This is a genomic window from Phyllobacterium sp. GQ127 (assembly GCF_059758635.1).
Genome location: NZ_JCAXDZ010000003.1, coordinates 1 through 56,762, shown reverse-complemented (window position 1 = coordinate 56,762; position 56,762 = coordinate 1). Strand labels below are relative to the sequence as shown.

Annotated in this window: 53 protein-coding genes and 1 tRNA gene (1 of these 54 running past the window's edge); 24 read left to right on the top strand and 30 right to left on the bottom strand. The window is 53.7% G+C overall.

The genetic code is table 11. From position 1 onward, the window contains the following. Both AC6CHM_RS12210 and ftsE read right to left on the bottom strand, forming a co-directional pair. Nucleotides 1-499, bottom strand: partial view of a cell division protein FtsX gene (locus AC6CHM_RS12210; RefSeq protein WP_498173342.1) — the beginning only. The gene continues 500 nt to the left of window position 1, outside the view; the window shows 499 of its 999 coding nt (coding positions 1-499); its start codon is at nt 497-499; its stop codon lies off the left edge, out of view. Further along, entirely contained in the window at nt 492-1,151 is a 660-nt protein-coding gene (gene ftsE, locus AC6CHM_RS12205; RefSeq protein WP_460897291.1) for a cell division ATP-binding protein FtsE, read from the bottom strand. The genes AC6CHM_RS12210 and ftsE overlap by 8 nt, the downstream gene beginning before the upstream one ends. A 200-nt stretch (nt 1,152-1,351) precedes the next feature. Between ftsE and hpt the strand changes: the two genes are divergently transcribed. Further along, nucleotides 1,352-1,888, top strand: a complete 537-nt coding sequence (hpt, locus tag AC6CHM_RS12200) for a hypoxanthine phosphoribosyltransferase (RefSeq protein ID WP_115055499.1) — start codon at nt 1,352-1,354, stop codon at nt 1,886-1,888. Nucleotides 1,889-1,906: 18 nt separating this feature from the next. Here hpt and AC6CHM_RS12195 read toward each other — a convergent pair whose 3' ends face one another. The 4 genes from AC6CHM_RS12195 to argH all read right to left on the bottom strand — a co-directional run bounded on the left by AC6CHM_RS12195 (nt 1,907) and on the right by argH (nt 7,795). Continuing rightward, nucleotides 1,907-4,453: a TIGR02302 family protein gene (locus AC6CHM_RS12195; protein ID WP_498173339.1), complete on the bottom strand. Its 2,547-nt coding sequence runs from the start codon at nt 4,451-4,453 to the stop codon at nt 1,907-1,909. Between the two features lie 118 nt (nt 4,454-4,571). Then, entirely contained in the window at nt 4,572-5,837 is a 1,266-nt protein-coding gene (gene lysA / locus AC6CHM_RS12190; RefSeq protein ID WP_498173337.1) for a diaminopimelate decarboxylase, read from the bottom strand. Between the two features lie 17 nt (nt 5,838-5,854). Then, entirely contained in the window at nt 5,855-6,040 is a 186-nt protein-coding gene (gene lptM / locus AC6CHM_RS12185) for an LPS translocon maturation chaperone LptM (protein ID WP_115055579.1), read from the bottom strand. 354 nt (nt 6,041-6,394) lie between these two features. Beyond that, a complete protein-coding gene (gene argH, locus AC6CHM_RS12180; RefSeq protein ID WP_498173335.1) occupies nt 6,395-7,795 on the bottom strand; it encodes an argininosuccinate lyase in 1,401 nt (466 codons plus the stop codon). 36 nt (nt 7,796-7,831) lie between these two features. Between argH and tlpA the strand changes: the two genes are divergently transcribed. Next, nucleotides 7,832-8,503 carry a thiol:disulfide interchange protein TlpA gene (tlpA, locus tag AC6CHM_RS12175; RefSeq protein WP_498173333.1) on the top strand — a complete coding sequence of 224 codons (672 nt, stop codon included), beginning with the start codon at nt 7,832-7,834 and terminating at the stop codon, nt 8,501-8,503. A 242-nt stretch (nt 8,504-8,745) separates the two neighbouring features. Here the strand turns inward: tlpA and AC6CHM_RS12170 are convergent, their stop codons facing one another. From AC6CHM_RS12170 to AC6CHM_RS12120, 11 genes are all read right to left on the bottom strand, one after another. Beyond that, a complete protein-coding gene (locus AC6CHM_RS12170) occupies nt 8,746-10,650 on the bottom strand; it encodes a DEAD/DEAH box helicase (RefSeq protein ID WP_307280343.1) in 1,905 nt (634 codons plus the stop codon). A 150-nt stretch (nt 10,651-10,800) separates the two neighbouring features. Beyond that, nucleotides 10,801-11,277, bottom strand: coding sequence for a YaiI/YqxD family protein (locus AC6CHM_RS12165; protein ID WP_440810906.1), 477 nt, complete (start codon nt 11,275-11,277; stop codon nt 10,801-10,803). Between the two features lie 2 nt (nt 11,278-11,279). Further along, on the bottom strand, nt 11,280-11,903 hold the full coding sequence (locus AC6CHM_RS12160; protein ID WP_115055483.1) for an exopolysaccharide biosynthesis protein: 624 nt from the start codon (nt 11,901-11,903) through the stop codon (nt 11,280-11,282). 23 nt (nt 11,904-11,926) lie between these two features. After that, complete coding sequence (locus tag AC6CHM_RS12155; RefSeq protein ID WP_115055577.1) at nt 11,927-12,808, bottom strand: 3-hydroxybutyryl-CoA dehydrogenase; 882 nt, start codon at nt 12,806-12,808, stop codon at nt 11,927-11,929. 115 nt (nt 12,809-12,923) lie between these two features. Further along, on the bottom strand, nt 12,924-13,853 hold the full coding sequence (locus AC6CHM_RS12150) for an FAD-binding protein (protein WP_115055481.1): 930 nt from the start codon (nt 13,851-13,853) through the stop codon (nt 12,924-12,926). A 22-nt stretch (nt 13,854-13,875) separates the two neighbouring features. After that, nucleotides 13,876-14,625, bottom strand: a complete 750-nt coding sequence (locus AC6CHM_RS12145) for an electron transfer flavoprotein subunit beta/FixA family protein (RefSeq protein WP_307280332.1) — start codon at nt 14,623-14,625, stop codon at nt 13,876-13,878. Nucleotides 14,626-14,819: 194 nt separating this feature from the next. Continuing rightward, entirely contained in the window at nt 14,820-15,581 is a 762-nt protein-coding gene (locus tag AC6CHM_RS12140) for a rhomboid family intramembrane serine protease (protein WP_115055476.1), read from the bottom strand. Nucleotides 15,582-15,743: 162 nt separating this feature from the next. Further along, nucleotides 15,744-16,475, bottom strand: coding sequence for a rhomboid family intramembrane serine protease (locus AC6CHM_RS12135; protein WP_498173329.1), 732 nt, complete (start codon nt 16,473-16,475; stop codon nt 15,744-15,746). Between the two features lie 27 nt (nt 16,476-16,502). Beyond that, a complete protein-coding gene (locus tag AC6CHM_RS12130) occupies nt 16,503-17,084 on the bottom strand; it encodes a cob(I)yrinic acid a,c-diamide adenosyltransferase (RefSeq protein WP_307280325.1) in 582 nt (193 codons plus the stop codon). A 10-nt stretch (nt 17,085-17,094) separates the two neighbouring features. Then, on the bottom strand, nt 17,095-17,292 hold the full coding sequence (locus AC6CHM_RS12125; protein ID WP_307280322.1) for a twin transmembrane helix small protein: 198 nt from the start codon (nt 17,290-17,292) through the stop codon (nt 17,095-17,097). 40 nt (nt 17,293-17,332) lie between these two features. Next, nucleotides 17,333-18,163: an SDR family oxidoreductase gene (locus tag AC6CHM_RS12120; protein ID WP_336442350.1), complete on the bottom strand. Its 831-nt coding sequence runs from the start codon at nt 18,161-18,163 to the stop codon at nt 17,333-17,335. Nucleotides 18,164-18,258: 95 nt separating this feature from the next. Here AC6CHM_RS12120 and AC6CHM_RS12115 point away from each other — a divergent pair, with 95 nt between their 5' ends. Next, on the top strand, nt 18,259-19,113 hold the full coding sequence (locus AC6CHM_RS12115; protein WP_115055466.1) for a YihY/virulence factor BrkB family protein: 855 nt from the start codon (nt 18,259-18,261) through the stop codon (nt 19,111-19,113). On the opposite strand, the gene AC6CHM_RS12110 is transcribed toward AC6CHM_RS12115, so the two are convergent. Together AC6CHM_RS12110 and gluQRS are read right to left on the bottom strand one after the other, a co-directional pair. After that, complete coding sequence (locus tag AC6CHM_RS12110; RefSeq protein WP_498173669.1) at nt 19,080-19,967, bottom strand: DMT family transporter; 888 nt, start codon at nt 19,965-19,967, stop codon at nt 19,080-19,082. The genes AC6CHM_RS12115 and AC6CHM_RS12110 overlap by 34 nt on opposite strands. Nucleotides 19,968-20,032: 65 nt before the next feature. Next, the gene (gluQRS, locus tag AC6CHM_RS12105) at nt 20,033-20,890 is read right to left on the bottom strand and encodes a tRNA glutamyl-Q(34) synthetase GluQRS (protein WP_498173327.1); all 858 of its coding nucleotides are present in this window, start codon (nt 20,888-20,890) and stop codon (nt 20,033-20,035) included. A 74-nt stretch (nt 20,891-20,964) separates the two neighbouring features. On the opposite strand from gluQRS, the gene AC6CHM_RS12100 reads away from it, so the two are divergent. Both AC6CHM_RS12100 and AC6CHM_RS12095 read left to right on the top strand, forming a co-directional pair. Next, nucleotides 20,965-21,609 carry a DNA-3-methyladenine glycosylase family protein gene (locus AC6CHM_RS12100; protein ID WP_498173325.1) on the top strand — a complete coding sequence of 215 codons (645 nt, stop codon included), beginning with the start codon at nt 20,965-20,967 and terminating at the stop codon, nt 21,607-21,609. 108 nt (nt 21,610-21,717) lie between these two features. Continuing rightward, nucleotides 21,718-22,275: an HNH endonuclease gene (locus AC6CHM_RS12095; RefSeq protein WP_008127884.1), complete on the top strand. Its 558-nt coding sequence runs from the start codon at nt 21,718-21,720 to the stop codon at nt 22,273-22,275. Between the two features lie 158 nt (nt 22,276-22,433). Here the strand turns inward: AC6CHM_RS12095 and AC6CHM_RS12090 are convergent, their stop codons facing one another. Together AC6CHM_RS12090 and AC6CHM_RS12085 are read right to left on the bottom strand one after the other, a co-directional pair. Further along, nucleotides 22,434-22,931 carry a disulfide bond formation protein B gene (locus AC6CHM_RS12090; protein WP_115055461.1) on the bottom strand — a complete coding sequence of 166 codons (498 nt, stop codon included), beginning with the start codon at nt 22,929-22,931 and terminating at the stop codon, nt 22,434-22,436. A gap of 30 nt (nt 22,932-22,961) precedes the next feature. Then, nucleotides 22,962-23,552, bottom strand: a complete 591-nt coding sequence (locus AC6CHM_RS12085) for a YqaA family protein (RefSeq protein ID WP_115055459.1) — start codon at nt 23,550-23,552, stop codon at nt 22,962-22,964. Between the two features lie 254 nt (nt 23,553-23,806). Here AC6CHM_RS12085 and AC6CHM_RS12080 point away from each other — a divergent pair. Then, a tRNA-Leu gene (locus tag AC6CHM_RS12080) sits at nt 23,807-23,891 on the top strand. Between the two features lie 107 nt (nt 23,892-23,998). On the opposite strand, the gene AC6CHM_RS12075 is transcribed toward AC6CHM_RS12080, so the two are convergent. The 3 genes from AC6CHM_RS12075 to pepT form a co-directional block, all read right to left on the bottom strand. Then, entirely contained in the window at nt 23,999-25,072 is a 1,074-nt protein-coding gene (locus tag AC6CHM_RS12075) for a serine/threonine protein kinase (RefSeq protein WP_498173323.1), read from the bottom strand. Further along, the gene (locus tag AC6CHM_RS12070; protein ID WP_115055455.1) at nt 25,072-25,494 is read right to left on the bottom strand and encodes a DUF3010 family protein; all 423 of its coding nucleotides are present in this window, start codon (nt 25,492-25,494) and stop codon (nt 25,072-25,074) included. Before AC6CHM_RS12070 ends, AC6CHM_RS12075 begins: the two co-directional genes overlap by 1 nt. Before the next feature lie 116 nt (nt 25,495-25,610). Beyond that, the gene (gene pepT, locus AC6CHM_RS12065) at nt 25,611-26,843 is read right to left on the bottom strand and encodes a peptidase T (protein WP_498173322.1); all 1,233 of its coding nucleotides are present in this window, start codon (nt 26,841-26,843) and stop codon (nt 25,611-25,613) included. Nucleotides 26,844-27,085: 242 nt separating this feature from the next. On the opposite strand from pepT, the gene AC6CHM_RS12060 reads away from it, so the two are divergent. Beyond that, nucleotides 27,086-27,874 carry a sulfotransferase family protein gene (locus AC6CHM_RS12060; protein ID WP_336442357.1) on the top strand — a complete coding sequence of 263 codons (789 nt, stop codon included), beginning with the start codon at nt 27,086-27,088 and terminating at the stop codon, nt 27,872-27,874. Here AC6CHM_RS12060 and bspF read toward each other — a convergent pair. From bspF to secA, 3 genes are all read right to left on the bottom strand, one after another. After that, nucleotides 27,871-29,157, bottom strand: coding sequence for a type IV secretion system effector crotonyl transferase BspF (bspF, locus tag AC6CHM_RS12055; protein WP_498173321.1), 1,287 nt, complete (start codon nt 29,155-29,157; stop codon nt 27,871-27,873). The two genes, AC6CHM_RS12060 and bspF, sit on opposite strands and share 4 nt — an antisense overlap. Continuing rightward, nucleotides 29,157-30,578: a lipopolysaccharide biosynthesis protein gene (locus AC6CHM_RS12050; protein ID WP_115055446.1), complete on the bottom strand. Its 1,422-nt coding sequence runs from the start codon at nt 30,576-30,578 to the stop codon at nt 29,157-29,159. Before AC6CHM_RS12050 ends, bspF begins: the two co-directional genes overlap by 1 nt. 121 nt (nt 30,579-30,699) lie before the next feature. Next, nucleotides 30,700-33,426 carry a preprotein translocase subunit SecA gene (gene secA, locus AC6CHM_RS12045; RefSeq protein WP_354347343.1) on the bottom strand — a complete coding sequence of 909 codons (2,727 nt, stop codon included), beginning with the start codon at nt 33,424-33,426 and terminating at the stop codon, nt 30,700-30,702. A gap of 259 nt (nt 33,427-33,685) precedes the next feature. Between secA and AC6CHM_RS12040 the strand changes: the two genes are divergently transcribed. The 5 genes from AC6CHM_RS12040 (at nt 33,686) to AC6CHM_RS12020 (ending at nt 37,514) form a co-directional block, all read left to right on the top strand. After that, on the top strand, nt 33,686-34,600 hold the full coding sequence (locus AC6CHM_RS12040) for a peptidylprolyl isomerase (protein ID WP_307280070.1): 915 nt from the start codon (nt 33,686-33,688) through the stop codon (nt 34,598-34,600). 73 nt (nt 34,601-34,673) lie between these two features. Next, nucleotides 34,674-35,915: a bifunctional glutamate N-acetyltransferase/amino-acid acetyltransferase ArgJ gene (gene argJ, locus AC6CHM_RS12035; RefSeq protein ID WP_498173319.1), complete on the top strand. Its 1,242-nt coding sequence runs from the start codon at nt 34,674-34,676 to the stop codon at nt 35,913-35,915. Then, complete coding sequence (locus AC6CHM_RS12030) at nt 35,915-36,673, top strand: GNAT family N-acetyltransferase (RefSeq protein ID WP_498173318.1); 759 nt, start codon at nt 35,915-35,917, stop codon at nt 36,671-36,673. The genes argJ and AC6CHM_RS12030 overlap by 1 nt, the downstream gene beginning before the upstream one ends. Further along, nucleotides 36,666-37,079, top strand: a complete 414-nt coding sequence (locus tag AC6CHM_RS12025) for a (deoxy)nucleoside triphosphate pyrophosphohydrolase (protein ID WP_336442361.1) — start codon at nt 36,666-36,668, stop codon at nt 37,077-37,079. Before AC6CHM_RS12030 ends, AC6CHM_RS12025 begins: the two co-directional genes overlap by 8 nt. Before the next feature lie 111 nt (nt 37,080-37,190). After that, on the top strand, nt 37,191-37,514 hold the full coding sequence (locus tag AC6CHM_RS12020; protein ID WP_307280062.1) for a hypothetical protein: 324 nt from the start codon (nt 37,191-37,193) through the stop codon (nt 37,512-37,514). A gap of 5 nt (nt 37,515-37,519) precedes the next feature. Here the strand turns inward: AC6CHM_RS12020 and AC6CHM_RS12015 are convergent, their stop codons facing one another. Next, nucleotides 37,520-38,401, bottom strand: coding sequence for a methyltransferase domain-containing protein (locus AC6CHM_RS12015; RefSeq protein WP_336442363.1), 882 nt, complete (start codon nt 38,399-38,401; stop codon nt 37,520-37,522). A 62-nt stretch (nt 38,402-38,463) separates the two neighbouring features. Between AC6CHM_RS12015 and AC6CHM_RS12010 the strand changes: the two genes are divergently transcribed. The 5 genes from AC6CHM_RS12010 to AC6CHM_RS11990 all read left to right on the top strand — a co-directional run bounded on the left by AC6CHM_RS12010 (nt 38,464) and on the right by AC6CHM_RS11990 (nt 41,833). Beyond that, complete coding sequence (locus tag AC6CHM_RS12010) at nt 38,464-39,243, top strand: ComF family protein (RefSeq protein ID WP_337354362.1); 780 nt, start codon at nt 38,464-38,466, stop codon at nt 39,241-39,243. A 77-nt stretch (nt 39,244-39,320) separates the two neighbouring features. Beyond that, entirely contained in the window at nt 39,321-39,590 is a 270-nt protein-coding gene (grxC, locus tag AC6CHM_RS12005) for a glutaredoxin 3 (protein WP_115055572.1), read from the top strand. A gap of 10 nt (nt 39,591-39,600) precedes the next feature. Continuing rightward, nucleotides 39,601-40,467, top strand: a complete 867-nt coding sequence (locus AC6CHM_RS12000) for a carbon-nitrogen hydrolase family protein (RefSeq protein ID WP_307280052.1) — start codon at nt 39,601-39,603, stop codon at nt 40,465-40,467. Then, a complete protein-coding gene (locus AC6CHM_RS11995) occupies nt 40,464-40,877 on the top strand; it encodes a DUF1178 family protein (RefSeq protein ID WP_115055428.1) in 414 nt (137 codons plus the stop codon). The genes AC6CHM_RS12000 and AC6CHM_RS11995 overlap by 4 nt, the downstream gene beginning before the upstream one ends. 59 nt (nt 40,878-40,936) lie before the next feature. After that, nucleotides 40,937-41,833 carry a DMT family transporter gene (locus tag AC6CHM_RS11990; RefSeq protein WP_498173315.1) on the top strand — a complete coding sequence of 299 codons (897 nt, stop codon included), beginning with the start codon at nt 40,937-40,939 and terminating at the stop codon, nt 41,831-41,833. Nucleotides 41,834-41,857: 24 nt separating this feature from the next. On the opposite strand, the gene ubiG is transcribed toward AC6CHM_RS11990, so the two are convergent. Then, entirely contained in the window at nt 41,858-42,601 is a 744-nt protein-coding gene (ubiG, locus tag AC6CHM_RS11985) for a bifunctional 2-polyprenyl-6-hydroxyphenol methylase/3-demethylubiquinol 3-O-methyltransferase UbiG (protein WP_336442368.1), read from the bottom strand. Between the two features lie 190 nt (nt 42,602-42,791). On the opposite strand from ubiG, the gene AC6CHM_RS11980 reads away from it, so the two are divergent. From AC6CHM_RS11980 to AC6CHM_RS11950, 7 genes are all read left to right on the top strand, one after another. Continuing rightward, a complete protein-coding gene (locus AC6CHM_RS11980) occupies nt 42,792-44,045 on the top strand; it encodes an aspartate kinase (RefSeq protein ID WP_115055423.1) in 1,254 nt (417 codons plus the stop codon). A gap of 100 nt (nt 44,046-44,145) precedes the next feature. Continuing rightward, nucleotides 44,146-46,425 carry a phosphoenolpyruvate--protein phosphotransferase gene (gene ptsP, locus AC6CHM_RS11975; RefSeq protein ID WP_115055421.1) on the top strand — a complete coding sequence of 760 codons (2,280 nt, stop codon included), beginning with the start codon at nt 44,146-44,148 and terminating at the stop codon, nt 46,423-46,425. A 7-nt stretch (nt 46,426-46,432) separates the two neighbouring features. After that, nucleotides 46,433-47,512 carry a peptide chain release factor 1 gene (gene prfA, locus AC6CHM_RS11970; RefSeq protein ID WP_115055570.1) on the top strand — a complete coding sequence of 360 codons (1,080 nt, stop codon included), beginning with the start codon at nt 46,433-46,435 and terminating at the stop codon, nt 47,510-47,512. After that, nucleotides 47,499-48,380 carry a peptide chain release factor N(5)-glutamine methyltransferase gene (gene prmC, locus AC6CHM_RS11965; protein ID WP_337354364.1) on the top strand — a complete coding sequence of 294 codons (882 nt, stop codon included), beginning with the start codon at nt 47,499-47,501 and terminating at the stop codon, nt 48,378-48,380. The genes prfA and prmC overlap by 14 nt, the downstream gene beginning before the upstream one ends. A 289-nt stretch (nt 48,381-48,669) precedes the next feature. Further along, on the top strand, nt 48,670-49,515 hold the full coding sequence (locus tag AC6CHM_RS11960) for a DUF4167 domain-containing protein (protein WP_115055417.1): 846 nt from the start codon (nt 48,670-48,672) through the stop codon (nt 49,513-49,515). Between the two features lie 810 nt (nt 49,516-50,325). Continuing rightward, a complete protein-coding gene (clpB, locus tag AC6CHM_RS11955; RefSeq protein ID WP_336442371.1) occupies nt 50,326-52,938 on the top strand; it encodes an ATP-dependent chaperone ClpB in 2,613 nt (870 codons plus the stop codon). Between the two features lie 161 nt (nt 52,939-53,099). Continuing rightward, a complete protein-coding gene (locus AC6CHM_RS11950) occupies nt 53,100-54,491 on the top strand; it encodes a L,D-transpeptidase (RefSeq protein ID WP_370878731.1) in 1,392 nt (463 codons plus the stop codon). Between the two features lie 2 nt (nt 54,492-54,493). Here the strand turns inward: AC6CHM_RS11950 and AC6CHM_RS11945 are convergent, their stop codons facing one another. Beyond that, nucleotides 54,494-56,470: a M23 family metallopeptidase gene (locus AC6CHM_RS11945; protein WP_498173314.1), complete on the bottom strand. Its 1,977-nt coding sequence runs from the start codon at nt 56,468-56,470 to the stop codon at nt 54,494-54,496. Nucleotides 56,471-56,762 lie beyond the last annotated feature (292 nt).

The window sequence follows — 56,762 nt, the reverse complement described above, 5'->3', positions numbered from 1 at the left end:
CTGCCGGTATCTGCCCGACGAGCATGCTGCGAAGCGCTGCGAAATCTGGCGGCGAGGCTTCGTCTAGCGTAACGACCACCAGCCGGGGAACAGGCAGTTCATCAATATCGAGTCCGGTTCCAAGCCATGGTTCGAGAAGGCGGGCTGTCGCATCCCGGTCGATGATCCGCGTGGATTTCACGCCAGCAAATCCTTGCGCAATTTTACTCGCTTCAGCGAGCATTGCTTCCATGTCCTGACCTTCCACCGGTCTGATCTGAATAGTCGCTTCGGTGGAAATCTGACTTTGCCAGGTGGCGGCTGTCGATTGAACAAGGCTGACTGAGCCGACGGTGAGGCAGGCGAGGAAGGTCATGATGGCGATTACGATCATCAAGGCATGGCCAACCACATTGCCTGCGGGTACGATCGGTGCCTGTCCGCTGTTTTTGCGGATACGGGCCCAAAGCCTGTCCGCCAATTCGATGGCTCGATCCTTGAGGGCTGCGGCATCAATCATAAACGTCGAGCCTTCCCTGATCGAGGATCATACGCCGCGCATTGATCTGGTCCATCAGGGTCAAATCGTGGGTGGCAATGACAACGGCTGTTCCGGAGCGGTTCAACTCGCCGAAAAGGCGCAGGAGACGCCGCGCCAGGGGCGGATCGACATTGCCCGTCGGCTCGTCGGCAAGCAGAATTTCCGGTTGATCTATCAAAGCGCGGGCGATAGCGGCACGCTGTTTTTCACCGCCGGATAGCACAGGTGGCAGCACATGCATGCGCTCGCCAAGTCCTACCCAATGCAAAAGCTCTTCGACCTCTGCGCGATAGGTCGCTTCTTCCTTGCCGCGCACCCGCAAGGGCAAGGCGACGTTTTGATAGGTGGTCATATGATCGAGCAGCCGGAAATCCTGAAAGACCACGCCTATGCGTCGGCGTAGCATTGGCATTTCGCTGGATGAGATTGTCGCTATGTCCTTGCCGAAGACGGTGATGGAACCGCGTGTCGGCTTGAGTGTCATGAAAAGCAGGCGCAGCAATGACGTTTTACCTGCACCGGAAGGTCCGGTGAGGAACTGGAATGATCGCGGCGATATGTGGAGGCTTACATCACGCAAGACCTCCGGGCCCATCCCATACCGCAATCCGACATTCTCAAAACGAATCAAGTGTGCTTTCCGATCTTATCTGCAACGTGTTCTATTTTGCGGGAGCCGATTTGACCACCCCAACAAACATGAACCAGCATGACTGGAAACATGAATTTTATACGGCAGCGCCGGTTTTTGCATTTTGGCTGATGATCAGGCTATAGGTGCGGGAGCTATATGAAGAAATTCGGTCTGAAAACGCGCCACAGGAAACTTGCATGCCAAAAGTCGGGACTAAAAATATTGATGTTCTTTTCAGTGCCGAAACAATTGCCGCGCGCAATCTAGAACTTGCCAAAGCAATCGTGGCGCGAGGTTTTGAAAACCTGCTTGTTATCTCGATCCTCAAGGGCTCGTTTATTTTTGCCGCCGATCTGATCCGCGCCATGCATGATGCCGGTGCAGAACCGGATGTGGAGTTCATCACTGTCTCCAGTTATGGCAAGGGCACGGAAAGCACTGAAGTGCGACTTATGCGCGATATTGACAGCGATGTGCATGGCCGTGACGTACTTTTGATCGATGATATTCTTGAATCAGGACGCACATTGAAGTTTACGCGCCAGCTCATGCTCGAACGCGGTGCGCGCAATGTCTATATTGCCGTGCTGCTGGACAAAAGCGTCAAGCGCAAGACCGAAATAGAGGCTGATTTCAAAGGATTCGAATGCCCGGACTATTTCGTTGTCGGTTACGGCATGGATGTCGGCCATTCATTCCGGCAACTGCCTTATGTCGGTGTGGTTCGCGATTAAAGCCCAACATTTTTCTGATCAATTGAACTTGAGCAGGCGCTCCAAATAATCCTTTTCCATTTGCGGGCTGAGCGAATTACCGAGCCGCTTGCGGATGGCGTCGAGAATTTCACGCGCGCGCTGAATGTCGATCTCGCCGGGGACTTTGGTATTGGTGCCATCATCGGGCCCGCCGTCGCGCTGCGGGCGGCCGAGAGGATCGCGCCCCCCGGTTTGCCGTTGATCGCCTTGCCCGGTTTGTCCCTCTTGCCCCATGGCCTCCTGCATCTGTTTCATCATGTCCTGACCACCACGACGCAGCGCATCCAGCGCATCGCTTTGCTGGCCGAGTGCCTGATCGCCATCGGCTTGACCGAGTGATTTGCCAGCTTCACCCATTGATTTGCCTGCCTGGCCAAATCCTTCACCGGGCTTGATACCCATGCCTTCCAGATCTTTCATCAACTGGCCGAGTTCGGATTGGAGCTTGCCTTGGCCTTGCTGAAGATCGCGCAGGGCCTTGGCAATATCCTCTTCGGACATTTGTCCTTGCTCACCCTGTTCGCCTTGCTGCTCCTCGCCAAAGTCCTGCTGCATGCCCTGTTGGCGCTGCTGTTCCAGCCGGTGGGTCTGGTTCATCATGTCCTGTTGACGGCGCATCAGCTCACCAAGCTTGTCCATCTGCTGTTTCATCTGTCCCTGCTGGCCTTGTTGAGCCTGTTGCTGCTGGCCCATCTGCAGGTTGTTCATCATGTTTTCGAGCTCGGACAATAATTGCTGTGCCTGATCCTTCGAGCCCTGCTTGGCAAGCTCTTCAATCTGGTTCAGCATTTTATCGATATCCTCCTGCCGTAGCTGTTTGGCATTTGGATTTTGCGCCATGTTCGGGTTTTTCTGAGCTTTCTGCGCAAATTCACGCAGGAATTCCTTCATGGCATCGCGCAACTCAGCCATGCGCTTTTCGATTTCCTCCTGGCTGGCACCCTGTTCGATGGCATTTTTCAAGGCTTCCTGCGCTTGCCGCAGTCGCCGCTCCGCATCAGACAAGGCACCATCCTCAATGCCGCGGGCGACGTCCCACATATAGCTTACTACCTCGCGCAACTGTTCATCGCTTTTTGCGAGGTCAAGGCGGGAACGAACACTGCGCAACCCAAGATAGTGGGACGAGTTTTTGATTGTCTCTTCCGGCCACATTGTGATTGCGTCCAGCATTTCCAGCACATTGGGCTTGGCATTGGCATTCAGCGCCAGGTTGCGGCGTTGTTCAATCAACGCGCGAGCAAGCGGATTGGCGAATGGTCGCTCGGGCATGACGAAAGTTTTGACTTCGCTGCGGGCTTCCTGCTTTGCGTCGTCGGACGCAATGAGAGTCATGCGGATTTCAGACCCAGACCATGGGTGCTGGGTGAGATCCTTGGTGGTTTTAGTCTCCTTGGCTTGTTCACCGCGACGCGGCAATGCCAACGGCAATTCCGGAGCGGAATAGAGCGGTCGTGCATCCTTTTCGGCAGGCAGTGCCTGTTCGATTTTTGCCTGTGCAGCTATCGCGCCATAATCGTCCTTGATCTCATAAAAGACGTCCATCGTGCCATTGACGGCGCTGGAAGGCTCCTTGGTAAAACGGATTGCGGGCGGCTGGTCTGGAATGATTGTGAAGCCCCAACTGGAGAGGGCAGAGCGGCCATTCACCAGATCAATAGAACTGTTTTGATCAAGTGTGAGTTCAAAATTTCGTGGTGTTGCTTTACCAGTTGCCGAGTCTTCGATCTTAGGCGTTTCCCTGGCTGCAATCTCTACCGATTTTCCATTAGACAGCTTCTGTGTGAGAGCTTCCGATCCACTGCCACCGATAATGCGGACAACAAGCGTGCTGTTTTGGGGTACTGAAAACTGCGTGTCGGCCGAATTGCTTGCGGTGGTCAGAAATAGCGGAGCGCGACCGGTATAACGCGGAGGGGTAACCCAGGCGTCAATACGAGGCGGTATTGCATTGCTCGCGGCATGGCTGAGAAATGCATCGCTGATGCGGCCGCCCAGCGGTCCACCGGAAAAGGCAAAAGCAATGACGAGCAGCAGCGCCGCAACGCCGCGCAAAGCCCAAGGGTCGCGTTCAGCAATCCGCGTCTGGGGCAATCCGCTTTGCAGATTGGCAATGCGTGTTGCCATGCGCTTGCGATGCTCGCTCCACAATGCCTGCGCAAAGGGATCAGTGCTGTTGGCTGCAAGCTCTTCTGTCTGCACGGTAATGGGCTGGTGCGCCAGTTCATTGACGTTTTCAAGCCGCTGCGTGATCTCTGACGGGCGAGGTAAGCGGAACTTCAGCAGCAGATAGACGCAAACAGGGATGCTCAGCAGAAAGAGGGCAAGCAAGGCTTGCCTTGCAAGATCCGGCATAAGGCGAAACAGGCCGAACCATGCCACGCTGAGGAAGACTGAAATAACAAGCAAAAGGGGCAGCAAGAGCGGCCAAAGGCGCTCAAGCGCGATCATCAACCATGCGGACAAACGGAGGCGATCGATATTTTTCAGAATATCGAATTTGATGCTGGTCGCTTCCCGTTCTTCCGGGTTGTGATCGGCCATTCTCGCTCCATCTTTCCGGTATCGGCATTACCAGACAAAGCTAACAATACCACTCATCATGGCAAAGGCGAGGCCTTACCCGGCAAAACGCAATCATACTTCTGTGTAGGCGCGAAAATTACAGCCAGTCCGGAATGGAATCGAGGCCGATCAATTCTTCATAACTTGTGCGTGGACGCACCACATGGAACTGATCGCCATTGACCAGAACCTCAGGCACGAGCAGCCGCGTATTATAGGTGCCGGCCTGAACCGCGCCATAGGCGCCCGCTGTGCCAATTGCGATCAAATCACCCGGGGCAGGACGCGGCAGTTCACGATCCAAGCCCAGATAGTCACCTGTTTCGCAAACGGGACCGACAACGTCGCCGCGAATCCGGGGATGATTGGCCGTAGGTTCCTTGACGGGGCGGATAATGTGGAACGCATCGTAAAGCGTGGGCCGGATGAGGTCGTTCATAGCCGCGTCAACAATGATAAAGTTACGCGCATCGCCTTCCTTGACGAAGATTACCTCGCTGACAAGAATCCCAGCATTACCAACAATAAGTCGGCCCGGTTCGAAAATCGTCTTCAATCCCAGCGGCTTGATATGCTTTTGAACGATCCGCGCGTAGGCATCGGGCAGTGGTGGCGGATTGTTGTCGAAGTGGTACGGAATACCGAGACCACCGCCAAGATCAACATGCTTGATATCATGGCCATCGGCCTTCAGCTGCCCGACCAACTCCGCCAGCAGGCGGAATGCATCGTCGAAAGGCTCAAGATCAGTGATCTGGCTGCCAATATGCATGTCCACGCCAACGACCTTTAGCCCCGGCATCTTGGCTGCCTGTGCATAGATTGAACTTGCCTTGGCGAGGGGAATGCCGAACTTGTTCTCGGATTTCCCCGTCGAAATCTTCTTATGGGTCTTTGCATCGACATCGGGATTGATGCGCAGCGAAACTGGCGCGATCTTTCCCGCCGCAACGGCACGACTGGAGAGAATGGCAAGCTCTGGCTCGGATTCGACATTGAAACAATGAATGCCGGCGCTCAATGCGAGATCCATTTCGCTGGGCTTCTTGCCGACGCCGGAAAAAACGATTTTCTCGGCTGGAATGCCAGCGGCGAGCGCGCGGCGCAATTCACCTTCAGAAACCACATCGGCGCCAGAACCAAGTCGCGCAAGCGTTTTCAGGACTGCTTGATTGGAATTTGCCTTGAGCGCGTAGCAGACGAGCGTATCCATGTCGGCAAAAGCTGCCGAAAACACTTTGAAATGACGCTTGATCGTTGCTGTCGAATAACAGTAGAAAGGTGTCCCGACAGCCTTGGCGATTTCAGGAATACTGACGCCTTCGGCATGAAGAACGCCGTCTTTATAATCAAAATGATTCACGGAAAATCCAGCTTGCTCTAGATCAATGGGTCAAGAATAAAACGCTTGTCCTGGACGGGCGGCGCCACAGTTTTCGGCTCGCCGGGCATTGATGTTACGGAAGCGGGCGGTGGCTCCAGTGCGCCTTTGCGGCCACAGGCCGATATGGCGCTTACGATCGCGATCGACATAAGAATTGTCGATAATAGGGAACGGCTTGTCATTGTTGATCCTGTCGTCCGAAATGGGTCTGCCATGTCTAGAGCCTTTCTTGTTCAAATAGAAGCAGTTCTGTTTCTCGGATGGCGAGATAATTCACGCGGAAGGTGGCGAGGTCGATGTTTATCCACGTCCGATGCCGCCTGACAAGTGATTGGTCGCCAGCCGGAAACCCAAGGGCCGGGTGAATTTGGACCAAATCCATCGGGTTTCAGCTTCGCCCGATGGATAAACATCGGTCTCGCAAAACCCCTCGACCTTGTCCACAAATTCCCTCCGGCAGAACGATTCTATTTGAGCAAGAAAGGCTCTAGCCTAAGAAGGCGCGCTTTGCACCCCCATGGCCGGTCAATGTTGTTTTACAATTTCGCAATGCGCTTTTGCCAGAATTTGATCTGCTTGCGCACCTGTTCCGGAGCCGTTCCGCCATAGGATTTGCGGCTGCGCACGGATTTGTCCACAGTCAGGAATCCAAAGATGGCAGCGGTAATCCCCGGGTGAATCTGCTGCAAATCTTCCAACGACAATTTACCAAGGTCGATCTTTTTCTGCTCGGCAAGGGCAACTGCCCGGCCGGTGACATGGTGTGCCTCGCGGAAAGGCAGGCCAAGTTCCCGCACCAGCCAATCGGCCAGGTCGGTGGCCGTTGAATAGCCCGAACCCGCGGCCTTCTTCATTGCGGCGGTGTTGACGGTCATATCACCAACCATGCCAGTCATGGCGGCAAGCGCCAGTTCCAGCGTTTCTGCAGCGTCGAATACGGCTTCCTTGTCTTCCTGCATATCCTTGGAATAGGTCAGAGGCAGGCCTTTCATGACTGTCAGCAGAGCGACGAGCGATCCGGTGATGCGGCCAGTTTTGGCGCGAACCAACTCGGCAGCATCGGGGTTCTTTTTCTGCGGCATGATGGAGGAGCCGGTCGAAAAACTGTCGGACAGTCGAACAAAGCCGAACTGGGAAGTAGACCAAATGACAATTTCTTCAGCCAACCGGGAAAGATGGGTCGCAGTGATCGCAGCTGTTGACAGAAATTCCAGCGCATAATCGCGGTCAGACACGCTATCGAGCGAATTGCGGGTCGGTTCGCGGAAACCCAACGCTTTTGCCGTCATATGCCGGTCAATCGGAAAGCCGGTTCCGGCAAGGGCTGCGGCGCCGAGCGGCGATTCGTTCATACGTTCAATTGCATCTTTGACTCGGCTCAGATCGCGGCCAAACATTTCGACATAGGCCATGCAATGATGACCAAAGGTAATGGGCTGCGCTGTTTGGAGATGGGTGAAACCTGGCATCAGGGTTGCTGAATGTTCTTCGGCGCGCTTCAGAAAGGCCTCGATCAATTTCTTGAGCAGAACCGCAGTCTTTTCAAACTCAGCTTTTACCCATAGGCGAAAGTCGACCGCGACCTGGTCATTGCGTGAGCGTGCAGTGTGCAGCCGGCCCGCCGATGCGCCGATCAGTTCGGCAAGGCGCGACTCAACATTCATGTGAATGTCTTCAAGTTTGCGTGAGAAAGTGAACTTTCCGCTCTCGATCTCTGACAATATCGTGTTCAGGCCGCTTGTGATCTTGTCGTAATCGTCGCTCGCAATTATGCCGGTTTTCGCAAGCATGGCTGCATGAGCAAGGGAACCTTGAATGTCCTGGGCGTAAAGCTTCTGGTCAAAGCCGATGGAAGCATTGATTTCTTCCATGATCGCGGCAGGACCTGAGGCGAAACGACCGCCCCACATTTCATTGCTATTCTTCTTGTCGGACATGGAAAACGCCTTGAGTGTGAAGCGGAAAGAACGGAAATGACAGACGGCCCACGACAAACGCCACGCAATAGCAACAAAAAGATCATCGCCCTTGCCGCGCTCGCCGGCATTGCCGCCGGTGCGGTTGCGGTATACGTGATGGAACGGCCATCTGGCAATATTGCCACCGTGACTAATACGGCTGATCAGTGCCCGATGAAGGCAGAGGGCGCAAAAGCGATTGATGCTGCCGCTGTTGGTGCCATTGCCGCCATGCGCGGTGCCGACAAGCCGCAATCCATGTCGAGCTTGTCCTTCACCGGACCGGATGGCAAGCCGGTGCGCATCAGCGATTTCAAGGGCAAGACATTGCTGGTCAATCTGTGGGCGACCTGGTGCGCGCCATGCCGCGAGGAGATGCCCGCACTTGATGCGCTGGAAACAAAAAAGGGCAGCGACAAATTTGAGGTCGTCACGATCAATATTGACACCGGTGACGATACGAAACCCAAAGCATTCCTGGGCGAGATCGGCGTCAAGTCGCTCGATCTTTACCGTGATCCATCAATGGGCGTGTTCAACGAGCTTAAGCGGAAAAGTCTGGCCTTTGGGCTCCCGGTTACAATGCTGGTCGATAAGGAAGGCTGCCAGATCGCAGCGATGAACGGCCCGGCAGACTGGTCCAGCGATGACGCTCTGCGATTTGTGGATGCCGCTTTGGGTCTTTAGAAAATAGTATCAGGACAGCTGGATTGGCAAATTCATTATGCGTGCTTCGACAAGCTCAGCATGAGGAAGATGGAGATTGGCAGGGAACGAGTTCTGACATGTTACAAGACGACGTCGCAGGTAGATGTTGCAACCCACTAACTTCCTCATGCTGAGCTTGTCGAAGTACGCACCAAGCTCATGCAAAATCATTGCATATTCCTTATCTCCCTCGCAAAGAGGGAGATAAGGAAGGCAATTGCTTACTCGCCAGTTGTGGCGGCTTTGCGAGCTTTTTTTGCTTTGTATTTGTCAAAACCCTGCAATTCACCGGGCTTGCGTTCCTTTGGAAGCTTTTTCGGCTTTTCCGCTGTCCAGCCTTCCGGCTTTGCCTTTGCAGGTTTGGCTGCCCACTCTGTACGTGGATTGGCATCGTTGCCGCGCGGCTTGCGGTTGTCGAATTCGCGCTTCTCACCGAAATTCTTCTTCGGCTTGAAATCGCTGCGCGGAGCAGAGCCGCCGGGGCCTTCACTGCGGGCGATATTTACACCCTTTTCGCCTGTACCGAACTGCTTGATGCGTGCAAGGAAAGCATCAGCCTTGCTGGCGGTAATCTCAAAGCGTGTTTCCGTTTCCAGAATTTTGATTGAGCCGACATCGGTCTTGGTAATATCACCGGCCTTGCAGATAAGCGGCAAAAGCCAACGTGGTTCGGCGCGTTGCTTGCGACCAACACTGACGCTGAACCATGCGCCGCTTTCAAAATCGGTAAAGCGATCCGAGCGCGATGTCCGTTCGCCGCGGCCCGGGCGGTCTTCAAAGCTACCCTTGCGGATAGGCTCAAGAACATGGGACGGCGTGTTGGAAAGCTCTTCCGGCGCAGGGCGAGCAGCCATTTGCTGGCGTAAATAAGCAGCAGCAATCTGTTCAGCGGAATGAAGGGCGAGCAATTCGCGTACGAAATCTCCCTCGTCCTCGGTTATGACTTCAGACAGAGAAGGATCATTGAGGATGCGGTCATTGTTGCGCTTGTTGATTGCGTCGGCATCCGGTGGCGGCACCATCGTTGTCGTTAGTTTTGCACCTTGCAAAAGACGCTCGGCAGTGCGGCGACGCGAGGCCGGCACGATCAGAACGCAGATGCCTTTACGACCCGCGCGACCTGTACGGCCACTGCGGTGCAGAAGCGTTTCTGAATTGTTGGGCAGATCGGCATGGATGACGAGATCAAGATTAGGCAGATCAATACCGCGAGCGGCAACGTCGGTGGCAACACAAACACGGGCACGACCATCACGCATGGCCTGCAAGGCATTGGTGCGTTCAGCCTGGCTGAGTTCACCCGACAGGGAAACCACAGAGAAACCGCGATTTGACAGGCGGCTGGTCAAATGTTTGACGGCCTCACGGGTCGAACCGAAAATGATCGTGTTCTGTGCATCGTAGAACAGCAACGAATTGATGATCGCGTTTTCACGCTCACGCGGTGCAACCGGCATGATGTGGTATTCAATATCCGCATGCTGCTCGCGGTCATTGGTGGCGGAAATGCGCAGCGCGTCTTTCTGGAACTGCTTGGCCAGCAGCGCGATAGGTTTCGGCACTGTTGCAGAGAACATCAGTGTGCGGCGATCTTCCGGCGCTTCACCAAGGATGAATTCGAGATCTTCGCGGAAACCGAGATCGAGCATCTCATCGGCCTCATCCAGAACCACTGCGCGCAGTTCTTTCATGTCGAGCGAGCCACGGCTGATATGGTCACGTAGGCGGCCCGGTGTGCCAACAACGATATGCGCGCCTTGCGAAAGGGCGCGGCGCTCCTTGGTCATGTCCATACCGCCAACGCAAGAGGCGATGCGCGCCCCGGTTGGCTCATAAAGCCATTCCAATTCGCGGCGAACCTGCAAAGCCAATTCGCGTGTGGGCGCAATCACCAGTGCATAGGGCGCGCCGATAGAAGTGAAGCGATCTCCATCTTCCAGAAGAGTCGGTGCGATGGCGATGCCGAAGGCAACGGTCTTGCCCGAGCCGGTCTGGGCGGAGACGAGAAGATCTGCTCCTTCGGCTTCAGGAGCGAGAACTGCAGTCTGAACGGGTGTCAGGGTCTCGTAGCCACGGGCTTTCAAAGCACCGGACAGCGCCGGAGCGATAGAATCGAAAATGGTCATAAATGAACTTTCAGTGCTGGTTTTGGGCGTGTTTTTAGCTCGGCGTCAATGGGGCACGAGCGGCACGCATATAGCTTTGTTGCGCTCTCGTAGAGCTTGCGACGCGTTCCGTCAATGCCACGAAACGCATAGCTCCCATCCACTTACCCTTCAGGAGGTGAAGCCCGCACGTTTCAACCGCACAATAGCGAGATCAAGCGCAGAAAGAAAGGAGGAACGATCTTTTGGTGAAAATGGTCGCGGTCCACCCGTGATCTGGCCCGCCGAACGCAGTTCATCCATGAGGTTACGCGTTGCCAGGGTATTGCCGATGGATGCCTCGGTAAATGCCCGACCCGTTGGGGAAATGGCGTCTGCACCAGCTTTTACGCAGCGGCTTGCAAGTGGAATATCGGCAGTGACGACCACATCGCCCCGGGAGACCCGCTCGGCAATCCAGTCATCGGCGGCGTCAAAACCGTCGCTGACAATGACCCGCTCGATCATCGGATCGCGCGGGATTGCCATCATGGAATTGGACACGACGAAAACCTTGACGCCATATCTTTCCGCAACACGATAAATTTCTGCTTTTACCGGGCAGGCATCTGCATCGACGTAAATGGATATGTTTTTCTGTTCTGTCATTCTCAACCAAAAATATGCAGCGCGGCCAAACCTACAGAGGCGCCGAGCCCGATAGCAATTCCAGCTGCCAGGGCCGCAACAAGAAATCCTGTTCCCAACCATACGCCGTCCTGTTCGCCAAGACCAATTGCCAGCAGGATTATGCTCAATGCCGGTATCTGGTTAATAAGCGGAATCGGCAAAATGACGATCAGGGACATTGAAAGCGCAACGATACTGACGACCCGTTCGACGATAATTTGCGGCAAGAGCCAATAACGCGGACGGGCAAGCCGCTCAAAACGTGTAAGAACGCTTTCCAGTCTGGCGATCCCGGAACGATAGGTTTCTATCCGCATTGATTTGCGCCGCAGAAAGGCCGGAAACCACGGCTTCTCGAAGCCAATCAACATTTGGATGGAAAGCAGAACCAGTGGAATGCCGAATATGGTGGATGAACCCGGCGGTAGTGGAATCAGATTTAATGCGGAAAACAGGATGAGCAAGGCGCCAAAGCTGCGTTCCGACAAGGCGACGAGAATGTCGTCGAAGGAAATTCTGGTCGCGTCTGTGTCCCCAAGCTCAACAAGAATGGTGGATAGCCGCTTTGTTCCGGCAGAATATTCCGCGTCCTGTTGGCTATCCATGGGATAATTTCATGCGGGCATGATCAGCGTGTCGGAACGGGATTTTCCCCGCGATAATCATAAAAGCCGCGACCGGTCTTGCGGCCAAGCCAACCGGCCTCGACATATTTGACGAGAAGCGGGCAGGGTCGATACTTCGAATCCGCCAGACCATCATGCAAGACCTGCATGATCGAAAGGCATGTATCAAGGCCGATGAAATCAGCCAGTTGCAGTGGGCCCATCGGGTGATTTGCGCCGAGCTTCATGGCTGTATCAATGGCATCCACAGAGCCGACACCTTCGTAAAGAACGTAGATGGCTTCGTTGATCATCGGCAGCAGGATGCGGTTAACGATGAAGGCCGGGAAATCTTCCGAGACAGTCAAGGTCTTGTCGAGGCTGGTAACGAATTCGCGCGCACTTTCGAAGGTGGTGTTCTCGGTCGCGATACCGCGAATGAGTTCAACCAGCTTCATCACCGGCACCGGATTCATGAAGTGAATGCCAATAAACCGTTCCGGGCGATCGGTTGTTGCGGCGAGCCGTGTGATGGAAATCGATGAAGTATTGGTGGCGAGGATCGCCTCCGGATTGAGGTTTGGACAAAGCTGCGCAAAAATCTTGCGCTTGACGGTTTCATCCTCGGTCGCCGCTTCGATGGCGAGATCGACACTGGAAAGATCCTCCATGCGCAGAGCAGGGCGGATATGCGCCATGGCTTTTTCGCGTGCCGCCTCATCGAGTTTGCCGTGCGAAACCTGCCGCGCCATATTGCCATTAACGGTGGCTATAGCCTTTTCCAGCTGTTCGGCAGACTGGTCATGGATCAAAACGTCATAGCCGGCGACGGCACATACATGAGCAATGCCGCTGCCCATTTGCCCCGCTCCGATAATGCCTACAGTCTTGATCGATCCAGCCATGTTTCCATCCGTTTGTTTGTTCAAGCGCAAACTTCCTAGCACCAAAGTAAATGGCCGGGGTAGCTTTCGTCTACCCCGGCCATGCAAATCATTTCAAACTTGCGGCTATATTTTTTTACAGCGCCTTTTCAAGTTCCGGCAGGATAACGAAGAGATCGCCAACGAGGCCGTAATCGGCAACCTGGAAAATCGGTGCTTCTTCGTCCTTGTTTATGGCAACAATGACCTTGGAGTCCTTCATGCCGGCCAGATGCTGGATCGCGCCGGAAATGCCCACGGCGATGTAAAGGTCAGGCGCGACAACCTTGCCTGTTTGTCCAACCTGCCAGTCATTCGGTGCATAGCCAGCATCGACAGCCGCACGCGAAGCACCAACCGCAGCGCCGAGCTTGTCAGCAACCGGGAGGATCACTTCCTTGAACTTTTCGTTGGAGCCAAGAGCACGTCCGCCGGAAATGATGATCTTCGCCGAGGTCAACTCAGGACGATCGCCACCGGAAAGCTTTGCTTCAACAAAGGTCGAAAGGCCAGGATTGGCAGCCGCCGAAATGGTCTCGACGGAGGCTGATCCGCCTTCGCCAGCAGCGGCAAAGGTTGCCGTGCGAACCGTGATAACCTTCTTGGCATCGGTGGCCTGCACCGTCTGCAAGGCATTGCCCGCATAGATCGGACGCTTGAATGTGTCAGCCGAGATAACTTCGATAATGTCTGACACCTGCATGACATCAAGCAGCGCTGCAACGCGCGGCAAGATGTTTTTGCCGTTGGTGGTGGCAGCGGCGATGATCGTGTCATAGCCGTCGGCAATCGAGACGATCAATGCAGCGGTAGCTTCGGCGAGGCGGTTGGCCAGATCATCGCTATCGGCCAGCAAAACCTTCTTGACGCCCGCAAGCTTGGCAGCCTGATCTGCAACGCCCTTGGCGCCTTTTCCGGCTACCAGCACATGCACATCCGAACCGATGGCGAGCGCTGCGGTCAAAGCCTTGGCTGTCTGGTCGGAAAGGGTCTCGTTATCGTGTTCGGCAAAAAGAAGAATAGCCATGGTGAATTCCTTATCCTTTTCCTTAAAGAACGCCAGCTTCGTTCTTCAGCTTGGAGACAAGCTCCGCAACGTCCTTGACCTTCACACCAGCCTTGCGTCCACCCGGCTCTTCAGTCTTCAGGACCTTGAGGCGCGGCGCAGTGTCAACGCCGTAATCAGCAGCTGACTTCTCATCGAGAGGCTTCTTCTTAGCCTTCATGATATTGGGCAGCGAAGCATAACGCGGCTGGTTCAAACGCAGATCGGTGGTGACGATTGCCGGCAAAGTGACCTCAATGGTCTGCAGGCCGCCATCGACTTCGCGTGTTACCTTGGCCGACTTGTCACCAAGTTCAACCTTGGAGGCGAAGGTGGCCTGGCTCCAACCGAGCAACGCTGACAGCATCTGGCCGGTCTGGTTGGCATCGTCATCGATTGCCTGCTTGCCAAGAATAACGAGCTGCGGCTGTTCGGCTTCAACGACGCCCTTCAAAATCTTGGCGACGGCCAGCGGCTCGACAATATCGTCGACCTTGACCAGAATGGCACGGTCCGCACCCATGGCGAGTGCTGTGCGCAAAGTTTCCTGCGCCTGCGCCGGGCCAATCGACACGACGACAACTTCCTCGACCTTGCCGGCTTCCTTCAAACGAAGCGCTTCCTCGACCGCGATTTCGTCGAACGGATTCATCGACATTTTCACATTTGCAAGCTCAACGCCTGAACCGTCACCTTTGACGCGGATCTTGACGTTGTAATCGACTACCCGCTTTACCGGTACGAGGACTTTCATGGGGACTCCCTCTTCAACATTCAAATGACAGCTTTAACTGTCCTATCACAGTACCTGCTTGCCGGATGCCGACATTGAGGTGAAAAAAGCGACACGTTTGTGTCTGAACAGCGCGGGACCGTAAATATGAGTGACGTAAAGGTCAATGCGCGCTATGCGACAATCTGTACTTCAACCGATTGAATGATGTGGGTCTATCTGCCCCATTTCGCAGGTTCGGTTTGCGTAGCGGCGATAGCTGGCTCTTTTTCGACCACGACGGCACGCGGAGAGACTATGGCACGGTCAAAAAGCGGAACATTGCGGCGCTTCAAAATGAGAATGAGCAATGCACCTGCTATAATCCCGCCCACATGCGCAGGCCACGATATTTGCTCATCGCCACCCCACAAAAGCATACCGAATTGCAGGGCAACCCAAAGGACGAGTGGATAGATCGCCGGGATGCGCAGCGGAATTCGTCCAAAGGCCAGAACCCATACTTTCACGCGAGGATGGAGTATAAGATAGGCAGCAACGATACCTGCTATCGCACCGGAAGCGCCTATCAATGGTGCTTCTGAATCCGGCAGAATGACGCCATGGAGAAAAGCTCCCGCCGCCGCGCATAAAAGATAGAAGATCAAAAATTTTACGTGGCCGAGAGCGTCTTCAATATTGTCTCCAAATACCCAGAGAAACAGCATATTGCCGCCGAGGTGGAAAATGTCGGCATGGAGAAATGCGTAGGTGATGTAAGTGGCATTTGGCGGCACAATATCATAGGCTGCAGGCAGAGCTGCAAGGTCATGGACAATGGCGGGTATATAGCCAAGTCCAATAATTGTGGCTTCCGCATGATCTCCGGCAATGCTGGTCAGCGCAAAAATGATGACATTCAGCGCTATCAGCGAAAGTGTCACATATTGCAGCTTGATGTATTTTAAGCTGTTGGCGTCATGCAGTGGAATAAACATTGGTGTCTTTCTACCGGATATCGAGAGACGTGACGTGGACACTGGAAGCGCACCGAAACCAATGTGCGTGGTGAATTTGAGCCAAAGCTTTGGTATTGTCTACAAACAACCTCCAGCAGATTCCCAATTTAGACAGTTCTTCGCTACCTTGAAGCCGCGGCTTCAGGCCTCATTGTTTTGCTTGTCTTCGGTCACGACGGCGCGAGGTGTGACAATGGTGCGATCAAACAGCGGAATGCTCCAGCGTTTGAGAATACCGACCAGCAATGCGCCCGAAATAATTCCGCCGACATGGGCCGACCAGGAGATGCGTTCATCGCCATGTACGAAGAGCATCAAGAACTGTTCGACGATCCAAAGTGCAAGCAGATAGATTGCCGGAAGCGGCAAAGGAATGCGTCCGAAGGCGAAGACCCAAACCCAGACCCGTGGGTGAAGCATGAGATAAGCGGCGACAACCCCGAATATCGCTCCCGATGCGCCAATCAACGGGCCATGAGAGTCGGAAAAAACAAAACCGTGCATTAAGGCACCGGCGGCACCGCAAAGAAAATAAAAGATCAGAAATTTTATATGCCCCATGGCATCTTCGACATTGTCGCCGAAGACCCAGAGAAACAGCATATTTCCGCCGAGATGGTAGATGTCGGCATGCATGAACGTATAGGTGATGTAGGTCCATCCACTAGCTATGAAGTCATATTCCGGCGGACGAACAACCAGACCCTGCGCTACGGCGGGGATGTAGCCAAATATCATTGAGGCTTTTTGGGTGTCCGGATCGAAAAGGGCCACAAGCCCAAAAATCATAACATTCAAAACAATGAGTGAAAGCGTAACATATTGTAGTTTGATGTATTTGAGGCGATTGGCGTCATATAGTGGAATGAACATTAATTCCGGGTTCCTGCCTCAGGCCTGTCAGCGATTTTTACCCGGCACCCATAACACGTCCTTCGCGCCATTGTCATTGACAACCCGAGCCGCAACAAACAGGAAATCGGAAACGCGGTTGATGTATTTCAATGCGGCGGGCGTGACGATCTCATCGGGCCTTTGAGAAAGCTCGACCATTTGACGTTCTGCACGGCGCGAAACCGTGCGCGCCAGATGCAAAGCGGCTGATGCAGGGGAGCCTCCCGGCAGCACGAAGGAGCGCAAAGGCTCAAGCTTTTCGTTCAGTTGGTCAATATCAGCTTCAACTCTTGAAACCTGGGTATCGATGATGCGCAAAGGCTCGTAGGCGAGAGTTTCACCCGTATCCGGGGTGGCAAGATCAGCCCCGAGATCGAAAAGATCATTCTGGATGCGAAAAAGCATGGCATCGAGTTCGGGATAATCCCGTTCCGTATGCAATCGGGCGAGGCCAACAAAGGAATTTGCCTCGTCCACAGTGCCGTAAGCCTCTACGCGCAAGTCATGCTTTAAACGGCGCGCTCCAGTGCTGAGGCCGGTGGTGCCATCATCGCCGGTGCGCGTATAAATCTTGTTGAGCTTGACCATTATATCCGCCCTAGCCTGCAGCGCGATGGAAGTAGATGGCGCCAACAATCAGGATGATGGCAACGAGCTGCAGCAGAATACGCAGTTGCATCATCTTGTTGGAGAAGTTGGCATCGCCGCCCTTCATCATGTTGCGCAGACCGACGAGAAGCACGATAGCGACGGCGGCAATGGCGACAATTGCCAGAAACTTGAAGATGATGTCCATGATGTTATTCCTTATCAGGCTGACTTGCAGTCTGCTCCTGTCATGATTGGCTCGCAAGCATGCGATATAGCGCACGTGCCGATAGCATTCTTTTGGCAAAACTTGCCAGCTTAGCTGGAACCGTCACCACATAATGGGGTCTGGGACGCTCATTTTCCAATGCGTGTTTCAGAACCTTGTAAATGGCATCTGGCCCAAGTGCGAATCGTGGTGGCTTTGCCTGTGAGAATTTGGCGATTTCTCTCTCGTATTGCTCGCGATGCACTGATTTTTCAATATCGATATATTTGCTTATTTGGGCCGCCGCGTTGGTCCTGAAATGGGACTCGATCGACCCCGGCTCGAGCAGCGATACATGAATGCCGGAGCCAGCCAGTTCCATCCGCTGTGTTGTCATCAACCCTTCGAGTGCAAATTTCGAAGCGACGTAAGCTCCGCGCAGTTTCATGGGTACCAAGCCGAGAATTGATGAACAGTGGACAATTCGCCCATGACCCTGCCGCCGCATCACCGGAACAATAAGTTGCGTCAACTCATGCCAACCAAAAAATGCTGCTTCAAATTGCTCGCGTAACGCCGTTGTCGGCAAATCCTCCACAGCGCCGGGCACCGCGTAAGCGCCATTATTATAGAGTGCGTCGAGCGTGCCGCCGGTCTGTTCAAGAACAGCCCTGACCGTATCCCTGATGGATTGCGCCTCGCTATAGTCAAGGTAATGAGCCGAAAAGCCTTCCGCTTTAAGATCATCTATGTCAGATAATTTGCGGGCAGTAGCAAAAACGGTCCAGCCATCAGCCTTCAGGGCGCGTGCACAATAAGCGCCCATGCCGCTGGAACATCCTGTAATCAAAATCGTTCTGGAACGGGGCATGGTTTCGATTCAATAGGTTGCGCAAAAAAACACTTCACATATTCGCTTGTGCCTTGCAATCTCGCGTACATGACCATGGGGGCAAACCTGCATTGATGCGTAAACTATATGGTTTTCTTCGGCGTATTCTTGGTGACGCTCTGGGGCATTTCAGCACGGATGATGGATGGGCACTGGCGAGCCATGTTGCGCTGTCAGGAATCATGGCGCTTTTTCCGTTTCTGATTTTTGCCACGGCATTGGCGAGTTTCCTCGGAGCAAGTGCTTTTACCGAGACGGCAGTGCATGTCGTATTCGACACCTGGCCGGAGGTGATCGCCAACCCAATCAAGCAGGAAGTGAGCAATGTTCTCAATGTGCAGCGCGGCGGGTTGTTGACAATCAGCGTGATTGCCGCTGCCTACTTTGCATCCAATGGTATTGAAGCTTTGCGGGTCGCGCTCAACCGGGCTTATCGTGTGGTGGATACGCGCTCGATCATTTATTGCCGTCTGCAAAGTCTTGGCTATGTGATCATCGCGACCATCGGCATCATGGCGATCAGCTTTCTGCTGGTGCTTGCCCCGCTGGCGATGCGGATTGCTTCGAAATGGTATCCTGAAATTTATCTTCTATCGGGAACGATCAGTTTTTGGCGCTATTGCATTGCATCGGCCGTGCTCATCATCGGCCTTCTTGTGGTTCATCTCTGGCTGCCAGCAGGGCACAGGCGTTTTGTGGATATTTTGCCCGGCATTCTGCTTACACTGATTGCCTGGACTATTGGGGCCACGATCTTTGCCAGCTATCTGGAGACATTTGCGTCTTATATCTCGACCTATGCGGGACTTGCTTCGATTATGGCCGCTATTGTTTTCCTTTATATAATCGCAGCCATCTTCATTATCGGAGCTGAAATAAACGCTGCGATTATTATCTATCGCGAGGGAAGGGTGGCGCGGCGGCTTTGACCTGCGGTAGAAAGCGCAACGCCCAACGTGGCAATGGCCATGCCAACCAGCTGAAATAACGTCAATGTCTCTCCGAAAAGGACATAGGCCATCAGGGCCGTGACGCCGGGCACGAGATAAAACAGCGACGCGACTTTCGAGACTGCGCCTTGTTTGATCAGGATCATCAGCAGCAGGACCGCGCCGATGGAAAGAACGACGACCAGCCAGAACATGGCGAATACCAGTGAGCCTGACCAGATGATTTCATGAGTCTCGAACAACAATGTCATGATTGCCATGACCACCATAGCACCCAGATATTGCAAGGTTGTTCCTGCCTTTAAATCAATCTGGCCAACAAAGCGTTTCTGCCAGATGGTGCCGATGCTGATGGCAATGACCGAAAAGATCGAAGCGCCGACAGTTGCCGGGGTAATACCATCGGCAGAAATCGAAAGCTTCGGCCAAAGCACCATGGCAACGCCAATGAAGCCGACACCCAGTCCCGCCCAGTGGCGCGGCTGTATTTTTTCGCCAAGCGTTACACCCGCAATCAGCGCAGTGATCAGGGGTTGCAGGCCGACGACCAATGCAGACATGCCAGCGGGCAAGCCCTTGTGAATGGCCCAGAACACAGCTCCGAGATAAGCGCCATGGATCAGGCAGCCGGCGATGATTGCGTGCATCGCTCCGCGCCTATCGGGCCAATTATTGCCCGCCAGAATAACCCATACGCCTAATATTGCGCCTGCAATGGCAAAGCGTGCCATGAGAAACAGAAACGGTTCCATATAGGGCATCGCGTAGCGCGCGCCGATAAAGCCGGTAGCCCACAGAAGAACGAACAGGGCTGGAAGGAAGCGTACGGACATTGGGGGTACAGCCGGATCATTGAAGGAGACAACTGACTTATACCCGCAAAGTGAGATGCGATAGATCATAAACCGATCAAATCACATATCTCCTGACGTGTTACCCCTCGCTCACGCAAAGATCGCAGGGACGTATCCCTGCGGCTTTTCGATAGTTTGTTGCCGTCATTATCCAGAACGAGCCTATGATGGTGGTAGAGCGGCGGTTCAATGCCGAAGAGGTGTTGAAGCAGGCGGTGAACGCTGGTGGCGTGATAGAGATCCTTGCCACGAACTACATGCGTAATGCCTTGCAAAGCATCATCAATGACGACGGAGAGATGATAACTGGTGGGCATATCGCGTCGGGCGATGATGACGTCGCCCCAGTCCTGAGGCCGGGCATTGACCTTGTGTTCACGCGAACCAAATTCATGCCAGATCAGTTGCGTTCCTGCCGCCTCAAGCGCGCGGTCCATGTTCAAGCGCCAGGCATAAGGGTCTCCCCTTGCCATGCGTGTTTGCTGTTCGCGCTTTGAAAGCAGGCGTTCAATCGGAGGGTAGAATGGCGCGCCGTCCGGATCGCGCGGCCAATCATCCATGTTGGAACGCTCGATCTCCCGCTTGATACCACTGCGGCTAAGAAATGCCGGATAGACAAGTTCCATTTTGACGAGGCGATCCAGAGCTTCCTGATAGATTGGAAAATGTTCCGACTGGCGGCGAACAGGCTGTTCCCAAGTCAGGCCAATCCATTCCAAGTCATCCAGCATTGAATGCTCAAGTTCGGGTGTGCAGCGTTCGCGATCTATATCCTCCATGCGGAGCAGCATCCGGCCACCCATATTCTGTGCCATCCGTTGATTCAGAAGAGCGGAATAGGCATGGCCGAGATGAAGGGAGCCATTGGGACTGGGTGCGAATCTGAAAACCGGAACTGTCATGCGCGCTGGACATTCTTGGCGTTGTTCACACTCATTGATACGGTGTTTGCCGGATCATGCAAGGATGAAGACATATGCGCAGAATTGATACACTCGACGATATTGCCGAAGGCCTTGCGGACCTGTTGCGCGCTCATCCCGAACTGGCGGTGGTTGCGGAGAAGGCTGGACCGTTGCCTTTGCGTCGCTCCGCGCCGGGTTTTGAAAGCCTGGCATCGGTCATCGTTTCCCAGCAGGTGTCCAAGGCGAGCGCCGATTCTATATGGAAACGCCTCATTGGCGTTATCGACCCGCTGACGCCGGAAAACTATCTGGCAGGAGGCGAGGAAGCGTGGCGAATCGCGGGTCTTTCCCGCGCCAAGCAGGCGACGCTCGCCCGGATAAGCCAGTCGATCATCGCCAGCGAACTCGACCTGTTCGACCTTTGTGAGCGGCCCATCGAAGAGGCGATGCAGGTGATGACGAACGTCAAGGGGATTGGCCCATGGACCGCCGAGGTCTATCTGCTTTTTTCAGCCGGTCATGCGGATGTCTTTCCCGCAGGGGATGTCGCGCTTCAACATGCCTATGCGCATGCATATGGCGAATCAGTGCGGCCGGATTCGAAAACATTGAAGATTTTTGCCGAGCGCTGGTCGCCTTGGCGGGGTGTGGCTGCCAGACTTTTCTGGGCTTACTACGCCGCAACCCGTGGCCGTGATGCTACACCCGTCGCATGAAGTTGAAATAACGGTGCTTTTTCTGCTGCCGCGCAGCAATTCGCTTCACATTCCTGTCACGTCAAGCTTACAATATGAAGGCCTGATGGTTGGATTGGAGTTGATTCCTTGACAATAGCCGTCTCGCCGGACGGACTGCCGGCTCTGGTACTTAATGCGGACTATCGTCCGCTCAGTTATTATCCCTTGTCGCTTTGGTCCTGGCAGGACGCGATCAAGGCGGTTTTTCTTGACCGTGTGAATATCGTGGCCGAATACGAGCATGAAGTCTCGTCGCCTTCATTCGCGATGCGTTTGCCAAGTGTCGTTTCGCTGAAAAGCTATATCAAGCCGTCGCGCAACCCGGCTTTTACGCGGTTTAATGTTTTCCTGCGCGATCGCTTCGAATGCCAATATTGCGGTTCGGAAGAAGATCTGACATTCGACCATGTCATCCCCCGTTGCGCCGGTGGCGAAACAGTTTGGGAAAATGTTGTCGCTGCCTGTTCGCCCTGCAATCTACGCAAGGGAGGCCTTATGCCGGATCGCGCCAAGATGTGGCCGAGGCAAAAGCCTTATCCGCCGACAGTTCACGATCTGCATAATAATGGCCGCATGTTCCCGCCAAACCATCTGCATGAAAGCTGGATGGATTATCTTTATTGGGATGTCGAGCTGGAGCCGTAGAAACCTCCTGCCAATCCACCCCGATGGCCATCTGTTGCAATTTTCTGCGCTTCCGTTGCTCACGAACCCGAGAGTTCGCTGCGCTACGGTTCTCAAAAATCACATCACCTGACTCATCGGGATGAATTTTCAGAAGGTTTCTGCGTTGTGGATTAGATTTAGGATTTCGCTGCGCCGCGAAATGCTACGATCATCAGAACCAAGCTTGCAATGGCATTCCAGCCAGCAAAGGACAGGCCGAGAACGCGCAGAGCAGCGGTATCGCATGCAGGCGGGCGAACAGAATTCATATCGCTTAGAAGGCTGCCTGCGTCCGTTGTGATCGACATTGCCACCGCCGTGCAATCAGTTGGGCCCGCCCAGAATTTCCACTCCACGCCCGCATGAAATATTGCAAGACCAAGGCCAATGAGCATGAGCAGGCCGCCCAGAGCCAGAAGCAATCGCGTCAGACCTGCGGGCCATTTCAGGGATGATGAAGCAACCGCCAGCACCATCAGGGGGATGCCCGCATAATAGGGATAGCGCTGCTCAAGGCATAGCTTGCAGGGGAGATAGCCGCCAATATGTTGAAAACCCAATGCCGAGCCGACTGTGACAATCATGGCCAGCAGCAGAAAAAGTGCGGTCTTCAAATGGGGTTTGGTATTGATCATGACGGCGGTGGTCCTCTTGAATTGACGCAACTACAGATGAAGATAATGGAACACGGCGTAGAGCAGAATCAGGATGAGTGCCGCTGCACCGGCAATGAGTCCGAGGCGTTTTTCGATAAAATCGCGGATCGGTTCGCCGTAACGGCGCAAAAGCCATGCGAGAAAGAAGAAGCGCGCACCGCGTGCGATAATTGCCGAGACGATGAACAGCCAGATGTTGATACCCGCCGCGCCTGAAAGAATGGTGACTATCTTGATGGGAGGCAGGTGAGCAAGTCCCGATGTTACAAGCAGGAGCAGGATCGCGTCAGCGCTGGTGGAGCCGCGCATGGCCTCAAAGGCATCAAGCTTGCCATACATTTCAAGTATCGGCTTGGCGAGGGTTTCATAAGCATAAAAGCCCAGCATCCAGCCGGCTATTCCGCCAAGCACAGAGGCAATAGTGGCAACCAGCGCATAGCGATAGGCCCGTTCGGGACGGGCAAGGGCCATCGGCAGATAAAGCACGTCTGCGGGAACGAGGAAAACAGAGCTTTCGACAAAGGCAATGACCGCAAGCCATGCTTCAGCCGACTTGCGCGCGGCCAGTGACATTGTCCAATCATACAGTCTGCGCAGCATTATCGGTTCCCGCCTGGAGTAAATATGCAAGGTCTCTTAGAGCAAACATTCGCCAAATGGAATCGGGACGATCAATTTTCGCAACCTCGCTGGCAGGTATTCTTGCACCCGCCTCTAGCTTTGACCGCGGGCAGGGGCAACACACGAGTGTGTTATCCGCGATAAAAGCTTTTATTGCTGTTGACCGAAGGTGCCCTCTGCATGTATTTGGCTTTCACGGAGTTGAGTTCGCTCATCTCCGACGCTTTTTGGCGGCCCCTTTGGCGGAATTGGTAGACGCGCCTGACTCAAAATCAGGTTCCGCAAGGAGTGCTGGTTCGATTCCGGCAAGGGGCACCAAGGCTTTTCACGACATCATTTAAGCAGGGCGTTGAGCATCCATACGTGGCTCACGGCGGACACCAAAGTATGATGTAGGCTTGTCTAGGACTCAATAGAGTAGAGGATTAAAGCTGCTCTGCGAATTTGACTGCATCAAACAAAGTCTCTGGTAAGAAAGTCCGGTCCTTTCTCCATTGAGCGCCAATACACTTTTCAATGACATAGCTGCCTTTGTGTGGGACGATACGAAACCGTCTCTTGCCCCGATGTAGTATGGGATTTTCGCCAACGTGCCATTCGGGAACTGTACTTCTCAAATTATTTAATTGTACTACCAGATCTGCGACTGACGAATAACGGTCTTCGCGTTTGGTAGCGCAGCATCTTCTAACCACCGTTTTAAGACCAGCCGGTACCCATGCGGGAAGCGTTGAGCGATTAACGACACGATCTCGAACAATTTTTGATTCGATGATCGACGTGGCATAATTTTGCTGTTCCCAACCGCCGAGGCCGTCATATTTTATGGCCTCTTTTTCAGAAAGCCATGCACGTTCTTCGTAGGGCAGGTGACCACCTAAGAGTTGATAAAAAATCATCCCCAGCTGATATATATCCCCTTCACGATACGACCGTTTCTCTTCGAGCTCTTCAGGTGGGCGATAAAGAAGCGAATGTCGGGTTAGTGTTTTTGCGTAGCCCTCGTCGTTCTGGACGACAACAGAACCAAAATCTCCAATTACGAACTTGTCCTTGGACAAACAAAAGATATTTGCAGGCTTCAAGTCACGGTGTAGGTAGCCATTCCCATGCAAAAAGCTTGCCCCGCCTGCAATCTGGCTCAGTACATCAATCGCCTCAACAGTCCCAAATTTTCGACTCTTCAAGGCGTCGTCTAAGTCACCAGACGCGCAATACTGCGTCATAAAAAACGCATCGTTTTTATTGATGCTTTCAGCATGATATACCTTAAGAATGTGATCGGATTCGAGTTGAGCGAGTACGGCGGGTTCTGCATGATCTCCGTTACCCCAATAGTAGAACTTTACAACGACATCGCGCTTTAGGAGCGTGTTGTAGCCGATCAGCACATGACCGTTGGCTCCCTTGTCGTTCATCAGTTTGAATTCTATATTTTTGGTCAGCTCCTCGGCTTTTTGCCTGATGGACTCCGGCAAAAGCGAAAAATCCAGAGCCATTATAATCTTCCGGCTTTGGCGAGCTGGAACACTCCGCAACGGTAGGCATCGTATTGGTACTTTAGTACGCCGTCTGGAATCCCTCCCAAGTTTGTCTTTGAAAATTTTGACAGCGCGGTAGCGTTGACAAACACCACGTCACAATCTGAAAGCTGAAAGAGTGTTTCAATTTTAAATGATATAGCTCCTCCACCCATTTGCCCGCCTTTCGCTCTCGCTTTAATTGCAAAGACAGCGACACCGTTTTCGTGGGCAAAGGTTTTTATGGCTTGAAGGAACGACTTGATAGCGCTGCTGTCTTTATCGTCTCCTAAAGTGAGCTTCTTTGTTTTACACGGTATGAGATGTGGGTCGTTGTTCTCCACCGAGACCAAAACTAGCCGCGCTTCACTTGATTTTAAGTCAACTCCACAGACGATCATTTCCCCCCCCAATGTGTTTCCTCCGAACTCTATAGAAACTTAATTGAGGAATGTTCAATGAGATTACCGTTAGCCCACTTGTGGGCAACGCGGACGCATGAAGCGATGAGCCATCCTCACGCGCGCTCTTCCAATATCCTGGCAAGTTCCACGATTGTTTTGACCGCTTTTTCCATGTCCTGCCTGCTGATCCATTCTAGCGGCGAGTGAAAGGCATGGCCGCCGGCAAAGAGGTTTGCGCAAGGAAGGCCCATATAGGATAGTCTCGAGCCATCCGTGCCACCTCTTATACTACCTCGCACGGGTTCCATGCCCGCGCGCCGAATCGCTTCGATTGCGTTTTCCACGATCTCGGGGTTCCGGTCGAGAATCGCTTTCATATTGCGATACTGCTGTTTCACAGTGAATTTGTAAGAAGAGCCGGGGAAATCGGAGATCACTTTCTTGACCAGATCTTCCAGCATGGCTTCCTTTACCGCCAGACCCTCATCGTTAAAGTCACGGATGATAAGGGCGAGCGTGGCCTTTTCCATGGAACCCGTAATATTGACGGGATGAATAAAACCTTCGCGGCCTTCAGTCGTTTCGGGGGCAATATTCTTGGGTAAAGCGGCAATAATCGCGCTGGCGATTTTGATGGCGTTTTCCATCTTGTCCTTGGCAAAACCCGGATGGATTGCGACACCCTGAATGGTGATCTCAACGCCATCTGCCGAGAATGTCTCATCTTCAATATGTCCGGCGGTTTCACCGTCGACAGTATAGGCAAATTGCGCACCGAGCTTTTCAAGGTTAACCTTGTCAGCGCCGCGCCCTACTTCCTCATCCGGCGTAAACAGGATGCGAATGGTGCCATGTTTGATGTCGGGATTATCCATGAGGATTTGCGCAGCCGTCATGATCTCGGCGAGACCGGCTTTGTCGTCGGCTCCAAGCAAAGTGGTGCCGTCGGTTGTGATGATGTCGTTGCCAATCTGATCAAGCAGGACAGGATGATCTTTCACGCGAATGATCTGCTGCGTATCTCCGGTCAGCTGAATGTCCCCGCCTTGATAATTCAGCACATGTTGGGGCTTCACATTTGTCCCTGTGAAATCGGGCGCCGTATCCATGTGCGAACAGAAACAAATGACCGGCACGTCCTTGTCGACATTGGAGGGGATGGTTGCATAGACATAACCATGTTCGTCCAGATGGGCGTCGGTCAGGCCAATTTCGAGCAGTTCAGCGACAAGTATGCGGCCAAGATCAAGCTGCTTCTGGGTCGTGGGCTGTGTTGAAGAACTGGCATCCGACTGGGTGTCGATCACGACATAGCGAAGAAAGCGGTCGGTAACTGTATCGGTCATAGGCTTCATTCCAATTGATCAGCGGTAGTCGTCTGTTTAGCGCGTGATGGGCCGTGTGTGAAACGGATTTCAGTTGAGATGTTTTCTCAGGGCGGCGCCACCGCGCTGTCTTTTGCTCGATCAAATTTCTCAAGGGCGAGAAGATACAATATTAAATCAATGTGTTGGGGGCTATTTTGTCGTGATCTGTATTGTGAGTTCTTCCGATCCTGTAGAAAATAAATCTAAATTGGGGAAGATTAATGAATGAACATGCTGAAGGCAGCCCGATAATAGTTTGCGGGTGTCAAAGAAGTGGTACGACCGCCATTGTTCGGATTTTGAACGATAATGGAATGATGATTTCCAATGAATGGGCATTGTTTGCGTGGCCCGCTTGGCAAGAGCAGTTTTCATTGGCTGAATGGCTTGAAAACAAACGTGCTCAAGTGGAGAAAAACCTTTGGCTGCAGTTCTGGCACTATAAAATCGAGCTGACAGGTTTGGAGGCGGAGCAAGGTTATTCGGCAGCCTTGCACTCGGTCTATGGCAGGCGTGATGCTTGGCGTTGGGGAGACAAGTGGTCGGATTATGTTTTCCACGTTGACGCTGTCAAAGCCCATTTTCCTAATGCCAAAATTATCTACATTTATCGTGATGGGCGCGACGTTGTCGCCAGCATGTTGCGCAAGACTATAGAGAAAGATCCCGGCCCAGGTTTCAAACGGTGGGTGAATTCCATTGAAGCCTGGCTTTCATGGAAAGATCGGGTTGATCACCTTGCAATAAGACAGGAAGACTTGCTGCAGTATCCCGAGAAGATCGCCGCAGACATTGCCGACTATTGCGGGTTTACACTGCAGAGCGCCGGGCATGCTGCTTATGTGCTGTTGGGGTCGGATGCCGAAAACAATGGGGACCACGTATCTGAAAACCCCTTCGAGCATACGGGAGCATATCATGACCAGTTTTCAGATGCTGATGTTCCGGCCGATGTCATGCGCCATCTGATAAATCTGGGCTATGCCAAGCATAAGCAAGAAAGGGTCTAGTTTCGTCCGGTCAAATTGCGCAAGCGCTCGCGCATGAGGCGGGCAATATTCTGGGTGCGCCGGTAAAGGTGGATCTGCGAAGCCGCCTGCCGGGTGGCGCGATCTGCTTGCGGGGTAAGGCCGATGACCAGAGTTCCGATTTTCTCCCGCTCCTGGAAAAGACGAGACGCAACGGGGTGATCCGGCACGGCGCAAGAATCAGTCCGGTCAATATTGGGATCTTCCAAATGATTCTTCAGCACTTCAATCATCAAAAGAACACCCGGTGAGAAACTCGACAAACGCTCATCATAGGCGGTTTTCCAAGTCCACGCGTCGCCCGCTTCGATGAACACGATCAGCACCGCGATTACTTTGCCATCCAATTCCAGCGTATGGATGCGAGCCAGATCACGTGCAGCAAGATTGTTGACGGCCTCACGTGCAAAGGCCGCACGGAACCGGTCTACGGCCATCGCCGAGCCGCGCTGTCCCTTCCAGCCACTGGCTTCCAGTGCCAGGAAATCCTCGAGTTTGTGTCTTATATCCTCTTCGCTACGGCTGACGACGTAAGTGAGGGCGCCTTTTTCTGAGAGACGCCGCCAGAGCCGGCGGTACTCCTTGGTATGTTTTGCGCCAATGGCTTCGCGTAAATATTCGGCCCCCTCTTTGGTACTTTCAATTGCGGGACGTTCCATCTGGTGCGTCGTGACCAGTGGCAGGTTCCGTTCCATGGCTATTGAACGGATAAGCTGCGCCACCGGGCGGTCGAGCAACATATCCGGGAAAACCAGGATTTCCGGTAGTTTCAGATGTTTGCGACCCAGCATATCGAAGAGATCATTCAGAACGCCAACGGGGTCGTCGCGATCGATCAAAGGCGTTCCCTGTGGTCCAAACGGCGTCGCCCAAGCGCGCAAGATCGAACCTGAAAAAGCAAAGCCTGGGCGCTCTATCGTGTAGGGCATCAGGAAGCGCAGGCGGCTTTTGATGTCGTTCTCGTCGCGCATAACCATGAACCGGACCTGCCTGTCATCGAGGCGTGGCATGGCGGGCGCCAGAAACCGAGGATTGAAAAAGATGTTTGGCTCGATCGTCCGGTAGGTGAGATATTCCAGCTCATCAAGGAGTTCAAAACCGGCGGAAGCCGAATAGATGGAAAGCTTGCGGGGAATGGCGTGCGTGCTAAGAGTTTCCTCGAACTGCTTTGTCGCATCGCGCGAAGAATCCATGCCCGACAACTGCGCAATGATATGCGCAGAAGGACCACCGGCCAGTTCTTCAAGGAGCGGGATCGCGGCCATCAGACTTCTTCCTTGGCAGGTTTCTCGATTACCCTGCCGGCAAAAACGAACATCGTAATGTTCAGACGTTTGTAAACAGTCAGCGTTAAGGTCACAGCTTCAAATACCATTGAAAAAGCGGTGGCGCATGCGGCTCCGGTCAAACCATAGGCCGGGATGAGCACAATGCTGAGACAGATATTAACAATCAGTGTGAGAGCATAAACCGCAGCACAGATTTTTTGCTTTCCGGCCATGTTCAGCAGGCTTTCAGCCGGCCCAACCGACGCCCGGGCAACCACACCGATAACCATGATGAAAAGGAGGGGATAGCCCTCCGTGAATTCGTCACCGAACAGATAGAGCAGTGGTTTGCCCAGCAAAAGCAGCACCAGCGCCATTGCAAGAGAGGGCCAAAATGTCCAGCGCGCCGTGTCTCTTGCAAATGCAGCCAGTTGGGCGTGGTCGGTTGTATGGATCAGTTCGGAATATCGCTGCGCGGCACCGGCTTTTACCGAGAAATAGACAAAGTGCACGAGAGCCAGAAGTTTCACAGTGGCAAAATAGGTGGCGACCTTGTCAGGCTCCATGAACCGCCCGACCATCAGCACGTCCGCATTGGTGAGAAGAAAGAAAAAGCCCTCAACAAGGAAGATAGGTAGCGAGACTGTGAACCATTCGCCGAAACGAATGGACCTGTTTCCAGGAGGAATAACAGACTTGAACCGGTTATTGACCACGAGCAATTGAACCAGCGTTGTAAGATAGGTCGCGATAATTGAGCAGATCACGGCGATAATAGCTGTGGGCGTAAAGCCGGCCGCATGGGCAATGCTCATGATGATGAGGGTCAGGACCGGCCTGACGATATAGGTTGGGGTGAGGGCAACCAGAACCCATGAGCGTGAGCGTGCTGTGCCGTCAAGCGTATCGCCGAGGGCGATCATCGGAAGACAAACAAATCCAAGCAGGAAGGGCGTGACATAGTAAGCTTCCAGCGCATCGCGGAAGTGATAAATGCCTGCCGCGGCGGCAAGCGCCAGAAAGGTCGTCATCGATATGGCAAATATCTTGCTGGTAAACAGGATACCGCGCAGGCGATTTAGCTGGTTGCTCTCAAGATATTCCGGGACATAGCGGATAATACTGGTCTGGAAGCCGAGACAGGAAAGATTGCCAAGGATGACGACTGTCACCCATACGAGAACAAAAATTCCATATTCAAATTGCCCCATCCAGCGGGCGAATATGACCTGCGATAGGAGAGCTATGGCTGCACTGATAATACGAATGCCGAAAGCAATCAACGAAACGCGCTGCGCTACGGCATGCTGATTGGTCCCGTCGAGCAAAGCATCCAGGCGAAGGAGCCATGGATGGAGCTGGCGGGTCAGTTTCTCCGGCAGAAACCGGTCTGCAGTCTGTACCGCAGAAAATCGCAATGGGCAGCTCCAATTATGGCCAATGAGGGAGCTTTACTCAGTAAACCTTTAGAAACGGTTCGAAAAGTAGACACGAATGCTCGGTAATGAAAAGGCCGCATTGAAGCGGCCTTTTTTGTAATCAGGCAAAAGAGCCGTGGCAGTGTTTGTACTTCTTGCCCGAGCCGCAAGGACAGGCTTCGTTGCGGCCAATCTTGCCCCAGCTTTGTGGATTATTGGGGTCGCGATCCGCCGGATCCACGATGCGCAAATCTTCTTGCACGGCAAGCATGCTGCCTTCGCCGAAATCATCTTCGCCGGTCGTGCCATCAATATGATGGCCTTCCATCGGAGGCAATTCCGGCTCTTGAGTAGCTGCCGCATCCCGAACCAGTTCAACGCGCATCAATTGCGATGTCACGTTCTGGCGCAGGTTGACCAGCATTGTCTGGAACAGCTCGAATCCTTCGGTCTTATACTCGTTGAGCGGGTCACGCTGGGCATATCCGCGGAAACCGACAACCGACCGCAAGTGGTCAAGATTGACCAGATGCTCGCGCCAAAGCGCATCAAGGCTCTGAAGTATGATCGATTTTTCGACATAGGCCATGATTTCGGGCCCAAAGCGCTCAGCACGATCCGCCGCCGCCTTTTCGACCGCGTCGAACAGGCGTTCACGAACATCATCTGACGTTATACCGTCTTCAAGCGCCCAATCTGTTACCGGAAGGTCGAGATTGAGAATATTGCGGACGTCTTCATCCAGCTGCTTGATGTTCCACTGTTCCGCATAAGCGCCTTCCGGCGTATGCCGGTTGGTCAGGTCCTCAACCACGTCCTCGCGCATTTCCTTGGTCGTCTGGCTGAGGTCCGTGCCATCCATGATTTCGAGACGCTGCTCGAAGATCACTTTACGCTGATCATTCATCACATCGTCATATTTCAGAAGGTTCTTGCGGATATCGAAGTTGCGCGCTTCGACCTTCTTCTGCGCTTTTTCAAGTGCCTTGTTGATCCAAGGGTGGACAATGGCTTCGTCCTCCTTGAGACCCAGTCTCTGCAACATTCCATCCATGCGCTCGGAACCGAAGATACGCATCAGATCGTCCTGCAGGGACAGGAAGAATTTCGAACGGCCCGGATCACCCTGACGGCCTGAACGACCGCGCAGCTGATTGTCGATGCGGCGGCTTTCGTGCCGCTCTGTCGCCAAAACATAAAGGCCACCGGCAGCCAGTGCCTTTTCCTTCAGGACAGCGATGTCGGCACGAATAGCGTCTTCCTTGGCCTTGCGCTCTTCGCCAGCAGGCATGTCGTCGAGTTCACGCGCAATGCGCATTTCGAGATTGCCGCCGAGCTGAATGTCGGTGCCGCGACCAGCCATGTTCGTAGCGATTGTAATAGCACCCGGCACGCCCGCCTGTGCCACAATATAGGCTTCCTGCTCATGATACCGGGCGTTCAGAACCTGAAAGTCCTTGAAACCTTCTTTGCGCAGGCGATCGGCCAGTTGCTCGGACTTCTCGATGGAGGTCGTACCGACGAGGACAGGCTGGCCCTTTGCCGCTGCTTCGCGGATATCGCGAACAATGGCTTTATATTTTTCTTCGACAGTCCGGTAAACTTCGTCATCTTCATCCAGACGCTTGACCGGATTGTTTGTCGGAATTTCCGTAACCTCAAGACCGTAAATATTGCCGAACTCTTCCGCTTCGGTGGAGGCCGTACCGGTCATACCGGCCAGCTTCTTGTACATGCGGAAATAATTCTGGAAAGTGATTGAAGCCAGTGTCTGGTTTTCCGGCTGGATTGTCACATGTTCCTTGGCTTCAAGTGCCTGATGCAGACCTTCCGAGAAACGGCGGCCCGGCATCATGCGGCCGGTGAACTCATCAATGATGACGATTTCATCGTTGCGAACGATGTAATCCTTGTCCTTCTGGAAAAGCTTGTGGGCGCGAAGTGCATTATTGACGTGATGGACGACGGCAACGTTCTCAATATCGTAAAGACCATCACCCTTCAGATGTCCGGCATCGCGAAGCAGGTTTTCCAGCTTTTCCGTGCCGTCTTCCGTGAAGATAGCGGTTTTCTGCTTTTCATCGATTTCATAATCTTCCGGCTGCAGGGGCAGGATGAATGTATCGATGAGATTATAGAAATCGGAGCGGTCATCCAGCGGGCCTGAAATGATCAGCGGCGTACGCGCCTCATCGACAAGGATCGAATCCACTTCGTCGACGATGGCATAATTGTGCGGGCGCTGAACCATCTGCACGCGCTCGTACTTCATGTTATCGCGCAGATAATCGAAGCCCAGCTCATTATTGGTCGCGTAGGTAATATCGGCATTATAGGCTTTGGCGCGTTCTTCATCATCGAGTCCGTGGACGATGATGCCGTAGCTTAGGCCGAGGAAATTATAGATTTGGCCCATCCAATGCGCATCGCGGCTGGCCAGATAGTCGTTGACGGTAACGACGTGAACACCCTTGCCCTCTAGCGCATTCAGATAAACCGGCAAGGTCGCGACGAGTGTCTTGCCTTCACCGGTCCGCATTTCCGAAATGCCGCCCTCATGCAGGACCATGCCGCCAATAAGCTGGACGTCGAAGGGACGCATGCCGAGAACGCGCTTGGCGGCCTCGCGTGCCACAGCAAATGCGGGCACCAGCAGGTCATCCAGCTTTGTGCCATTTGCCAACTGCGCTCGGAACTCCGCAGTCTTGCCCTTGAGTTGTTCGTCCGTTAAGGCCGAAATTTCCGGTTCAAGCGCATTGATTGCATCAACGCGAGGCTTGAATCCTTTTACGCGACGCTCGTTTGAAGAGCCAAAAAGCTTGCGAGCTAAGCCGCCGAAACTGACCATCCCTGGTCCTCTCTTTAAATACGTTCTGCCGGTGAGTCCCGGCATTTGAAGCGTCTGATGTCCGGAACTACAAAGCTGCCATATATCTGAGCTAACAAGTCAAAGGTATAAAGCAACTTCTGCCAAGCTATCTGGACGCAAAGCCGTTGGACAGATAAGAGGGGCCTTGAATGATGTCAATGTTGAAGCGTTGCTTCACTACGGCCAAATTCTGCCATATTCATAGCTCGTACCGATCCTCCCAAGGAGAAAATTGAAAATGAAACTATTGCGTAAGACGATTTCATTGATGACTGTAGCCACGTTTTTGGCGGGCGTTTCCACAGTGGCCATGGTCCAAAACAGCGCGTTGGCCCAAGATGCGACCCCCGCACCGGCTGCAAAAGCTGCCCCGCTGGACCCGACAACGGTTATTGCCACTGTGAATGGCAACAAGATTACGCAGAAGGATCTGGATCAGGCATCCGCAGATCTCGACCCGCAGATTTCCCAATTGCCTGAAGAGCAGCGTCGCGTTGCCGCCCTTGCAGCAATTATTGATATCAAGGCGTTTGCTGTGAAGGCCGAGGCAGATAAGCTCGATCAGACGGCGGATTTCAAGTCGCGCATGGCCTTCCTCAAAGAACGCGCCCTGCACAATGAATATTTCAAGCAGCAGGTTATCGACAAGATCACGGATGCGGATGTCCGCGCGCGCTACGACAAGGAAATCGCTGCAATGCCAGCGACGAATGAAGTTCGCGCCCGTCATATATTGGTGAAGACCAAGGAAGAAGCGGAAGCAATCATCAAGCAGCTGGATGGTGGAGCCTCGTTCGAGGACATTGCCAAGGAAAAATCGACAGACGGTTCCGCAGCTCAGGGCGGTGATCTTGGATATTTCGGACAGGGGCAAATGGTTCCAGAGTTCGAAAAGGCAGCAAACGAGCTCGAGATTGGAAAATACTCGAAGACTCCGGTGCAGACTCAATTCGGTTTCCATGTGATCAAGCTTGAAGACAAGCGTGCCAAGCAGCCGCCGGCATTTGATCAGGTGAAGGATCAGGTCAAGTCCATGTTGATCCGCGATCGGTATACGGATTTGATCAAGCAGGAGCGGACATCGCTGAAGATTGTCTATGCCGACCCCGAAGTTGAAAAAGCTTTCAAGGCAGCCACCGAAGGCCAGCAGTAAAAATCAAAGGCCCGCTGGTAAAGAGCGGGCCTTTACTCCTTTAGATCCTTCATTTCCATCTTCGAGGTTGTAGATGTCCACAGCGGTTTCGCCCCTTGCTCCCAAACATTATCCAGCAATGCCCGAGATTCAGGGGGTCAGGATTGCTACGGCTGAGGCAGGCATAAAATATAAAGGCCGAACCGATGTTGTCATGATGGTTTTCGATAAGCCAGCAGCTGTGGCGGGCGTTTTCACCCGTTCGAAATGCCCCTCTGCTGCAGTGGATTTCTGCCGATCCAGCTTGAAAGGTGGTTATGCGCGCGCCGTTATTGTCAATTCCGGCAATGCCAACGCATTCACGGGCAAAAAGGGTAGGGAATCAACCAAAGTCACTGCTGCTGCTGCTGCCAAAGCTGTCGGGTGCAAGCCGGATGAGATATTCCTTGCCTCCACTGGCGTAATCGGTGAGCCGCTTGATGCCGGAAAGTTCAGCCATCTGCTTGGCGACATGGCAAAGCAGGCAGTCTCCGGACGTTGGCAGGATGCGGCCAGTGCGATCATGACGACCGACACATTCCCGAAAGTTGCCACGGAAACCGTATTGCTAGGCGGTGTTCCCGTTACCATCAACGGAATCGCCAAGGGCGCGGGGATGATCGCGCCGGATATGGCAACGATGCTTTCATTCGTTGCAACAGATGCTCCGATCGCTTCCGATGTTTTGCAGGAACTTCTTTCCAAGTCGGTGGGCAAGAGCTTCAATTCAGTAACTGTCGACAGCGACACATCCACGTCCGACACTTTGCTGCTTTTTGCGACCGGTTCGGCTGCCGAACGCGGTGCGGCGCCTGTCACCAAGCTGAAAGACAAGCGTCTCAAGCCCTTTGAGAAGGCTTTGGAACGCATTCTCAAGAATCTGGCTTTGCAGGTCGTGCGCGATGGTGAGGGTGCCCGCAAGATGCTGGAGATCACGGTCACCGGCGCAAAATCGGACAAATCAGCCAAAAAGATTGCCTTGTCCATTGCCAATTCTCCCTTGGTCAAGACAGCAGCCGCTGGTGAGGACGCCAATTGGGGCCGGGTTGTCATGGCTGTGGGTAAGGCTGGCGAACCAGCAGACCGCGATCTTCTGGCAATCTGGTTCGGCGACATCCGCGTTGCCCGCGAAGGGGAACGCGATCCGGATTATTCGGAAGCTGCGACCTCGGCCTATATGAAGAACGAAGATATCCAAATTCGCGCCGATATCGGTCTTGGCAAAGGCAAAGCCACAGTCTGGACTTGCGATCTGACCAAGGATTATGTGGCGATCAATGGTGATTACCGCAGCTGATGCCGTTCGCTTTAACGCAAGTCAGGCAGATAGAGGCGCTGGGCTTCCGGGCGTGGCCAGCTTCATCCGTCCATTATGACGGAAGCTGGAGTATCCGAATCACTCCAAATCATCCGGCAAAACGGCTGAACTCGGTTAATCCGCTTGATCCGGGTGATACGGAGAATATTGAAAAGCGGGTGGCCGCGGCCGCGGAGCGGTTTCGGGTCGCAGGTCGTGCGCTTATATTCAGACTTTCTCCCTTGGCACCGCAAAAGCTTGAATCATATCTGGAAAAATCCGGATGGACTCGATTCGACGAATCGCTGGTGATGATTGCGGATTTGGCGGATGTCGATCTATCCGATGCGAGAGAGCAGGAACCGGAGAGGGATACTGATCGGTTCGCCGCTGCCTCGTTGCGTGTTCAGGCAGAATCACTTGAAAAGAAATCCAGCTTGGTCGACGTGATCAACGCCATAAGACCGGCAAAAGGCCTGTTTGTCCGCGAAGACGCAGATGTACCTGTCTCAGCGGCTATTTGCATATGTGACGGCGCGATGGCTGGGCTGCTTGGAATCGAAACGGCAGAACTTGAGCGCCGGCGCGGGCATGGGCGCGCCATTGTGAAAACGGCACTGAAGTGGGCAGTCATGCAAGGTGCCTGCAAGGCGTGGCTTCAAGTTGAAGCGGGTAATGCAGGCGCCATCGCCCTTTATCAATCCATGGGATTCAAAGAAGCATACCGATACGCTTACTGGCGGGCAGAACATGACTGACAAAACACTCCCGATTCTGCTGGTCACGGCCTGTGCCTTGGTCGATAGCGACGGAAGGGTGCTGTTGACGCAGCGTCCGGAGGGAAAATCACTTGCCGGGCTGTGGGAGTTTCCCGGAGGTAAGGTTGAACCGAACGAGACTCCGGAAGCCAGCCTTATCAGAGAACTGCAAGAAGAACTTGGCATTACGGTCAAGCCCGCCTGTCTTGCACCCCTGACATTTGCCAGCCACACCTATGAGAAATTCCATCTTCTCATGCCGCTGTTCATTTGCCGGCGTTATGAAGGCATGCCCCGTTCGATGGAGGGGCAGGCGCTGAAATGGGTGCGTCCTAAAGATATGCGTGACTATCCAATGCCCGCAGCCGATATTCCGCTCATACCGTTTTTGATCGATCTTCTATAATTTTATACAATGTTAAGTTGTATTCTCGCCCGTTAACTCTAACGGTTAATTCATCCTTCACCTGATTGAGCGACTTTTAAACATTCTTGAGGCGCATTTTTCAGGTGGTTTATGGCGCGCAAAAACGATTACATCGATGATGATCTGATGATGCGAACCGGCGGTTTGTCCGGGGCAGCTGGAGGAATCCTGCGGATTACATTGCTGTTTGGCTCTGCTGCCGTCGCATTGGCGCTGATCATAGCCCCGCTTGCTAATCGGAGCAGTCAAGCTGTCGTGGATTATTCGGCAGGACGCTCGCTGGACGAAATCCAGACAGGATCAATCAAGAAAGCTGATCCATCGACCTATACGGTCCGCCGCAGCGTGCTGCAAAGCACGCCAAATTCGGTTTGCATTCTCAAAAGCGATGGTACAAAAACAGGCGACTGCTAGGGGCTTTAATCTTTTTCAGCCTCTTTGAGAAAGTCCGCCAGTGAAGCCTTCGCAGAACCGGGTTTGAGCGGCTTTTGTTGCGATTCATGCGCCGCCCAGCCAGACATCCATATGAATGAAAATGTCGCGCGGATGCGGCCATCAGGATCGCTAAAGCGTTCGGCATAGATTTCTGCTGCCCGCATGAAGAATTGCCGGGTCAGCGGCTTACGGGAACGCCCGAAAAGGCTGTTCTGGACGCCCATCGCCCGCAAGTCGCGCATCAGCGCGAAAAGATTATCATATCGCACCGTATAGGTTTCAATATCCGTGACGGGTAATGTGAAACCCGCCCGTTGCAGCAGACCGCCGACATCGCGCACATCGGCAAACGGCGCGACACGCGGTGATACGCCCCCGCTGATTTCACTCTCAGTGGCAATCAGGCATTCGCGTAGTTCGGTCAGAGTGTTCTCACCGGCCATGGCGCCGAGAAACAGCCCATCCGGCTTCAATGCCCGCCTTATCTGGAGCAAGGTCCCCGGTGTGTCATTTGTCAAATGCAGGGACAGCAAGGAAACCGCAAGGTCAATGCTTGCAGCTCCAAGTGGCAATATTTCCTGATCGGCGACAATTGCGGGAAAGCGGGTTGTCAGGAACGGCGCAGCTTCTTCAATGCGAATGATGATCGAAGCCTTGCCCGAGCGCTGCATCGCTTCGGCTGCAAGGTCTGTGTGGCTGGCGAGGTCAATCGCAACTTCGAACTGGCGCTCGACAGCCGATAGTCGCTCTTCAAGATCGTCGGCTGCGCGTGCGAGCAGAAAGTCGGCAGAAGTTCCGTGCTGTTTGAGCGCGCGTAATCTTCTTTGTAGGACTAAAGTTCGATCGAATAGCTGATGCCGATCCATTCCGAATTTCTCTGATGAATGTATAATTGCCCGGTAGATGCGTCGCTTGGACATGAATTGCAATGAAAACTATCGGGAAAACTGTCCGCACAAGCATTGGCATAGGCGCGCGCAGTGCCGTGCGGGAGGTGTTTAATGTGCTTTTCCCGCCTGTTTGTGCCGGATGTGACAAGCATGTGGCTGAACCCGGTTCCTTGTGCGGAACATGCTGGACCAAGGTCAGGTTTATCGAAAAGCCCTATTGCCCGGTGCTTGGAACGCCCTTCAGCCATGATCTGGGTTCTGAAATTCTATCGGCCGAGGCAATCGCGGATATGCCGCCCTTTGCTCGTGCCCGCGCCGTTGCAATTCATGAAGGCGTCATTCGCGATATGATTCACCGGCTCAAATATAATGATCGCACCGATTTAAGTCGCTGGATGGCAGGGTGGATGGCGCGGGCAGGGCGCGAACTGATCGATGATTGTGACGTGATCGTGCCAGTGCCGCTGCATGCGAGGCGTTTCTGGTTGCGCCGTTTCAACCAATCGGCAGAGCTTGCCCGTTATCTGGCGAATGTCAGCAGCAAAGCCTTTGAACCTGACGCCCTCAAACGCATCAAAAAAACGCGGCAACAGGTGGGGCTTGGTCCGAGCCAGCGCCTTACAAATGTTCGCGGTGCCTTTAAAGTGCCTGAGGCGCAGGAGATAAAGGTTCGAGGGCGCAATGTCCTTCTGATCGATGATGTCTATACGACTGGCGCGACGGTCAAGGCAGCAACCCGCGCACTCCTGCGGGCTGGAGCAAAAAGTGTCGATGTATTGACCTTCGCCAGGGTTATGGGAGACGAATTGTCTGTCTAAGCTGGCTTTTGCGCAACGAACGGGCCTTTTCCCGTCAGGTTTTCACGCCTATATAAGGGAAAAATTGGAGTGCCATGATGGTCGATGTGACAATCTATACGCGTAACGGCTGTGGCTTTTGCACGGCAGCTGTAGGCTTGCTTGAGAAAAAAGGCGTAGCCTTTGTTGAGCACAATGCAACTGTGGAACCAAATGCACGGCAGGAAATGCTGGCTCGTGCCAATGGGCGCACAACATTTCCTCAGGTTTTCATAGGCAAGACCCATGTTGGTGGTTGTGATGATCTCTACGCGCTTGAAAGCCAGGGCCGACTTGACGGACTGTTGAAGACTGGCGAACTCGTTTAAGGACAGTGGAATGAGTGTATTTCGTGCTGCCGCTATCCAGATGCGCTCGGGCGTCGACCCGCAGCGCAATGCTGCTGATCTCGTTGACTATGTTGACGATGCTGTTGGCAAAGGGGCGGTCTATGTGCAAACCCCGGAAATGACCGGGGCGCTGCAGCGGGATCGCAAGGCCCTTGCCAGCGTCTTAAGGGGCGAGAGCGAGGACATAATTGTTCGCACAGCTTCCGAATTGGCGGCGCGTCACAAAATTCACCTTCATATCGGCTCGACGGCCATTGCGGTTGAGGATAGCAAAATTGCCAATCGTGCCTTCTTTTTCGGTCCGGACGGAAATATCCTGACACGCTACGATAAGATCCACATGTTCGATGTTGATCTGGATAATGGCGAGAGCTGGCGCGAATCTGCTGTCTATTCGCCTGGCAACGATACGGTGGTTCTTGATTTGCCATTTGCCAAGCTGGGTCTGGCCATTTGTTATGATGTCAGGTTCCCGCAATTGTTCCGGGCGCAGGCACTGGCTGGTGCATCGGTCATCACTGCGCCTGCGGCCTTTACCCGCCAGACGGGCGAAGCCCACTGGAATGTGCTGCAACGTGCACGCGCAATTGAAAATGGTGCATTCATGATTTCTGCTGCGCAAGGTGGCGTCCATGAAGATGGCCGCGAGACATTTGGCCATTCCATCATTGTCGCGCCCTGGGGTGAAGTTCTGGCTGAAGCGGCACATGCCGATCCTGCGATCATCATTGCTGATATTGATCCGGCATTGAGTGCGGCTGCCCGTGCCAAAGTGCCTAATTTGAAAAATGCCCGCCCGTTCGGCGTGCTTGTCGAGAATGATGGCCGGAGCGAAAGACTGGCAGACGCGTCATGATCCGTTTTTCTCTTCATTGCGACAAGGACCATGAATTTGAAGGCTGGTTCCGCAGCAATGACGACTTCGATTCTCAGGCTGAAAAAGGTCTCGTAAGCTGCCCATCATGCGGCTCGAACAAGGTCGGCAAAGCTCTAATGGCACCTTCTGTTTCGACAGGCAGGCAAAAAGAGAAAATTGCCATTGCCATGAGCGAAATGGCCAAGGAAATGAAGGAAATGGTCAAGAAGGTCCGCGAGAATGCGGATTATGTTGGCGCGGAATTTGCGGAACAGGCACGCAAAATTCATTTCGGCGAGGCCGAGGCGCGGGGCATTTATGGCGAAGCCACTCCCGAAGATGTGGAAGCCCTGTTGGAAGATGGCGTGGATGTCATGCCGCTTCCTGTCTTTCCCGAAGATCACAATTGATCTCATAGCACTAAGGTCTATGGTGCGGTGGTCGATTCTGACCGCCCGGGTGATTTTCCATGCAATTTTTGAATTCCGCGCCCTTGCTGCTGCTTTTAACAGGGGCGTTTTTGGGGCTGACTTTGCCATTCGGCAAATTGGCTTTTTCTGCCGGGATTGCGCCTTCGCTCTGGGCTTTCGTTATTTCAACCGGTGCGGGAACCGTTTTGCTGATTGCCTTCCTGCTTATGGGCAAACGCCCGCGGCTGGACGTGCATATGGTGCGCTATTACCTTATCGCCGCATTTATTTCCTATGCCGTGCCTAATGTCATGACGCTTTCGGCCATCCCGCATCTTGGGTCTGGCTATACGGGCATCATGTATACGCTTTCGCCAGTATTCACCTTGATGCTGTCGATCCTGTTCAAACTCAAACGCCCCAGCCTGCTTGGACTTTTGGGCATATTGGTTGGTTTTATCGGCGCAGTGATCGTTGGATTTACCCGCGGTCAGGTGGGCCAGCCCGCCGAACCGCTCTGGGTTATAATCGGCCTGTTGATTCCGGTTCTTCTTGCCTTGGGCAATGTTTATCGCACCATTGATTGGCCTAAAGGTGCTGACCCGACTGAATTGGCGGCAGGAAGCCATATTGTGACGGCGGTCATGCTGGTGCCAGCTATCTGGCTCATGACCGGTGGCTTTCCAGTTGCGCCGTTGGCTAATGTGCCGTGGCTGGTGCTAGCGCAAATTCTGGCCTCCACCTGCATGTTTGCACTCTATTTCCGGCTGCAAGCGGTTGGTGGCCCGGTTTATCTCAGCCAGATAGGATATGTTGGAGCGGCGGTAGCCTTGCTGGCAGGAACCCTGTTTTTGGGAGAAACCTATGGGCTGACGACGTGGCTGGGGGCGGCAATTATTACAGTTGGTGTGGGCATGACCACGAAAGCGCAACTGATGGCGACAAAAGCAGGATAGACGATTGCTTAGGTCTGGCGTGGTTTAGTTTCGAACAGCCAGCACCATGTAATTCACATCGGTATCGTTTGAGCGGTTCCAGCTATCGGCAAAGGGATTATAGGTTACGCCGACTTTCTCGGTTACACTCAGACCGGCTGCGACGAGTGCCGTTTCCAGCTCTTCAGGGCGCACGAGTTTTTCATATTGATGCGTGCCGCGTGGTAGCCAGCGCAACACATATTCCGCGCCAAAAATTGCAAGGCCAAGGGCTTTCAATGTCCGGTTTATCGTAGCGACGAAGGTCATGCCGCCCGGTTTGACCATTTGCGAACAGGCGGACATGTAGAGATCAACATCAGCCACGTGCTCGACGACCTCCATGTTGAGAACAACGTCGAATTTTTCGCCGGCTTCGGCCAGGGCTTCTGCTGTCGTCGCGCGATAGTCTATGTCCAATCCGCTTTGGGCGGCGTGAATTTTGGCAACTTCAATATTGGTTTCGCCAGCATCGGCACCGACTACCGTCGCGCCAAGCCGTGCCATCGGCTCGCACAGCAACCCGCCACCGCAACCAATATCGAGGAATCGCAGACCCTTGAATGGCTGGGGGCTGTTCGGGTCGAGATTATAGTGAGCGCAGACCTTTTCCTTGATATAGGCAAGACGGGTCGGATTGAACTTGTGCAACGGGCGGAACTTGCCTTGTGGGTTCCACCACTCCGCAGCCATGCGTGAAAAACGCTCCACTTCTACGGCATCAATTGTACTGCGTTCTGCCTGGGCCATTGCCTTATCCTTTGCTCTTCCTATCGAGTGGCCCATTCACGTAAAAAATGTCAAGGCGCAAATCGTCCCGCGTTCTTGCAGTTATGTCATAATTTGGTTATGGGAAGCCGCATTCAACTGGCGCGGAACCTGTTCATTCGACTGGTTCTCTTCCAATATAATTTCAGGCCTTTCCAGAACGGTAATTCCCATGGCTCGCATTGTGATGAAATTCGGTGGCACTTCGGTGGCCGATATCGACCGCATCCGTAATGTGGCCCGGCATGTCAAACGTGAAGTCGATGCCGGTCATGAAGTCGCAGTGGTTGTCTCGGCCATGGCGGGCAAAACCAACGAACTCGTTGCCTGGACGCGCCAAGCATCGCCGATGCACGATGCGCGCGAGTATGATGCCATCGTTGCTTCCGGTGAGCAGGTAACGGCCGGTCTTCTCGCGGTCACTTTGCAGGCGATGGGCGTCCATGCACGCTCCTGGCAAGGCTGGCAGATACCCATCAAGACAGACAATGCGCATGGTGCTGCGCGTATTACCGATATTGACGGCTCCTTCCTGATTGAGCGCTTCGAGGAAGGTCAGGTGGCTGTTATTGCCGGATTCCAGGGTATCGGCCCGGACAATCGTATTTCTACGCTCGGACGCGGCGGCTCGGACACAAGTGCTGTCGCAATTGCAGCAGCGGTCAAGGCGGATCGGTGCGATATCTATACGGACGTCGACGGTGTTTACACCACTGACCCCCGTGTCGAACCCAAGGCGCGCCGCCTTTCGCGCATTTCATTTGAAGAAATGCTGGAAATGGCTTCGCTTGGCGCGAAAGTCTTGCAGGTCAGGTCCGTCGAGCTTGCCATGGTGCATAAAGTGCGCACATTTGTCAGGTCCAGTTTCGAAGACCCCGATGCACCGGGCATGGGTGATCTGATCAATCCGCCCGGTACTCTTATTTGCGACGAGGAAGAAATCGTGGAACAGCAGGTTGTCACAGGAATTGCCTATGCCAAGGACGAAGCACAGATATCGCTTCGCCGCGTTGCGGATCGTCCGGGTATTTCGGCAGGTATTTTTGGCCCGCTTGCTGAGGCCCATATCAATGTCGACATGATCGTACAGAATGTGTCTGAAGACGGCACCAAGACCGATATGACATTCACCGTTCCATCCGGTGATCTTGATAAGGCGCTTGCGGTGCTGGAAAAGGTCAAAGCCGAAATCGGCTGCGATATTATCCAGTCGGAAGCTGGCATGGTCAAAGTATCGGTAATCGGCATCGGCATGCGCAGCCATGCGGGTGTTGCAGCAACGGCCTTCCGGGCGCTTGCTGACAAGGGCATTAATATCCGAGCTATCACCACATCGGAAATCAAGATTTCCATTCTAATTGACGGCCCATACGCAGAACTTGCAGTACGCACTTTGCATTCTGTCTACGGTCTGGATAAGCATTGACAGAAGAGATTCTGTTTGCCGGTATTTCTGCCGACTAAGATGATCTAAAGTTCACATTGGCAAGGTCATTCCGGCTCTGCCAATAAATGCTATGGAGCAAATGGTGCCCACGCGCGAGCAGACAACCGGCCCTCGTGTCATGCTGAAGCGGCTCCGCGAATTGATGGCGGAGGCTCTTGAGCCACAGGAGAGGCTTGACCGCATTGTTCGCGACATTGCTCAGAACATGGTCGCGGAAGTGTGCTCATTTTATGTGCTGCGTTCTGATGGCGTGCTTGAGCTTTATGCCACCGAAGGTTTGAACCCGTCGGCCGTTCATCTGGCGCAACTGCGCCTTGGTCAAGGTCTTGTTGGTACGATTGCTGCTAGTGCGCGTCCACTCAATCTTACAGATGCGCAAACCCATCCGGCATTCGCCTACCTGCCGGAAACAGGCGAAGAAATTTACAATTCATTCCTTGGTGTACCTATCCTGCGGGCAGGGCGAACCCTCGGCGTTCTCGTTGTCCAGAACAGGACTAAGCGGGTCTACCGCGAAGATGAGATTGAGGCGTTGGAAACCACGGCCATGGTGTTGGCCGAGATGGTTGCAGCGGGCAGTCTTACGCGGCTGGCGCGTCCGGGCGTAGAACTCGATATGGGCAAGCCGATGAGCTTTGCCGGCAGTGCTTTCAATGATGGTGTTGGTCTTGGGCATGTTGTGCTGCACGAGCCGCGCATTGTTGTGACCAACCTGTTCAATGAAGATATTGATGCCGAGATCGACCGGCTCGAAAGCTCGCTTGGATCATTGCGTGTTTCTATTGATGACATGCTGTCGCGCCGTGACGTGGCCTTTGAGGGCGAGCACCGCGAGGTGCTGGAAGCCTATCGCATGTTTGCCCATGATAACGGCTGGGTTCGCCGTCTTGAAGAAGCGATCCGCAACGGCTTGACCGCGGAAGCGGCAGTGGAAAAAGTGCAGAGCGACACACGTGCGCGCATGATGCATCTGACCGATCCTTATATGCGTGAGCGGTTAAGCGATTTCGATGATCTCGCCAATCGGTTGTTGCGTCAGTTGATGGGCCGTGACGTGAAGACCATGGCTGGATCGCTGGCCAAGGATGCGATCATTGTGGCGCGTTCCATGGGCGCTGCCGAGCTGCTGGATTATCCGCGCGAACGCCTGCGAGGCCTGGTGCTGGAAGATGGCGCTGCGACGAGTCACGTGGTGATCGTTGCCCGCGCTATGGGTATTCCCGTTGCCGGTCAGGTCAAGGGCGTCGTGTCCATGGCTGAAAACAATGATGCGATCATTGTCGACGGCGATGATGGCAAGGTGCATTTACGTCCGCAATCGGACGTTGAAGCGGCCTATTCCGAGAAGGTCAAGTTCCGAGCCAAGCGTCAGGCACTTTATCGCGAATTGCGCGACCGTCCTTCGGTGACCAGGGACGGTGTGCCGATCACCTTGCTGATGAATGCGGGTTTGCTGGTCGATTTGCCGCAACTCGTTGAGGCAGGCGCGGCCGGTATCGGACTTTTCCGGACGGAATTGCAATTCATGGTCGCGTCGACTTTCCCGCGGGCGGAGCAGCAGGAGCGGCTTTATCGTTCCGTGCTTGAAGCTGCAGGCGACAAGCCGGTGACTTTCCGGACGCTCGATATTGGCGGCGACAAGGTACTGCCCTATTTCCGCAGCGAGACCCATGAGGAAAATCCGGCATTGGGCTGGCGGGCGATCCGCCTGACGCTTGATCGCCCAGGGCTATTGCGCACACAGGTTCGCGCCTTGTTGAAGGCTGCTGGCGGGCGCGAGCTGCGCCTCATGCTGCCAATGGTCACTGAAATCGCCGAAGTTCGCAAAGCGAGCGAATTGATCAACCGCGAGGTGCAGCACCTTTCGCGCTTTGCTCATAATCTGCCTACCCGGGTCAAGATCGGCGCCATGGTGGAAGTGCCTTCCTTGCTGTGGCAACTTGACGAACTGATGTCGGTGGTTGATTTCGTCTCGGTTGGTTCCAACGATCTGTTCCAATTCGTCATGGCGGTTGATCGAGGCAATTCGATCATTAGCAACCGCTTCGATAATCTTTCCGTGCCATTCCTGCGCGTGCTTCGCCAGATCGTCGAAGCAGGCATCCGCAATAATACGGATGTAACGCTTTGCGGCGAAATGGCCGGAAAGCCAATTTCGGCGCTCGCACTGCTTGGCCTTGGGTTTCGCTCGATCTCAATGTCGCCTGCTTCCATCGGGCCGATCAAGGCAATGCTTGGTTCGCTTGATGTGAACGAGCTTGGGGCGCAACTCGCTGATGCCATGGATAATCATGGCGATACCGGCTCGCTGCGCCACATCCTGACCAAATTTGCAGAGCGGGCAGGCATATCACTGTGAGGCTAATCTGATGTCTATTCCGCAGGATCGCATGGATCAGCTGCTGAAGCGTTTTTCGATGATGGAAACGCAGATGGCGAGCAATCCCGATTCCGAAACATATGTGAAGCTTGCTTCGGAATATTCCGAACTGGAGCCGGTCGTATTCAAGATCCGCGATTTTCTTGCCGCCCGCAGCGAAGCGGCTGATTTGCAGGCAATGCTGGATGATGGCTCAACCGATCGCGACATGCGCGAGCTCGCCGAAGCTGAATTGCCGGAAATCGAAGAGCGCATTGAAGAGCTTGAAAAGGATATTCAGGTTCTGCTTTTGCCCAAGGATGTTGCCGATGAGCGCAACGCCATTCTCGAGATACGCGCAGGTACTGGCGGTTCGGAAGCGGCACTTTTTGGCGGCGATCTTTTCCGCATGTATGAGCGCTACGCGTCGGCCAATGGCTGGCGGGTTGAGCTGATCTCGGCCAGTGACGGCGAAGCGGGCGGATACAAAGAAGTTATCGCCATGGTTTCCGGCAAGGGCGTATTCGCCAAACTGAAGTTTGAATCGGGTGTCCATCGCGTCCAGCGGGTCCCCGATACCGAAGCCAGCGGACGCATCCACACATCGGCAGCAACTGTCGCGGTGCTGCCGGAGGCTGAAGAGATCGACATCGACATTCGCCCCGATGACATCCGTATCGATACGATGCGTGCATCGGGTTCGGGCGGACAGCACGTTAACACAACCGACTCGGCGGTTCGCATTACCCATATTCCATCTGGAATTGTCGTTGTGCAGGCCGAAAAGTCGCAGCATCAAAACCGCGCCCGCGCCATGCAGGTGCTGCGCTCGCGCCTGTTCGATATGCAGCGCCAAAAAGCAGATAGCGAACGTTCCGAAGCCCGCCGCAGCCAGGTCGGTTCAGGGGATCGTTCCGAACGCATCCGCACCTATAATTTTCCGCAGGGACGGGTCACGGACCATCGGATCAATCTGACCCTTTATAAGCTAGACCGCATCATGGAAGGCGATCTGGATGAGTTGATTGGCGCGCTCATTTCCGATTACCAGACCGCTTTGCTGGCACAGATGAATGACGGCTTCTGACCACAGACACCAATTGATGAACGTTCTGCGGAGCGCGCGTGCTTCTCTCGCCGAAGCGGGAATAGAATCTGCGGAGCTTGATGCCCGTCTTTTGCTTGAATGGATTGCAGGCTGCGACAGGCTGGAAATAATCCGTAACCCGAATCGCGAGCTTGGCCAGCATGAATATGAGGCGCTTGAGGCCATGCTTGCTCGCCGAATCAAGGGTGAATCGGTGCATCGCATTATCGGCAAGCGGGCATTTTTCGGCATTGAATTGAGCCTTTCCACAGAAACGCTCGAGCCGCGTCCCGACACGGAAGCGCTTGTGGAACTGGCTTTGCCCTTTCTCCAAAACCGCATTTCCAACCATGGTGTCGCCGACATTGTTGACCTTGGAACAGGAACAGGAGCGATCGCCCTTTCGCTGCTCGATCAGTTGCCGCAATTGCGCGCCGTGGGCGTGGATATATCGGCCGATGCCCTTGCTACCGCGCGTGAAAATGCGGTGCTTTCGAATGTTTCTTCGCGTTTTGCGGCATTGTCATCCAACTGGTTTTCCGAGCTAACTGGTTCATATGACATGATTATTTCCAATCCGCCCTATATCCGCACTGGCGATATTGCGCAGTTGCAAAGAGAAGTTGTTCTTCATGATCCGGTTCGGGCGCTGGATGGAGGTCCAGACGGGCTGGAGCCCTATCGGATCATTGCTGATCATGCCGCTGGTTACTTGCGTCCTGGTGGCGTGGTCGCACTGGAGATCGGGGCAGGGCAGCGGCAGGATATTGAGGCGATTTTTAACGCCAGGAATTTCGTGATGAGCGGTGTGAGGCAGGATTTCGGAGGGCACGACCGCGCCCTTCTGTTCACAACAATCGAAAAATAATGAAAAAAGGCTTGGAATTTGCGGAGAAGCCCGCTAGTTTCCAGTTACCGCTCGAAACCGAACAACTCTGGTTCTGCCTATCAAGATAATTGATACGCAAATTTCCGGGGTTTGATTTCTCCCTACATTTGTTTTGGAGAAATGGTTCTTGGGGTAGCACAAAAGTTTTATGAACTTTGGATGCGATTGAAGCGCGGGGCGCGCTTCAGATCGGCACTTGAGAAGCGAAGCTTTTTGACTCGAAATGTTGAGCAAATGAGCGCCCCTGATTTTCTGAAAAGAGATAAGTATGAGGCCAGTACAGCAGAATAGGCGCATGCGCGGACGCGGTAACAACAATAACCGCAGCAAAGGTCCTAACCCACTTTCCCGTAACTATGAGAGCAACGGTCCTGACGTTAAAATTCGGGGAAATGCTCAGCACGTAGCAGAGAAATATACGACCCTTGCACGTGATGCACAAAGTGCGGGCGATCGCGTTATGGCTGAAAACTATCTTCAGCATGCAGAACACTACAATCGAATCATCATGGCTGCACAGGCCGCAGCACCCGTTCAATATCAGCGCGATGATCGCGATGATCAGGAACAGGATGACGACAATAATTACGAAGACGACGGCAACAATGTCGGCAATAACGAGCAGGAGTTCCAGGAACGTCCTGAACGTCAGGATCGTGCCGAGCGTCAGGAACGCCCTGAACGTCAAGACCGGCAGGAGCGCCAGCCGCGCCACGAACGCCAGGATCGTCCGGAACGCTCAGAACGCCGTGACCGACCCGAGCGCGTTGTGCACCAGCCGATCAATGGCAGCGGTCCTCAGCCCGTCATCGAAGGCACGCCCGCCGAGGTTGCTTATGATGATGACACTGTCAGCCAGCGTCAGCCGCAGGCCCAACCTGCTCAAAATCAGGAAGTTGAAGCTGTCGCTGCTGGTTCGGAAGAAGCTGCGGAGGCAAAGCCCGCTGTTCGCCGTTCACCGCGTGGTCGCAGACCTGCCCGTCCGCGTGAGCCACGGGTAACTGAAGGCAATGCGGAAGCGGCAAACGCTCCGGAAGCTGCGTCGGATCTTTCTCCGGCCAGTATTGTGGCTGAAGTCAAAAAGCGCCGCGCTGCGGCTGAATCTGACGTTTGATCTGATCGAGTTGAATAATGCGTCACCCGCGGGGAAACCTGCGGGTGGCGTTTTTATTTGACTGCATTTGAAGTTGGTGCGTGGTTCGACAAGCTCACCATGAGGAAGATTGGCGAACTGCACAGGTAATCTTCGGCGTTCCAGAATATAGCTCCCTGCAATCAAACCACCTCCCTCATCCTGAGCTTGTCGAAGGACGCACTTAGCTTGTGCAAATCAGGCTTTCCAAAAATAATCTCGACAAACTTATCCAACAGTTCCCGCTCTGAATTATTCTGCTCGCGTCCTTCCCGCGGGGAACAGCTTCCGGAGCCGTTCGAAGTTTGGGGAAGGATGGGCGCCTCCGATGGCGGGTTACGGACCCGCCATCCGGGGACGTTCTGTCCAAGGGTTCCCCTGCCGTTACTAGGAACGGCGCGTGCTGGACGAGCACTTTAAGGGGCGCAAGGCTAACGCATGGCGCGCCGCAAATGGCACTCCTTGGGTAGCCGAGGCCTCCCAAGCGGAACGGGCAGAATGCAAAATCGCCGGACGGGCGGTCTTCGGATCGCTTTACCTACTACAAAGACGCGCTTCGATGACCGCCCGTCTTTCCCACCAAGCAATAGCCAGACGCAAAAGCGGGCGTGGCAAGGAGGGGGCATACATGCTAGATTTGAAGCGTCATAAAAGCAGAATATCCGGTCTTGTACCCCGGGGATAATATTCCCATATCTGCATCGAGCGAATGGATCTGCCTCGTTGCAGGGGATCCGTCACCAACACGCCAGGCAATGCCGAAATCGGGTTGCCGGGTAAAAGGAGACAAGAATGAACATTGAAAAATATACCGAACGGGTTCGCGGTTTCATACAGTCCGCGCAGACTTTTGCCCTCTCATCCAATAATCAGCAATTTACCCCAGAGCATCTTCTGAAAGTCTTGGTCGACGATGAAGAAGGTCTTGCTGCGTCATTGATCGAAAGGGCGGGCGGGCGAATTGCCGATGTGCGGCTTGGGCTGCAGGCGGCCCTGGACGCTTTGCCTAAAGTAACAGGCGGTAATGGCCAGCTCTATCTTGCCCAGCCGCTGGCAAAAGTTTTTGCTACAGCCGAGGAAGTGGCGCAGAAAGCTGGTGACAGCTTTGTCACGGTAGAACGGCTGCTTACGGCCATGGCTATCGAAAAATCATCCAAGACTTCCGAAATATTGAGCCGCGCCGGCGTTACGGCTGCGGGTCTCAATGCAGTTATCAACGATATCCGCAAAGGCCGGACGGCTGATTCTGCTTCGGCGGAAAACAGCTATGATGCCTTGAAGAAATATGCACGGGATCTGACTGCCGATGCGCGGGCGGGGAAACTTGATCCTGTCATTGGCCGCGATGATGAAATTCGCCGGACAATTCAGGTCTTGTCGCGCCGCACCAAGAACAATCCGGTGCTTATCGGTGAACCTGGCGTTGGTAAAACAGCTATCGCCGAGGGACTGGCGCTGCGTATTATCAATGGTGATGTGCCTGAATCACTCAAGGACAAGCAATTGATGGCTCTCGATATGGGTTCATTGATTGCAGGTGCAAAATATCGCGGTGAATTCGAGGAGCGCCTGAAGGGTGTGCTTTCCGAAGTCACGTCTGCAAATGGCGATATCATTCTGTTTATCGATGAGATGCACACGCTTGTTGGCGCGGGCAAAAGCGAAGGTGCGATGGATGCATCGAACCTGCTGAAGCCAGCGCTTGCCCGGGGTGAACTTCATTGCGTTGGCGCCACCACGCTTGATGAATATCGCAAACATGTCGAGAAAGATGCTGCCCTTGCGCGGCGTTTCCAGCCCGTGTTTGTCGATGAGCCAACTGTTGAAGATACAATCTCGATTCTTCGCGGTTTGAAGGAAAAATACGAGCAGCATCATAAGGTGCGCATTTCCGATTCGGCGCTTGTCGCTGCTGCCACTCTTTCGAACCGTTACATCACGGACAGGTTTTTGCCGGACAAGGCCATTGATCTGATCGATGAGAGTGCTGCGCGACTCCGCATGCAGGTGGATTCCAAGCCCGAAGAGCTGGATGAAATCGATAGGCGTATCATGCAGCTGAAGATCGAACGCGAGGCTTTGAAGGTTGAGACAGACAATGCTTCCCGCGACCGTCTCGAGAGACTGGAAAAAGAACTTGTCGATCTGGAAGAGCAGTCGACCATAATTACCAATACGTGGCAGGCGGAAAAGCAGAAGCTTGGTCTGGCAGCTGATCTCAAACGTCAGCTTGATGACGCACGCAATGCATTGGCATCGGCACAGCGTAATGGTGAATTTCAAAAGGCGGGCGAGTTGGCCTATGGCACGATCCCGCAATTGGAAAAACAACTGGCTGAGTCGGAGAAGAATGACGGTTCGACCTCAATGGTTGAGGAGAACGTAACGCCGGATCATATTGCACAGGTCGTTTCCCGCTGGACCGGCATTCCGGTTGACCGGATGCTGGAAGGTGAACGCGACAAGTTGCTCCGCATGGAAGATGAACTTGCCAAACGGGTGGTTGGACAGGGCGAGGCCGTGCAAGCTGTATCCAGAGCAGTGCGCCGTGCCCGTGCCGGTTTGCAGGATCCGAACAGGCCTATCGGTTCGTTCATCTTCCTCGGACCGACAGGTGTGGGTAAAACCGAGCTGACAAAATCGCTGGCTTCGTTCCTGTTTTCCGATGAAACGGCAATGGTTCGCCTCGACATGTCGGAATATATGGAAAAGCACTCGGTGGCCCGTTTGATCGGTGCGCCTCCCGGCTATGTTGGCTATGAAGAAGGTGGAGCTCTGACTGAAGCGGTGCGTCGTCGTCCCTATCAGGTTGTTCTCTTCGATGAGATCGAAAAGGCGCATCCTGATGTGTTCAATGTGCTGCTTCAGGTTCTTGATGATGGTCGCCTGACCGATGGACAGGGTCGCACTGTCGATTTTCGCAACACGCTGATCATTATGACATCCAATCTTGGCGCGGAATATCTTGTTTCGCTGGGTGAGGATCAGGATGTTGAGGACGTGCGCGAGAATGTGATGAACGTGGTCAAAGCCTCGTTCAGGCCGGAGTTCCTCAACCGGGTGGATGAGGTGATTCTGTTCCACCGTTTGAAGCGCAAGGAAATGGGCACCATTGTTGCGATCCAGCTCCAGCGTTTGCAGGCTCTTCTCGCCGATCGAAAGATCGTTCTGAAAATCGACGACGATGCTACAAATTGGCTTGCTGATAAGGGCTATGATCCCGCTTATGGCGCGCGCCCTCTCAAGCGGGTTATCCAAAAGCAGGTGCAGGATCCGCTAGCGGAGAAGATTCTTCTCGGTGAAATACTGGACGGCTCGACTGTCAAGATTACGTCTGGATCGGACCGGCTCAATTTCAAGGCTTCGAAAGCGAGTCCGGTCATTGAGGACAATGAAGCTGCGTAGGCGGCTTTCTCAAGATACAAAATGGCCGCCACATAGCGGCCATTTTCATGTCTCGTTCATCCGATAAATGCGACGATCATTCTGTTCATTAACCATAAAAACATGAAAACGCGTCATTTTATGATTAATGACAAGTTATTAGAGAAATCGGAAGCTTAGGCATGACGTTCTACCGCGGTTCGTTGATGAAGATTCTGCTCGCTGCTTCAGCGGGCACCATAGGCATGGGAATGGCGGCTGCCGAACCTGGCGTGAATGCGAACAACCAGAAATCCTTTGAGGTTGCACAATTATTCGAGCCGCAAGAACGTCGTCCGCGCCGTGAAGCATTCCGATCCTACTTTGATGAATATGGCCGCCGGGTTACGGTAGATCGCCGCGGCAGGATTGTATCTGTAGAAGAGCCGCAAAACGATCAATATGGCGAAAGCCCGGATTACTTTCCCGAAGCGCCGCAAGATCCTTACGGTACAGGCGCAATTCCCAACGATCCCTATGGCGGGCAACCATCTGGCCCCTCCGAGCAGGACTATGGAAGTGTGTCCCGTGAGCCTTTGCCGCCTGCAAATGGCGAACCCGGTTTGCAGCCATCTGATCCCAATCTCATTGATCCTGATTTTCCAGCTGACGGGTTGAGCGATGCGCCTCAAGAGCAAATTCCAGCTCATCCAAATCCAGCTCCAACTGTCGAACTGCCGAAAGGGCAGGGCGCCAAGGCGAAGATTACGGCTATTCAGGTCTTGCTCGACAGAATTGGCGTCTCACCTGGCGTTATCGACGGCCATAAGGGCGGTAACGTTGATAAAGCCGTCGCCGCATTTGAAGAAATGACAGGACAGCAGTTTGATCCGCTGAATGAAGAGGGGATCAATGCTTCGCTGGAGCAAACCGGCGGTCCCGCTTTCACATCTTATACGATCTCATCGGAGGATGCCGCATACCCCTATGTCGCTTCCATTCCCGAGGACTATGCTCACAAAGCTCAGCTTGAGCGCATGGCATTTACTTCAGTGACCGAATTGCTGGCAGAACGGTTCCATATGGATGAGAATTATCTGAAAGAGATTAATCCGGGCGTTGATTTCAATACGCCCGGGGTAACGATTCAGGTTGTTAATACGGGACAGAATGCCGGTGGCGCGGTGACCAAGATCATTGCGGACAAGGGGCGCAAACAGGTGCGTGGATATAATGCCGAGGGCAAGCTGATTGTGGCTTATCCGGCGACAATCGGATCAACAGACACGCCTTCGCCTTCCGGAACAGTTCAGGTCGAGCGCATCGCACTCAATCCCAATTATACCTATAATCCAAAGCTGAACTTCAAGCAGGGCGAAAATGACAAGGTGCTGACAATTCCGCCCGGCCCCAATGGTCCGGTCGGGACGGTTTGGATCGCACTGTCGAAACCAACTTATGGCATTCATGGAACGCCGGAACCTTCCAAGATCGGCAAGACCAACAGCCATGGTTGCGTGCGTCTTACCAATTGGGACGCGACGGAACTGTCAAAGCTCGTGCAAAAAGGCGTGACGGTAGAGTTCCACGAATAGGATCAGCCGCTGGCTGCCACTTTGGTCGGCGGTGTTCCATCATCCTGAATGAGCTGGTCGATTCGTTCGCGTTCACGCTTGAACGCTACGAGCTCATCTCCGCGAAGTTCGCCGCCGCTTGGAAGGCGTATGCGCATCGGATCGACTTTCGACCCATTCACCATCACTTCATAATGCAGGTGTGGACCGGTCGAAAGACCCGTTGAACCGACATAGCCGATGACTTGCCCCTGCCGGACCTTTGAACCGGGGGTTACACCGCTCGCAATAGCGTTTTGGTGGGAATAGCTGCTTTCATAACCATTGGAATGGCGAATCAAAGTTTGATTGCCGTAACCGTTGGTCCATCCGGCCCGCTCCACCACGCCATTGCCCGACGCGATGATTGCAGTGCCGCGAGGCGCTGACCAGTCAACGCCGGTATGCATGCGCGAATAGCCGAGAATTGGATGCCGACGCATTCCAAAGGGTGACCGGAAGACGCCATTTGGAACAGGCTTGCGCAGCAGGAACTGTTTAGAGCTCTTGCCATTCTCGTCGTAATAATCCGTGGTGCCATCATCACTATGGAACCGGTAGAATTTTTTCAGATCACCGCCGAAATTGGCAGCTACATAAAGAATTTCAGACTGTTCATCGGCTTTCTCGGAGCCTGTCGGCAAAGAGAACAATGCTTCCAGCTGGTCGGTTGGCGATAGTTGAGCCTGGAAATCGACATCGGAAGCCAGCATCTTTATCAGCTGCTGGATCATCGTGTCGGTCATGCCATATGCTAGTCCTGCTCTATAGATACCATCATAGACGGTCGGCAGGTCTTCAGCGCGGCGCATGACGGGGGGGCTATCGTCGAATGCGACCTGAAGTCCCGGTGTCATCTCCGGCTCATCAGCGGGAACATATTGCTCACTATCATTGAGAGCGATTGTGAGAATATGGGTCGAACGATTATAAACGCTGGCACGAATGATCCGGTCGGCATTGTTTTCCGACTCAACACCAAGCCGCAACACACTGCCAGCTTTCAGTCGCGTGGAATTTAGCAGCTTTGAGATTGCCCCTGCCATGCCTTCGGCGTCGCTTCCTTCATAGCCGGCATCGCTAAGCGCAGCGAGTACGTCATTGTCGCGCCGGAATGGAATCAGCTCCTCCGAATAGCCGGCGCTCACAGCGTCCTCAGCCATTCTGGGCGATACGCTCACATTTTCTTGAATAATCTTGACCGCAAGGGGGCTGCGCAAATTGTAAGGGTCCTCATCGGAACCAAAGCGCAATGGATCCACATAATGAAGTGAGGCGACTTGAATGGCACCATCGGAAAGCAATGCGCCGGTATTTCGGACGACTTCTTCAACCTCATCAACGCTCAGATCGTCAGAAGGATCGTATTGGGCTGTTGCCAAGGGAAAGTCCAATGTTCGCAGACTGACCTCACTCTCAACCTTGGCACCATAGATCAAGCCGGTTCGGGGGGCAGGATCGGCGTTGGCATTTGCTTCGGCAAACACATTCAGCGGGTTAAATGAAGGATATCTGCGATTGGTGTTGTGAACATCTGCGAGCGCTATATGAACGAGTTCAAAAGGCATTGTACGAATAACATCGCGTTCACCCTCTTTAAACATCGTTGATACATCAAGGCGTCGGCGGTCGCGGTTTTTCTGAATAGGGGTGGTCGCCGCAACACGGGCGCCTTTAACAACATCGCTATTATTGGCGCTTGGCATTGCATTGCGCGCCATAAGCTCAGGCGGCGTAGCCAGTTGTTCGCGCCCATCAAGAGCAGCAAAGAGCGCAACACCAATAAGCATGCTCGACGTAATGCCGGTTAAAAACGTGCCCGCAAGCCAACGCGCGGAAACCTCACGGCGATCCGGAGGCCCTCGGCGCCCGTCTGTAATCAGCGGAGGCTCATTGCCTGGATCGATCAGAGAATGCCCCTCATACTCATTCATACGATTACGTGTCGAACCTATCGCCATTTATCAGATTAAGGCTTTGCGAGATGATCAGCATACCAGCCTTGCGGCCTCGCCTTGCTATTTCATGCGGTCGCAGTTTTGCCCCCGTAAGATCGCTGTGTCAACGCGAGGTGTCTTTAACTCTCATTATGTGGATAGCCACCACGCAGTGAAGGAGCGCTATTTCGCAAATCGGGCATGTTTGTGACCCCGCTGTTTATCCACAGGGCCACGCGGAAGTTTGGGACACATAATTATATGCGAAAGCGAAATTCACAGGCTCTGTCATATTTTTCATAATAAGTTCAAAAAC

What these genes read in the sequence shown, in the direction of transcription:
- AC6CHM_RS12025 (WP_336442361.1), top strand. Translation starts at nt 36,666, where the DNA reads ATGACTGACAAAACACTCCCGATTCTGCTGGTCACGGCCTGTGCCTTG.
- AC6CHM_RS12115 (WP_115055466.1), top strand. Translation starts at nt 18,259, where the DNA reads ATGCGTAAACTATATGGTTTTCTTCGGCGTATTCTTGGTGACGCTCTG.
- bspF (WP_498173321.1), bottom strand. Translation starts at nt 29,157, where the DNA reads ATGGCCGCGATCCCGCTCCTTGAAGAACTGGCCGGTGGTCCTTCTGCG.
- secA (WP_354347343.1), bottom strand. Translation starts at nt 33,426, where the DNA reads ATGGTCAGTTTCGGCGGCTTAGCTCGCAAGCTTTTTGGCTCTTCAAAC.
- AC6CHM_RS12165 (WP_440810906.1), bottom strand. Translation starts at nt 11,277, where the DNA reads ATGACAGAACAGAAAAACATATCCATTTACGTCGATGCAGATGCCTGC.
- grxC (WP_115055572.1), top strand. Translation starts at nt 39,321, where the DNA reads ATGGTCGATGTGACAATCTATACGCGTAACGGCTGTGGCTTTTGCACG.
- AC6CHM_RS12075 (WP_498173323.1), bottom strand. Translation starts at nt 25,072, where the DNA reads ATGGCTCTGGATTTTTCGCTTTTGCCGGAGTCCATCAGGCAAAAAGCC.
- tlpA (WP_498173333.1), top strand. Translation starts at nt 7,832, where the DNA reads ATGACAGACGGCCCACGACAAACGCCACGCAATAGCAACAAAAAGATC.
- AC6CHM_RS12000 (WP_307280052.1), top strand. Translation starts at nt 39,601, where the DNA reads ATGAGTGTATTTCGTGCTGCCGCTATCCAGATGCGCTCGGGCGTCGAC.
- AC6CHM_RS12070 (WP_115055455.1), bottom strand. Translation starts at nt 25,494, where the DNA reads ATGATCGTCTGTGGAGTTGACTTAAAATCAAGTGAAGCGCGGCTAGTT.
- AC6CHM_RS12195 (WP_498173339.1), bottom strand. Translation starts at nt 4,453, where the DNA reads ATGGCCGATCACAACCCGGAAGAACGGGAAGCGACCAGCATCAAATTC.
- AC6CHM_RS12010 (WP_337354362.1), top strand. Translation starts at nt 38,464, where the DNA reads ATGAAAACTATCGGGAAAACTGTCCGCACAAGCATTGGCATAGGCGCG.
- AC6CHM_RS12060 (WP_336442357.1), top strand. Translation starts at nt 27,086, where the DNA reads ATGAATGAACATGCTGAAGGCAGCCCGATAATAGTTTGCGGGTGTCAA.
- AC6CHM_RS12130 (WP_307280325.1), bottom strand. Translation starts at nt 17,084, where the DNA reads ATGGTCAAGCTCAACAAGATTTATACGCGCACCGGCGATGATGGCACC.
- AC6CHM_RS12015 (WP_336442363.1), bottom strand. Translation starts at nt 38,401, where the DNA reads ATGGATCGGCATCAGCTATTCGATCGAACTTTAGTCCTACAAAGAAGA.
- AC6CHM_RS12110 (WP_498173669.1), bottom strand. Translation starts at nt 19,967, where the DNA reads ATGTCCGTACGCTTCCTTCCAGCCCTGTTCGTTCTTCTGTGGGCTACC.
- hpt (WP_115055499.1), top strand. Translation starts at nt 1,352, where the DNA reads ATGCCAAAAGTCGGGACTAAAAATATTGATGTTCTTTTCAGTGCCGAA.
- AC6CHM_RS12140 (WP_115055476.1), bottom strand. Translation starts at nt 15,581, where the DNA reads ATGTTTATTCCACTGCATGACGCCAACAGCTTAAAATACATCAAGCTG.
- AC6CHM_RS12150 (WP_115055481.1), bottom strand. Translation starts at nt 13,853, where the DNA reads ATGGCTATTCTTCTTTTTGCCGAACACGATAACGAGACCCTTTCCGAC.
- AC6CHM_RS12145 (WP_307280332.1), bottom strand. Translation starts at nt 14,625, where the DNA reads ATGAAAGTCCTCGTACCGGTAAAGCGGGTAGTCGATTACAACGTCAAG.
- AC6CHM_RS12030 (WP_498173318.1), top strand. Translation starts at nt 35,915, where the DNA reads ATGCCGTTCGCTTTAACGCAAGTCAGGCAGATAGAGGCGCTGGGCTTC.
- AC6CHM_RS12170 (WP_307280343.1), bottom strand. Translation starts at nt 10,650, where the DNA reads ATGACCATTTTCGATTCTATCGCTCCGGCGCTGTCCGGTGCTTTGAAA.
- AC6CHM_RS12020 (WP_307280062.1), top strand. Translation starts at nt 37,191, where the DNA reads ATGGCGCGCAAAAACGATTACATCGATGATGATCTGATGATGCGAACC.
- lptM (WP_115055579.1), bottom strand. Translation starts at nt 6,040, where the DNA reads ATGACAAGCCGTTCCCTATTATCGACAATTCTTATGTCGATCGCGATC.
- argJ (WP_498173319.1), top strand. Translation starts at nt 34,674, where the DNA reads ATGTCCACAGCGGTTTCGCCCCTTGCTCCCAAACATTATCCAGCAATG.
- ptsP (WP_115055421.1), top strand. Translation starts at nt 44,146, where the DNA reads ATGGTGCCCACGCGCGAGCAGACAACCGGCCCTCGTGTCATGCTGAAG.
- AC6CHM_RS11960 (WP_115055417.1), top strand. Translation starts at nt 48,670, where the DNA reads ATGAGGCCAGTACAGCAGAATAGGCGCATGCGCGGACGCGGTAACAAC.
- AC6CHM_RS11980 (WP_115055423.1), top strand. Translation starts at nt 42,792, where the DNA reads ATGGCTCGCATTGTGATGAAATTCGGTGGCACTTCGGTGGCCGATATC.
- AC6CHM_RS12100 (WP_498173325.1), top strand. Translation starts at nt 20,965, where the DNA reads ATGCGCAGAATTGATACACTCGACGATATTGCCGAAGGCCTTGCGGAC.
- prmC (WP_337354364.1), top strand. Translation starts at nt 47,499, where the DNA reads ATGACGGCTTCTGACCACAGACACCAATTGATGAACGTTCTGCGGAGC.
- AC6CHM_RS12160 (WP_115055483.1), bottom strand. Translation starts at nt 11,903, where the DNA reads ATGGATAGCCAACAGGACGCGGAATATTCTGCCGGAACAAAGCGGCTA.
- AC6CHM_RS12135 (WP_498173329.1), bottom strand. Translation starts at nt 16,475, where the DNA reads ATGTTCATTCCACTATATGACGCCAATCGCCTCAAATACATCAAACTA.
- argH (WP_498173335.1), bottom strand. Translation starts at nt 7,795, where the DNA reads ATGTCCGACAAGAAGAATAGCAATGAAATGTGGGGCGGTCGTTTCGCC.
- AC6CHM_RS12085 (WP_115055459.1), bottom strand. Translation starts at nt 23,552, where the DNA reads ATGCTGCGCAGACTGTATGATTGGACAATGTCACTGGCCGCGCGCAAG.
- gluQRS (WP_498173327.1), bottom strand. Translation starts at nt 20,890, where the DNA reads ATGACAGTTCCGGTTTTCAGATTCGCACCCAGTCCCAATGGCTCCCTT.
- AC6CHM_RS12090 (WP_115055461.1), bottom strand. Translation starts at nt 22,931, where the DNA reads ATGATCAATACCAAACCCCATTTGAAGACCGCACTTTTTCTGCTGCTG.
- AC6CHM_RS11990 (WP_498173315.1), top strand. Translation starts at nt 40,937, where the DNA reads ATGCAATTTTTGAATTCCGCGCCCTTGCTGCTGCTTTTAACAGGGGCG.
- ubiG (WP_336442368.1), bottom strand. Translation starts at nt 42,601, where the DNA reads ATGGCCCAGGCAGAACGCAGTACAATTGATGCCGTAGAAGTGGAGCGT.
- AC6CHM_RS12125 (WP_307280322.1), bottom strand. Translation starts at nt 17,292, where the DNA reads ATGGACATCATCTTCAAGTTTCTGGCAATTGTCGCCATTGCCGCCGTC.
- pepT (WP_498173322.1), bottom strand. Translation starts at nt 26,843, where the DNA reads ATGACCGATACAGTTACCGACCGCTTTCTTCGCTATGTCGTGATCGAC.
- AC6CHM_RS12155 (WP_115055577.1), bottom strand. Translation starts at nt 12,808, where the DNA reads ATGGCTGGATCGATCAAGACTGTAGGCATTATCGGAGCGGGGCAAATG.
- clpB (WP_336442371.1), top strand. Translation starts at nt 50,326, where the DNA reads ATGAACATTGAAAAATATACCGAACGGGTTCGCGGTTTCATACAGTCC.
- AC6CHM_RS11945 (WP_498173314.1), bottom strand. Translation starts at nt 56,470, where the DNA reads ATGGCGATAGGTTCGACACGTAATCGTATGAATGAGTATGAGGGGCAT.
- AC6CHM_RS12120 (WP_336442350.1), bottom strand. Translation starts at nt 18,163, where the DNA reads ATGCCCCGTTCCAGAACGATTTTGATTACAGGATGTTCCAGCGGCATG.
- AC6CHM_RS11995 (WP_115055428.1), top strand. Translation starts at nt 40,464, where the DNA reads ATGATCCGTTTTTCTCTTCATTGCGACAAGGACCATGAATTTGAAGGC.
- AC6CHM_RS11950 (WP_370878731.1), top strand. Translation starts at nt 53,100, where the DNA reads ATGACGTTCTACCGCGGTTCGTTGATGAAGATTCTGCTCGCTGCTTCA.
- AC6CHM_RS12040 (WP_307280070.1), top strand. Translation starts at nt 33,686, where the DNA reads ATGAAACTATTGCGTAAGACGATTTCATTGATGACTGTAGCCACGTTT.